At 69.2% G+C, this 55,996-nt stretch carries 53 protein-coding genes, 1 tRNA gene, 1 pseudogene and 1 riboswitch (2 of these 56 running past the window's edge); of the genes and pseudogenes, 34 read left to right on the top strand and 21 right to left on the bottom strand.

Features of this window, described 5'->3' with window-relative positions:
* Window positions 1-742, top strand: partial view of an S-(hydroxymethyl)mycothiol dehydrogenase gene (locus tag DFJ65_RS16455; protein WP_115923960.1) — the 3' portion only. It extends 356 nt beyond the left edge of the window; the window shows 742 of its 1,098 coding nt (coding positions 357-1,098); its start codon lies off the left edge, out of view; the stop codon is at window positions 740-742.
* Entirely contained in the window at window positions 742-1,395 is a 654-nt protein-coding gene (locus tag DFJ65_RS16450; RefSeq protein WP_115923959.1) for an MBL fold metallo-hydrolase, read from the top strand. Before DFJ65_RS16455 ends, DFJ65_RS16450 begins: the two co-directional genes overlap by 1 nt.
* Before the next feature lie 158 nt (window positions 1,396-1,553).
* On the opposite strand, the gene DFJ65_RS18175 is transcribed toward DFJ65_RS16450, so the two are convergent.
* Window positions 1,554-1,904 (bottom strand): alkaline phosphatase family protein, encoded by a 351-nt coding sequence (locus DFJ65_RS18175; RefSeq protein WP_245950340.1) that lies wholly within the window; start codon window positions 1,902-1,904, stop codon window positions 1,554-1,556.
* Window positions 1,905-1,980: 76 nt separating this feature from the next.
* Here DFJ65_RS18175 and cysS point away from each other — a divergent pair, with 76 nt between their 5' ends.
* From cysS to DFJ65_RS16420, 5 genes are all read left to right on the top strand, one after another.
* The gene (gene cysS, locus DFJ65_RS16440) at window positions 1,981-3,423 is read left to right on the top strand and encodes a cysteine--tRNA ligase (RefSeq protein WP_115923958.1); all 1,443 of its coding nucleotides are present in this window, start codon (window positions 1,981-1,983) and stop codon (window positions 3,421-3,423) included.
* Window positions 3,424-3,427: 4 nt separating this feature from the next.
* Complete coding sequence (rlmB, locus tag DFJ65_RS16435; RefSeq protein WP_115923957.1) at window positions 3,428-4,387, top strand: 23S rRNA (guanosine(2251)-2'-O)-methyltransferase RlmB; 960 nt, start codon at window positions 3,428-3,430, stop codon at window positions 4,385-4,387.
* A gap of 213 nt (window positions 4,388-4,600) precedes the next feature.
* Window positions 4,601-5,080: a CD225/dispanin family protein gene (locus tag DFJ65_RS18170; RefSeq protein WP_115923956.1), complete on the top strand. Its 480-nt coding sequence runs from the start codon at window positions 4,601-4,603 to the stop codon at window positions 5,078-5,080.
* Window positions 5,080-5,604 carry a DUF2752 domain-containing protein gene (locus DFJ65_RS16425; RefSeq protein WP_115923955.1) on the top strand — a complete coding sequence of 175 codons (525 nt, stop codon included), beginning with the start codon at window positions 5,080-5,082 and terminating at the stop codon, window positions 5,602-5,604. The genes DFJ65_RS18170 and DFJ65_RS16425 overlap by 1 nt, the downstream gene beginning before the upstream one ends.
* Before the next feature lie 71 nt (window positions 5,605-5,675).
* Window positions 5,676-6,140 carry an NINE protein gene (locus tag DFJ65_RS16420; protein WP_115923954.1) on the top strand — a complete coding sequence of 155 codons (465 nt, stop codon included), beginning with the start codon at window positions 5,676-5,678 and terminating at the stop codon, window positions 6,138-6,140.
* A 208-nt stretch (window positions 6,141-6,348) separates the two neighbouring features.
* Here DFJ65_RS16420 and DFJ65_RS16415 read toward each other — a convergent pair whose 3' ends face one another.
* Both DFJ65_RS16415 and DFJ65_RS17605 read right to left on the bottom strand, forming a co-directional pair.
* On the bottom strand, window positions 6,349-7,587 hold the full coding sequence (locus DFJ65_RS16415) for a DUF4032 domain-containing protein (protein WP_115923953.1): 1,239 nt from the start codon (window positions 7,585-7,587) through the stop codon (window positions 6,349-6,351).
* Between the two features lie 94 nt (window positions 7,588-7,681).
* Window positions 7,682-8,221: pseudogene (locus tag DFJ65_RS17605) on the bottom strand (ABC transporter ATP-binding protein); the annotation flags it as partial.
* Here DFJ65_RS17605 and DFJ65_RS17600 point away from each other — a divergent pair.
* From DFJ65_RS17600 to DFJ65_RS16395, 4 genes are all read left to right on the top strand, one after another.
* Window positions 8,201-8,869, top strand: a complete 669-nt coding sequence (locus DFJ65_RS17600) for a substrate-binding domain-containing protein (protein ID WP_245950337.1) — start codon at window positions 8,201-8,203, stop codon at window positions 8,867-8,869. The pseudogene DFJ65_RS17605 and the gene DFJ65_RS17600 overlap by 21 nt on opposite strands.
* Before the next feature lie 52 nt (window positions 8,870-8,921).
* Window positions 8,922-9,359: a CBS domain-containing protein gene (locus tag DFJ65_RS16405; RefSeq protein WP_115923951.1), complete on the top strand. Its 438-nt coding sequence runs from the start codon at window positions 8,922-8,924 to the stop codon at window positions 9,357-9,359.
* Window positions 9,360-9,442: 83 nt separating this feature from the next.
* The gene (locus DFJ65_RS16400; RefSeq protein WP_170144132.1) at window positions 9,443-11,326 is read left to right on the top strand and encodes a serine/threonine-protein kinase; all 1,884 of its coding nucleotides are present in this window, start codon (window positions 9,443-9,445) and stop codon (window positions 11,324-11,326) included.
* A gap of 172 nt (window positions 11,327-11,498) precedes the next feature.
* A riboswitch (cyclic di-AMP (ydaO/yuaA leader) is annotated at window positions 11,499-11,648 on the top strand.
* 6 nt (window positions 11,649-11,654) lie between these two features.
* The gene (locus DFJ65_RS16395; protein WP_115923949.1) at window positions 11,655-12,404 is read left to right on the top strand and encodes a transglycosylase family protein; all 750 of its coding nucleotides are present in this window, start codon (window positions 11,655-11,657) and stop codon (window positions 12,402-12,404) included.
* A 189-nt stretch (window positions 12,405-12,593) separates the two neighbouring features.
* On the opposite strand, the gene DFJ65_RS16390 is transcribed toward DFJ65_RS16395, so the two are convergent.
* The 3 genes from DFJ65_RS16390 to DFJ65_RS18380 form a co-directional block, all read right to left on the bottom strand.
* Window positions 12,594-14,048, bottom strand: a complete 1,455-nt coding sequence (locus tag DFJ65_RS16390) for a threonine/serine exporter family protein (protein WP_170144131.1) — start codon at window positions 14,046-14,048, stop codon at window positions 12,594-12,596.
* Window positions 14,049-14,169: 121 nt separating this feature from the next.
* Window positions 14,170-15,069 carry a zinc-binding dehydrogenase gene (locus tag DFJ65_RS16385; protein ID WP_342767531.1) on the bottom strand — a complete coding sequence of 300 codons (900 nt, stop codon included), beginning with the start codon at window positions 15,067-15,069 and terminating at the stop codon, window positions 14,170-14,172.
* Window positions 15,066-15,221: a hypothetical protein gene (locus DFJ65_RS18380; RefSeq protein WP_342767530.1), complete on the bottom strand. Its 156-nt coding sequence runs from the start codon at window positions 15,219-15,221 to the stop codon at window positions 15,066-15,068. The genes DFJ65_RS16385 and DFJ65_RS18380 overlap by 4 nt, the downstream gene beginning before the upstream one ends.
* Window positions 15,222-15,375: 154 nt before the next feature.
* On the opposite strand from DFJ65_RS18380, the gene DFJ65_RS16380 reads away from it, so the two are divergent.
* Together DFJ65_RS16380 and DFJ65_RS16375 are read left to right on the top strand one after the other, a co-directional pair.
* Complete coding sequence (locus DFJ65_RS16380) at window positions 15,376-16,023, top strand: prepilin peptidase (RefSeq protein WP_147301437.1); 648 nt, start codon at window positions 15,376-15,378, stop codon at window positions 16,021-16,023.
* A 42-nt stretch (window positions 16,024-16,065) separates the two neighbouring features.
* A tRNA-Thr gene (locus tag DFJ65_RS16375) sits at window positions 16,066-16,138 on the top strand.
* Between the two features lie 447 nt (window positions 16,139-16,585).
* Here DFJ65_RS16375 and DFJ65_RS16370 read toward each other — a convergent pair.
* Window positions 16,586-17,782, bottom strand: coding sequence for an IS110 family RNA-guided transposase (locus DFJ65_RS16370; RefSeq protein WP_115921497.1), 1,197 nt, complete (start codon window positions 17,780-17,782; stop codon window positions 16,586-16,588).
* Window positions 17,783-18,032: 250 nt separating this feature from the next.
* Between DFJ65_RS16370 and DFJ65_RS16365 the strand changes: the two genes are divergently transcribed.
* Window positions 18,033-19,547 carry an HNH endonuclease signature motif containing protein gene (locus tag DFJ65_RS16365; RefSeq protein ID WP_115923946.1) on the top strand — a complete coding sequence of 505 codons (1,515 nt, stop codon included), beginning with the start codon at window positions 18,033-18,035 and terminating at the stop codon, window positions 19,545-19,547.
* 134 nt (window positions 19,548-19,681) lie between these two features.
* Here the strand turns inward: DFJ65_RS16365 and DFJ65_RS16360 are convergent, their stop codons facing one another.
* The 3 genes from DFJ65_RS16360 to DFJ65_RS16350 all read right to left on the bottom strand — a co-directional run bounded on the left by DFJ65_RS16360 (window position 19,682) and on the right by DFJ65_RS16350 (window position 23,083).
* Window positions 19,682-20,278: a LysE/ArgO family amino acid transporter gene (locus tag DFJ65_RS16360; RefSeq protein WP_115923945.1), complete on the bottom strand. Its 597-nt coding sequence runs from the start codon at window positions 20,276-20,278 to the stop codon at window positions 19,682-19,684.
* 181 nt (window positions 20,279-20,459) lie between these two features.
* Entirely contained in the window at window positions 20,460-21,794 is a 1,335-nt protein-coding gene (allB, locus tag DFJ65_RS16355) for an allantoinase AllB (protein WP_115923944.1), read from the bottom strand.
* Window positions 21,795-21,838: 44 nt separating this feature from the next.
* Window positions 21,839-23,083, bottom strand: a complete 1,245-nt coding sequence (locus tag DFJ65_RS16350; protein ID WP_211308468.1) for a DUF6986 family protein — start codon at window positions 23,081-23,083, stop codon at window positions 21,839-21,841.
* 112 nt (window positions 23,084-23,195) lie between these two features.
* Between DFJ65_RS16350 and DFJ65_RS16345 the strand changes: the two genes are divergently transcribed.
* Both DFJ65_RS16345 and DFJ65_RS16340 read left to right on the top strand, forming a co-directional pair.
* Complete coding sequence (locus tag DFJ65_RS16345; RefSeq protein WP_115923942.1) at window positions 23,196-23,960, top strand: IclR family transcriptional regulator; 765 nt, start codon at window positions 23,196-23,198, stop codon at window positions 23,958-23,960.
* Between the two features lie 237 nt (window positions 23,961-24,197).
* On the top strand, window positions 24,198-25,649 hold the full coding sequence (locus DFJ65_RS16340) for a nucleobase:cation symporter-2 family protein (protein ID WP_115923941.1): 1,452 nt from the start codon (window positions 24,198-24,200) through the stop codon (window positions 25,647-25,649).
* A gap of 67 nt (window positions 25,650-25,716) precedes the next feature.
* Here DFJ65_RS16340 and DFJ65_RS16335 read toward each other — a convergent pair whose 3' ends face one another.
* Together DFJ65_RS16335 and DFJ65_RS16330 are read right to left on the bottom strand one after the other, a co-directional pair.
* Window positions 25,717-26,616 (bottom strand): diacylglycerol/lipid kinase family protein, encoded by a 900-nt coding sequence (locus DFJ65_RS16335; protein WP_115923940.1) that lies wholly within the window; start codon window positions 26,614-26,616, stop codon window positions 25,717-25,719.
* Entirely contained in the window at window positions 26,616-28,325 is a 1,710-nt protein-coding gene (locus tag DFJ65_RS16330) for an FAD-binding oxidoreductase (protein ID WP_115923939.1), read from the bottom strand. Before DFJ65_RS16330 ends, DFJ65_RS16335 begins: the two co-directional genes overlap by 1 nt.
* Window positions 28,326-28,373: 48 nt before the next feature.
* Between DFJ65_RS16330 and DFJ65_RS16325 the strand changes: the two genes are divergently transcribed.
* Genes DFJ65_RS16325 through DFJ65_RS16315 form a run of 3 tightly spaced genes read left to right on the top strand, consistent with a single transcriptional unit; the run spans window position 28,374 to window position 30,515 of the window.
* Entirely contained in the window at window positions 28,374-28,976 is a 603-nt protein-coding gene (locus tag DFJ65_RS16325) for a TetR/AcrR family transcriptional regulator (RefSeq protein ID WP_115923938.1), read from the top strand.
* On the top strand, window positions 28,969-30,111 hold the full coding sequence (locus DFJ65_RS16320) for a glycerol-3-phosphate dehydrogenase/oxidase (RefSeq protein ID WP_115923937.1): 1,143 nt from the start codon (window positions 28,969-28,971) through the stop codon (window positions 30,109-30,111). The genes DFJ65_RS16325 and DFJ65_RS16320 overlap by 8 nt, the downstream gene beginning before the upstream one ends.
* Before the next feature lie 14 nt (window positions 30,112-30,125).
* Entirely contained in the window at window positions 30,126-30,515 is a 390-nt protein-coding gene (locus tag DFJ65_RS16315; RefSeq protein WP_115923936.1) for a glycerol-3-phosphate dehydrogenase C-terminal domain-containing protein, read from the top strand.
* Here DFJ65_RS16315 and DFJ65_RS16310 read toward each other — a convergent pair.
* A complete protein-coding gene (locus DFJ65_RS16310; protein ID WP_115923935.1) occupies window positions 30,512-31,303 on the bottom strand; it encodes a PIG-L family deacetylase in 792 nt (263 codons plus the stop codon). The genes DFJ65_RS16315 and DFJ65_RS16310 overlap by 4 nt on opposite strands.
* A 122-nt stretch (window positions 31,304-31,425) precedes the next feature.
* Here DFJ65_RS16310 and DFJ65_RS16305 point away from each other — a divergent pair, with 122 nt between their 5' ends.
* Together DFJ65_RS16305 and DFJ65_RS16300 are read left to right on the top strand one after the other, a co-directional pair.
* On the top strand, window positions 31,426-32,145 hold the full coding sequence (locus DFJ65_RS16305) for a L,D-transpeptidase family protein (RefSeq protein ID WP_115924423.1): 720 nt from the start codon (window positions 31,426-31,428) through the stop codon (window positions 32,143-32,145).
* Between the two features lie 129 nt (window positions 32,146-32,274).
* Window positions 32,275-32,997 (top strand): L,D-transpeptidase family protein, encoded by a 723-nt coding sequence (locus DFJ65_RS16300; protein ID WP_115923934.1) that lies wholly within the window; start codon window positions 32,275-32,277, stop codon window positions 32,995-32,997.
* 77 nt (window positions 32,998-33,074) lie between these two features.
* Here DFJ65_RS16300 and DFJ65_RS16295 read toward each other — a convergent pair whose 3' ends face one another.
* Window positions 33,075-33,779 carry an SDR family NAD(P)-dependent oxidoreductase gene (locus DFJ65_RS16295; protein WP_115923933.1) on the bottom strand — a complete coding sequence of 235 codons (705 nt, stop codon included), beginning with the start codon at window positions 33,777-33,779 and terminating at the stop codon, window positions 33,075-33,077.
* A complete protein-coding gene (locus tag DFJ65_RS18375) occupies window positions 33,776-35,902 on the bottom strand; it encodes a DUF6421 family protein (protein ID WP_115923932.1) in 2,127 nt (708 codons plus the stop codon). The genes DFJ65_RS16295 and DFJ65_RS18375 overlap by 4 nt, the downstream gene beginning before the upstream one ends.
* A 111-nt stretch (window positions 35,903-36,013) precedes the next feature.
* Between DFJ65_RS18375 and DFJ65_RS16285 the strand changes: the two genes are divergently transcribed.
* From DFJ65_RS16285 to DFJ65_RS16265, 5 genes are all read left to right on the top strand, one after another.
* Window positions 36,014-37,162 carry an acyl-CoA dehydrogenase family protein gene (locus DFJ65_RS16285; RefSeq protein ID WP_115923931.1) on the top strand — a complete coding sequence of 383 codons (1,149 nt, stop codon included), beginning with the start codon at window positions 36,014-36,016 and terminating at the stop codon, window positions 37,160-37,162.
* 161 nt (window positions 37,163-37,323) lie between these two features.
* Complete coding sequence (locus DFJ65_RS16280; RefSeq protein ID WP_115923930.1) at window positions 37,324-38,391, top strand: threonine aldolase family protein; 1,068 nt, start codon at window positions 37,324-37,326, stop codon at window positions 38,389-38,391.
* Window positions 38,392-38,450: 59 nt separating this feature from the next.
* Window positions 38,451-39,230, top strand: coding sequence for a polysaccharide deacetylase family protein (locus tag DFJ65_RS16275; RefSeq protein ID WP_115923929.1), 780 nt, complete (start codon window positions 38,451-38,453; stop codon window positions 39,228-39,230).
* A gap of 30 nt (window positions 39,231-39,260) precedes the next feature.
* Window positions 39,261-39,740, top strand: a complete 480-nt coding sequence (locus tag DFJ65_RS16270) for a hypothetical protein (protein ID WP_147301436.1) — start codon at window positions 39,261-39,263, stop codon at window positions 39,738-39,740.
* A complete protein-coding gene (locus tag DFJ65_RS16265) occupies window positions 39,737-40,573 on the top strand; it encodes an HTTM domain-containing protein (protein WP_115923927.1) in 837 nt (278 codons plus the stop codon). The genes DFJ65_RS16270 and DFJ65_RS16265 overlap by 4 nt, the downstream gene beginning before the upstream one ends.
* Here the strand turns inward: DFJ65_RS16265 and DFJ65_RS16260 are convergent.
* Window positions 40,536-41,318: an SGNH/GDSL hydrolase family protein gene (locus tag DFJ65_RS16260; RefSeq protein WP_281269887.1), complete on the bottom strand. Its 783-nt coding sequence runs from the start codon at window positions 41,316-41,318 to the stop codon at window positions 40,536-40,538. The genes DFJ65_RS16265 and DFJ65_RS16260 overlap by 38 nt on opposite strands.
* On the bottom strand, window positions 41,315-41,989 hold the full coding sequence (locus tag DFJ65_RS16255) for a uracil-DNA glycosylase (RefSeq protein ID WP_115923926.1): 675 nt from the start codon (window positions 41,987-41,989) through the stop codon (window positions 41,315-41,317). Before DFJ65_RS16255 ends, DFJ65_RS16260 begins: the two co-directional genes overlap by 4 nt.
* 78 nt (window positions 41,990-42,067) lie before the next feature.
* Here DFJ65_RS16255 and htpX point away from each other — a divergent pair, with 78 nt between their 5' ends.
* The 4 genes from htpX (at window position 42,068) to DFJ65_RS16235 (ending at window position 48,707) form a co-directional block, all read left to right on the top strand.
* A complete protein-coding gene (gene htpX, locus DFJ65_RS16250; RefSeq protein ID WP_115923925.1) occupies window positions 42,068-42,934 on the top strand; it encodes a zinc metalloprotease HtpX in 867 nt (288 codons plus the stop codon).
* Window positions 42,935-43,116: 182 nt separating this feature from the next.
* On the top strand, window positions 43,117-45,360 hold the full coding sequence (locus DFJ65_RS16245; protein WP_115924419.1) for a bifunctional metallophosphatase/5'-nucleotidase: 2,244 nt from the start codon (window positions 43,117-43,119) through the stop codon (window positions 45,358-45,360).
* Window positions 45,361-45,480: 120 nt separating this feature from the next.
* On the top strand, window positions 45,481-47,964 hold the full coding sequence (gene pepN, locus DFJ65_RS16240; protein WP_115923924.1) for an aminopeptidase N: 2,484 nt from the start codon (window positions 45,481-45,483) through the stop codon (window positions 47,962-47,964).
* Window positions 47,961-48,707 carry a serine hydrolase gene (locus tag DFJ65_RS16235; RefSeq protein ID WP_115923923.1) on the top strand — a complete coding sequence of 249 codons (747 nt, stop codon included), beginning with the start codon at window positions 47,961-47,963 and terminating at the stop codon, window positions 48,705-48,707. Before pepN ends, DFJ65_RS16235 begins: the two co-directional genes overlap by 4 nt.
* A 106-nt stretch (window positions 48,708-48,813) precedes the next feature.
* Here DFJ65_RS16235 and DFJ65_RS16230 read toward each other — a convergent pair whose 3' ends face one another.
* The 3 genes from DFJ65_RS16230 to DFJ65_RS16220 form a co-directional block, all read right to left on the bottom strand.
* On the bottom strand, window positions 48,814-49,266 hold the full coding sequence (locus DFJ65_RS16230) for a MaoC family dehydratase (RefSeq protein ID WP_115923922.1): 453 nt from the start codon (window positions 49,264-49,266) through the stop codon (window positions 48,814-48,816).
* A gap of 8 nt (window positions 49,267-49,274) precedes the next feature.
* Complete coding sequence (fabG, locus tag DFJ65_RS16225) at window positions 49,275-50,030, bottom strand: 3-oxoacyl-ACP reductase FabG (RefSeq protein ID WP_115923921.1); 756 nt, start codon at window positions 50,028-50,030, stop codon at window positions 49,275-49,277.
* 90 nt (window positions 50,031-50,120) lie between these two features.
* Entirely contained in the window at window positions 50,121-51,266 is a 1,146-nt protein-coding gene (locus tag DFJ65_RS16220; protein WP_115923920.1) for an acyl-CoA dehydrogenase family protein, read from the bottom strand.
* Window positions 51,267-51,422: 156 nt separating this feature from the next.
* Here DFJ65_RS16220 and DFJ65_RS16215 point away from each other — a divergent pair, with 156 nt between their 5' ends.
* From DFJ65_RS16215 to DFJ65_RS16205, 3 genes are all read left to right on the top strand, one after another.
* On the top strand, window positions 51,423-52,004 hold the full coding sequence (locus tag DFJ65_RS16215) for a TetR/AcrR family transcriptional regulator (protein ID WP_115923919.1): 582 nt from the start codon (window positions 51,423-51,425) through the stop codon (window positions 52,002-52,004).
* Window positions 52,005-52,212: 208 nt separating this feature from the next.
* Window positions 52,213-53,937: a TIGR03767 family metallophosphoesterase gene (locus tag DFJ65_RS16210; protein ID WP_115923918.1), complete on the top strand. Its 1,725-nt coding sequence runs from the start codon at window positions 52,213-52,215 to the stop codon at window positions 53,935-53,937.
* 272 nt (window positions 53,938-54,209) lie between these two features.
* On the top strand, window positions 54,210-55,064 hold the full coding sequence (locus DFJ65_RS16205; protein ID WP_147301435.1) for a hypothetical protein: 855 nt from the start codon (window positions 54,210-54,212) through the stop codon (window positions 55,062-55,064).
* A gap of 195 nt (window positions 55,065-55,259) precedes the next feature.
* On the opposite strand, the gene DFJ65_RS16200 is transcribed toward DFJ65_RS16205, so the two are convergent.
* The gene (locus DFJ65_RS16200; RefSeq protein WP_115923916.1) at window positions 55,260-55,757 is read right to left on the bottom strand and encodes a YajQ family cyclic di-GMP-binding protein; all 498 of its coding nucleotides are present in this window, start codon (window positions 55,755-55,757) and stop codon (window positions 55,260-55,262) included.
* 127 nt (window positions 55,758-55,884) lie between these two features.
* On the opposite strand from DFJ65_RS16200, the gene DFJ65_RS16195 reads away from it, so the two are divergent.
* Window positions 55,885-55,996, top strand: partial view of an amino acid permease gene (locus DFJ65_RS16195; protein WP_425453005.1) — the start only. Its footprint extends 1,373 nt past the window's final position; only the first 112 of its 1,485 coding nucleotides appear in the window; it begins with the start codon at window positions 55,885-55,887; its stop codon lies beyond the right edge, outside the window.

The raw sequence follows: 55,996 nt of genomic DNA, 5'->3' as shown, positions 1-55,996 counted from the left end.
GACCGACGGCACCGAGCTGTCGCCGGCGCTCGGCATCGGCGCGTTCATCGAGAAGACGCTCGTCGCCGCCGGTCAGTGCACCAAGGTCGACGAGTCGGCGTCCGCCGCGGCGGCCGGCCTGCTCGGCTGCGGCGTGATGGCCGGCTTCGGTGCCGCCGTCAACACCGGCCAGGTCGGGCGCGGCGACTCGGTCGCCGTCATCGGCTGTGGTGGCGTCGGCAACGCCGCGATCGCCGGCGCACAGGTAGCCGGTGCGACCACGATCATCGCCGTCGACGTCGACGACCGGAAGCTGGAGCAGGCCAAGACCTTCGGCGCCACCCACACCGTCAACTCCAAGAGCCAGGACGCCGTGGAGGCCATCCGCGAACTCACCGGCGGCTTCGGCGCCGACGTCGTGGTAGATGCCGTCGGCCGTCCGGAGACCTACGAGCAGGCGTTCTACGCGCGCGACCTGGCCGGCACCGTCGTGCTGGTCGGTGTGCCCACCCCCGACACGAAGATCGAGCTGCCGCTCATCGAGGTGTTCGGACGCGGCGGGTCGCTGAAGTCGAGTTGGTACGGCGACTGCCTGCCCTCGCGCGACTTCCCGATGCTCATCGACCTCTACCGGCAGGGCCGGTTCGACCTCGACGCGTTCGTCACCGAGAAGATCTCGCTGAACGACCTCGAGTCGGCCTTCGACAAGATGCACAAGGGCGACGTGCTGCGCTCCGTCGTCGTGATCGGGGAGCAGGCCTGATGGCCGAAGTGGTTGCCGGACAAGGCGACACGAAGCTCGAACGGGTCGTCACCTCGGGCACCTTCAGCCTCGACGGCGGCACCTGGGACGTCGACAACAACGTCTGGATCGTCGGTGACGACGCCCAGTGCATCGTCGTCGACGCCGCCCACACGGCCGCCCCGATCCTCGAGGCGATCGGCGACCGCAAGGTCGTCGCGGTGCTCAGCACGCACGGCCACGACGACCACATCACCGCCGTCCGGGAGGTCGCGCAGGCGACGGGTGCCCCGACCTACCTGCACCCCGCCGACCGCATGTTGTGGGACCGCGTGCACGACGTCGCCCCCGACCGGGAACTCGCCGACGGCGACCGCTTCGAGGTCGGCGAGGTGCACCTCGAGGTGATCCACACCCCGGGCCACAGCCCGGGCGCGGTCTGCTTCCGCATCCCCGAACTCGGGGCCGTGCTCACCGGAGACACCCTTTTCCAGGGCGGCCCCGGCGCGACCGGGCGGTCGTTCAGCAGCTACGACACGATCACCGCCTCGATCCGCACCAAGCTGTTCGCGCTGCCGGCCGACACGGTCGTCTTCACCGGACACGGCGACTCGACCACGATCGGCGAAGAGGCCGCCGGGCAGGACGGCTGGGAGCGCCCCGAAGGCGCCTGAGCCACAACCGAATACGAACGAACCCCGCCGGGAAGTCCGGCGGGGTTCGTTCGTATTCGGTCAGCGCCGACTGTGTCACCCTCCCCGAAAGTGTGTGCGACACGCGACGGAAGTGCTCAAATCAGCAAACTTTCGTGGCCCGGGCGGCCAGGCTCCGGTCAGCTCACCTTGCGAGAGGCCGAGACCACCGTTCCGTTCGACGGGTTCAGGATCACCTGCGGCGCCTTCGGGTTCGGCAGGTGCAGCATGTTGTCGAGCGAGCCGGCCTGGGCGTCCATCGAGCCGTCACCGATGCGGCCGAGACCCCAGTTGTCCTCGATGAACTTGGTGACCGAGGACTGGTCGGTCTGGGTGTGGTCGACGAAGTCCGACTTGGCGTAGGGCGAGATGACCAGCAGCGGCTGGCGGGTGCCCGGGCCGCAGCGGTCGACGTAGCCGCCGCGCATCGGCACGCCGGCGGCCGCAGCCTGGGTGCAGACGGCCGCGTCTTCCCGACAGCCTGCATACAACCTTGGAGGAGGGCGAATCCCCGGTGACCTTTCGGTGACGTCGGGGGAGGCCGCGTTCACCGTTAGAATCCCGCGTGTGACTCTGCAGCTCTTCGACAGTGCAGCCGGTGAGCTGCGCCCCTTCGAACCCGTGCGCCCCGGCCAGGTGGGCATGTACATCTGCGGACTCACCACCCAGGGTTCGCCGCACATCGGCCACGTGCGGTTCGCGGTCGCGTTCGACATCCTGCGCCGCTGGCTCGAGACCGGACACGGCTACCGGGTGACGCTCGTCCGCAATGTCACCGACATCGACGACAAGATCCTGGCGAAGTCGGCCGAGCACGACGTGCCCTGGCAGGAGTGGTCCTACCGGCACGAGCGCGAGACCAACGACGCCCTCGACCTGCTCGGCGTCGCGCGTCCGTCGTACGAACCGCGCGCCACCGGGCACGTCACCGACATGGTCGACCTGATGGAGATCCTCATCGAGAAGGGTCACGCCTACGCCGCCGAGGACGGCAGCGGCGACGTCTACTTCGACGTGCGCTCCTGGCCCGAGTACGGCTCGCTGACCCGGCAGAAGATCGACGACATGGAAGCGGCGGCCGACGCCGACCCGCGCGGCAAGCGCGACCCGCGCGACTTCGCGCTCTGGAAGGGACACAAGGCGGGCGAGCCGGAGAGTGCGAGCTGGCCCACGCCCTTCGGTGCGGGTCGCCCCGGCTGGCACCTGGAGTGCTCGGCGATGGCGCGGCGCTGGCTCGGCGACGAGTTCGACATCCACGGCGGCGGCATCGACCTGCGCTTCCCGCACCACGAGAACGAGCAGGCGCAGTCGCGTGCGGCCGGGTTGGGCTTCGCCCGCTACTGGCTGCACAACGGGTGGGTCACCCTCGGCGGCGAGAAGATGAGCAAGTCGCTCGGCAACACCCTTGCGATCGGCGAGATCACCAAGAAGGTGCGCCCGCTGGCGCTGCGTTACTACCTCAGCGCCGTCAACTACCGCGCCACCATCGAGTACCACGACGGAGCGTTGGAGGAGGCGTCGGCGACGATCGACCGCCTCGAGACCTTCCTGGAGCGGGCGCTGCCGCAGCCGCCCGAGCCGGGGGAGTTCGTCACCGTGCCCGCGGCGTTCGCGGCCGCGATGGATGACGACCTCAACGTCTCCGGCGCCCTGTCGGTCGTCTTCGAAACCATCCGTGAGGGCAACACCGCCCTCGACGAGGGCGACGACGAGCGCGCCGCCGACCTCGCCCTGCAGGTGGTCGCGATGACCGAGGTGCTGGGCGTCAACCCCTTTGACCCGCAATGGAGTTCGGAGGGGAACGACCGGTCGCACGACGCGCTCGGTCAGGTGGTCGAGGTGTTGCTCGCCACCCGGAAGCAGGCGCGGGCCTCGCGCGACTTCCAGACCGCGGACGCGATCCGCGACCAGCTGACCGCCGCCGGTGTGGTGGTCGAGGACACCCCGGACGGTGCGCGCTGGTCACTTATGTCGGCGGCCGAACGCGCCGCCCAGCAGACGAAGGACTGATCCCATGGCAGGCAACTCCCAGCGCCGCGGCGCGGTGCGCAAGAGCGGCTCGAAGAAGGGGATGGTCGTCGGCAGCGGTGGGCAGCGCCGGCGCGGGCTCGAAGGCAAGGGCCCCACGCCGAAGGCGGCCGACCGGCCGAACCACAAGGCGTACAAGGACGCCCAGCGTTCCGGTGGCACCTCCGGTGGCGGCTCGCGCTCCGGTGGCAGCCGACGCGGCAAGCCGTCGTCGGAGATGATCGCCGGCCGCAACTCGGTCGTCGAGGCGCTGCGGGCGCACGTGCCCGCGACCACCATGTACGTCGCCGGTCGCATCGACTCCGACGACCGCGTCAAGGAATCGCTGAAGCTGGCCGCCGACCGGGCGATCCCGATCCTGGAGACCCCGCGCGGCGAGCTCGACCGGTTGACCGACGGCGCCGTCCACCAGGGATTGGCCCTGCAGATCCCGCCGTACGACTACGCCCACCCGAGCGACCTCATCGACCCCGAGGCCCCCGGCATCCCGCTGGTCGTCGCGCTCGACGGCATCACCGACCCGCGCAACCTCGGCGCGATCATCCGTTCGGTGGCCGCGTTCGGCGGCCACGGCGTGATCGTGCCCGAGCGCCGCTCGGCCGGCATGACCGCCTCGGCCTGGAAGACGTCCGCCGGGGCGGCGGCCCGCATCCCGGTGGCGCTCGCCGGCAACCTCACCCGCACCCTCGAGGACTTCCGCAAGGCCGGCTTCTTCGTGATCGGTCTCGACATGGACGGCGACGTGGAGTTGCCGCAACTGGAACTGTCGACCGAGCCGCTGGTGGTCGTCGTCGGGTCGGAGGGCAAGGGGCTGTCCCGCCTCGTCAGCGAGACCTGCGATCAGATCGTGTCGGTGCCGATGAGTTCGTCGGTGGAGTCGCTCAACGCCGGCATCGCCGCGTCGGTCACGCTCTACCAGATCGCCACCTCGCGCGCCGCGCGCTGACCGCGCCCGGTCGTCTCCGCTCACGTTTCGTCACTTGGACGGTGAGGGAACCGTTCGGTGCCCGTCTTCGTCGGTGCCCTTGGCACGTCTGTGTCATGAAATCGAAACGCTCGCCGGCCTGCGGGCTGCCGACGGCCTCCTAGGCTGGTGGGCAGTGCCGGGCAGGCCGGCAACGTGGACCGCGACGTCGCGACGTCGCGCAGGAGGAGACAGATGAGCAACTACGGCCAGAACGACCCGAACCAGCCGTACGACCCGAACAACTCTGGCGGCAACGACCCGTACGGTCAGCAGGGCCAGCAGGGTCAGCAGCCGCAGTACGGCCAGCAGGGCCAGCCCTACGGTCAGCCGCAGTACGGCGACCAGTACGGCCAGCAGGGATCCGAGGGCTACGGCGCGGCGCCGGGTTACAGCCCGATGCCCGGTGGTGGTGGCCCGGTCGGCACCCCGCCCCCGAACAACCTCGCGCTGGCGATCATCAGCACCGTGCTGTGCTGTCTGCCGCTCGGCATCTACGCGATCATCCAGGCCACCAAGGTCAACTCGCTGTGGCAGCAGGGTGACGTCGCCGGTGCGCAGGATGCCTCGGAGAAGGCGAAGAAGTTCTCGATCTACGCGATCGTGATCGGCTTCGTCGTCGGCATCATCAGCCTCATCCTGCAGATCACCGTGCTCAACAGCACCAACTCCTGATGTCACTCGCGAAGGCACCCGAACCCGCCGTGGAGCGGGTGCCTTCGCCTGTGCCGCGACATCGGCCCCGACGCGGGCTGTTCTTGTTGCACTCGCAGCCCGACCCGCACTGGCGCCCGCGGCACACCCGTGCGCGCCGGATGCTCGGGCCGGCGATGTTCGTCGGTGCCGGCATCGCCACCGGGCTGATGTTGCACACCGTCGACCCGCGCGAACCCGGTCACTACCCGACCTGCCCCTTCCTGGCGGTCACCGGTCTGTACTGCCCGGGCTGCGGGGCGATGCGCGCGATCGCGTCGCTGACCGACGGCGACGTGCCGGCGGCGCTCGGGTACAACCCGTTCGCGATGGTGGCGCTCGTGCTTCTGATCGGCATCTTCGTCGAGTGGGCCGCCCGCCAATGGAGCGGCCGGCAAAAACTCATGACCGCCAGACCGTGGGTGATCGGGCTGTTCGCCGTGCTCACCGTTGCGTTCTGGATCGCGCGCAACCTACCCGGCATGACCTGGCTTTCACCGGCCTGACAACGGCAGCGCCGCGGCACCTCTAGACTCTCGACCACCAACAACGACCTTTCAGTGGGGAACTCAGCACCATGTCCGACCAGTACGGCTACGGCTCCTACGACCCGAACCAGCCGCAGCACAACGACCAGTACCAGCAGGGCGGTCAGTTCCAGCAGCCGAGCGGCCCGCAGAACGACAGCTTCTTCGTCAACTACATGGGCGCCGAGCAGGGCCCGATGGGTTACGGCCAGCTCCAGCAGATGGCGGCCGCCGGCCAGCTCAAGCCGGAGACGCTCGTCCGTTCCGCCAGCGGTGGCCACCCGTTCCAGGCCAAGCAGGTGCCCGGACTCTTCTCCGACAAGGAATGGGTCATGGCGCTCATCCTGTCGATCGTGCTCGGCGGCATCGGCGTCGACCGCTTCTACCTCGGCTACACCGGTCTCGGCATCGCCAAGCTGCTGACCCTCGGTGGCTGCGGCATCTGGTCGCTCATCGACATCATCCTCATCGCGATGCGCAAGGTGCCCGACGCGAACGGCCGCCAGCTGAGCTGATCTTTTCTGAAGGCTCCTTCGGCGTTTAGGCCCCCAGCAGTCACTTCGTTCCTGCTGGGGGCCTGAGCTGTCCCGCCTTCGTGAGCCTTCCGTTCTGGTCGGGTGGGTGCCACCTCCGGCAGTGCGGGTGTCGTAGTTGCGGCGGGTTGGTTGCGGATACGGGAGCACGAACTCCCGCTGGGGCAACCAACTCCCGCCTGCGCACCAACTACTTCGCCCGGACAGGGAGCTCCTGGGTGTCGACGCCGACCACGGCTGACTCGTCCGGCTTGGCGGGCAGCACCTTCTCGACGTAGTCGGCCGCGGCGTCCTCGATCGGGATGTCGTGTTTGGCCTTTTCGGCCATGTACCAACGGTGTTCGAGGATCTCGTGGAACACCTCGGCCGGTTCGAGCTTGGCTCGCATCGCCGGGGGCACGCGGCGGGTGATCGGTTCGTAGATGCGGGCGAGCCATTCGTGAGCGACGAGGTCTTCGTCGTCGTTCTGGCGGTCTTGGCTCGCGCGGTAGGCATCGAGGTCGTTGAGCAACCGGCGGGCCTGGTTGTCCTCGACGTCGAGCCCGGTAAGGCGCAGCAGGCGCCGCGCGTGGTGGCCGGCGTCGACGATCTTCGGCTGGATCGACAGGTGGGTGCCGCCGAAGTCGGTCGTGATGTCGAGTTCGCCGACGTCGAACCCGAGGTCGTTGAGGTGGCGGATGTGCTCGTCGATCTTCCAGCGTTCGTCGATCTCGTACCGTTCGACGTTCGTCAGCGCCTTCCACAGTTCGTGGTAGCGACTGAGGATCAGGTCGGACACCGACAGCGGGTCGACCTCGGCCGCGATGAAGCCGCCGGCCTGCAGGTCCATGATCTCGCCGGCGATGTTCACCCGGGCGATGTCGAGGTCGTGCTCGCGCTGCCCGTCGGACAGCTGCGGCCGTAGCTCGCCGGTCTCGGCGTCGACCAGGTAGGCCGCGAACTCGCCGGCATTGCGCTTGAACAGTGTGTTCGACAGCGACACGTCACCCCACCAGAACCCGACCAGGTGCAAACGCACGAGCAGCACGGCGAGCGCGTCGATCAAGCGGTCGGCGGTGTCGGGTCGCAGCGACTGGCTGAGCATCGCGCGATAGGGCAGCGAGAACTGCAGGTGGCGGGTCAGCAGGCAGGCGTCGAGTGCGGTGCCGTCGTCGGCAGTGCGTCCGGCGACCACCCCGACCGCCTCGACGCACGGGATGTCGAGGCGACGCAGCGCCCGCAGCATCTCGTACTCGCGGCGCGCGATGTCGGCCTTGATCTCCTTGATCGCGATGATGCGACCCTCGATGCGCACGAACCGGACGACGTGCCGGGAGATGCCGCGGGGGAGCGCCGCGAGGATGCTCTCGGGCCATTCCTCCAGCGGTGTCGACCACGGCAGATCGAGCAGAGCCGGCCAGGGGCGCCCGGCTTTGATGTCCAATGCCACCGTTTCATCCTGGCATTGACCGCGGCGTGCTTCAACGATGAAACCCCCAGGCGCCGCCTGGGGGTTTCATCAGTCAGTCTCGGTCGTGGTGCCTGCCCAGGCGGCGCTGCAGGGTGGCGATCTGGGTGCGGGTCTGCACGCGCAGCTTCGCGTCGAGGTACGACAGCGGTTCGTCCATCAGGAAGACCTGCGGCGAGCGCACGATGGCGCGGCCCATGGCGACGCGCTGGCGCTGACCACCGGAGAGGGCCTTCGGCTTGCGGTCGAGGTAGGGGCGCAGGTCGAGGATGTCGGCCGCCTCCTCGACACGCTTGCGGATCTCGCTCTTGGCGACGCCGGCGATCTTGAGCGCGAATCCCATGTTGTCGGCGACGGTCATGTGCGGGTAGAGCGCGTAGTTCTGGAACACCATCGCGACGTCGCGTTCCTTGGGCGACAGCGCGGTGACGTCGCGGTCGCCGATGAGGATGCGTCCGCTGTTGACCTCTTCGAGGCCGGCGAGCATCCGCAGCGAGGTGGACTTTCCGCAACCCGACGGGCCGACGAGCCCGAGGAACTCGCCGTCCTCGATCTGCAGGTCGAGCTTGTCGACGGCCGCGGGGTGGCCGGCGTCGTGTTCGTCAGCGGACGGCACGCCGACACCACCGCCGACATCTCCCACTACCAGCGGTTGGCCGAGCGGGGCCTGCCGGTCGTGGTCGTCAACGGTTACCGCGAGGAGATCGACGCACCCTCGGTGTCGACGAACGAGGCGGCCGCGGTGCGCACCGCGCTCAACCACCTGCGGCAGCTCGGACACCAACGAGTCGGGCTCGCCACCGGACAGTCGCGCTATCTGCCGAGCAGGTGCAAGGTGACCGAGTTCCGTGCCCAGGTCGCGGAGTTCGACACCGACGAACCGGCGATCGAACAGACCTGGTTCTCGGTCGAGGGCGGCGAACTCGCCGGGCGACGGTTGCTCGAACGCGGCGTCACCGCCGTGATCTGCGGTTCGGACATGATGGCGCTAGGCGTCGTGAAAGCCGTTGAACAGCAAGGCCTCTCGGTGCCGTCCGACGTGTCGGTCATCGGCTACGACGGGTCGCTGCTGACCCAACACACGTCGCCCGCGCTGACCACCGTCCGGCAAGACCTGAACGGTCTGAGCGCAGCGATCGTGCACGCGCTCACCGAGGAGATCGCCGGTCATCGCCACCCGCGCGGAGACCTGTTGTTCGACCCCGAACTGGTCGTGCGCGCCTCGACCGCACCGGCACGGCCGGGTGCGGCGAAGCGTCCGTGACGAGTTGGCCCGAGGGCTGCCCGCGAGGGTCGCAAGCGCGTTAGATTCAGGCATGCGAATCTCCGACGTACTGCGTGGCAAGGGAAGTGACGTCGTCACGATCACCGGCTCTGCCTCGGTGGCGGAACTCGTGGCGCTGTTGAAACAGAAGGGAATCGGCGCCGTGATGGTCGTCGGTGACGACGACTCCGGCGCGATCGCCGGCATCGTCAGCGAGCGTGACGTCGTGCGTCGCCTGGCCGGCGGCGCCGAGGGTCTGCTCGAGGGCCCGGTGAGCGGGCTGATGACCACCCAGGTGCACACCTGCACCGCCGACGACGACCTGCACGACGTCGCGGTCAAGATGACCGACGAGCGCATCCGCCACCTCCCGGTGGTCGACGGCGACGGCCGGCTCGCCTCGATCGTGAGCATCGGCGACGTCGTCAAGATCCGTCTCGGGCAGTTGCAGGCCGAGCGCGACGCGCTCGAGGGCTACATCAACTCCTGAAACTTCCGGTCGCCGCCGGGCGTTCGAAGCGGGGACGGTGTGCCATGGCGCGCTGTTCGCTGCAACGACCTACGGTGGGAGACATGGCACCTGCACGACCCGAACCTGCGACCAGCAGTCACCGACTGCCCGGGGCGGGACGTCGGCAAGCCTCGGAATCGATCCCACAGGTGGAAGACCCGACCACCGAGCTGCCCGCCGCCGGCGACGACTCCACGACCCGGCTCGAGCAGGCACGCGGCCGCCGCACCGACCCTCGGTCGGGGCGCGAGCGTCGGATCGGCCCCTACCGGTTGCTCGATCGCCTGGGGGAGGGCGGCATGGGCGTCGTGCACCGTGCGATCGGCCCGAACGGCGGCGAGGTCGCGATCAAGGTGCTGCGCCCGCACGTCGCCTACGACGAGAAGGCCCGCGAGCGGCTGCGGCGTGAGGTGAGCTCACTGACGCGGGTGCGCGCGGCCGGTGTCGCGGGTGTGCTCGACGCCGACACCGACGGCGAACAGCCTTATCTGGTCACCGAATACGTGCCCGGCCCGCCCTTGGACGACGTCGTGGAGGAGCGCGGACCGCTCGACCCCGAACAGCTGGCGACTCTCGGACGCGGCCTGGCCGAAGCGCTGCGCGAGATCCACGCCGTCGGCGTGGTGCACCGTGACCTCAAGCCGGGCAACGTGCTGATGGTCGGTGACCGGCCGGTGCTGATCGACTTCGGCATCGCACACATCGGCGACGACTCCCGCCTCACCCAGACCGGACTGGTGATGGGCACCCCCGGTTATCTGTCGCCGGAGATCGTCGACGGCGCCGACGTCGGGCCTGCCACCGACTGGTGGGGTTGGGCCGCCACCCTCGCGTTCGCCGCGTCCGGTCGGGCGCCGTTCGGCAAGGGACCCATGCCGGTCATCCTCGACCGGGTCGCCCGCGGCCAGGCCGATCTGTCCGGCGTCGACCCGCGCATCCGCCCGTTGCTCGAGGCGGCGTTGTCGCCCGAGCCGCAGCGCCGTCCGTCGGCCGACGAGGTGTTGCGCGAACTCGACGTCTTCGCCCGCGGCGGCATGACCGGTGCCATCGTGGCTCGTCGCGCGGCCCGGCCGGGCACGACGCCGATCGGTCGGTCGGCGCCCGCCGCTCGCCCTGGTGCTCCCGGTAGTGCGATCGATGCCGCCGGCGGCCAGCCGTTGCACCACAAGAACGCCCCCGTTCGCCCGCAGCAGCCGCGCACCGAGCGGATCGACCCCCGCGGGTCGTCGGCCGGGGCACAGGTCGCGCCGCAGGTGCCCCAGCAGTGGGTGGCCGACCCGTCCGCCGTGCAGGCGGCAGCCCCGGCGCGCGACCCGCGCATCGGCCAGCCGGCGCGCACCTGGACCCTCACCTGCCTCGCGCTCGCGGTCACCGGCCTGTCGATGCTCGCGCCGATCGTCGCCTGGTTCGCCGCCCTCGCCTGGATCTTCGCCGCCCGATGGAACGACTTGGCCACCACCGCGATGGTGCTGCGCCGGTACGCCGCCGGGCATCGCAAGTCCGACCGCGCGGTCGCCATGGCGCTGTCGCCGTGGCACGCCTTCCAGGCGGCGCTGTCGACCCTGCTGGCAGCGATCATCCCGGTGTTCCTCGGCGCGGTCACGGTCGTGGTGGTCGCGTTCGGCAGCAACTTCGCCGGCATCGCCTCGGCGACGTACGGGCGACCGCTCGCGATCGGCGCCGGCACGCTCGTCGCGCTCTGGTCGGCCTGGTGGGGCGTCGGTGGCACCGCCACCCGGCGCGGGTCACGCAGCCTCGTCCGCACGCTCGCCCCGAACCGGCAGATCACCCTCGGCGTCGTCATCGGGCTGCTGGTCATGGCCGTGCTGTGCATTCTCGTCGCGGCCGGCCGCCTCGACGAACCCCTGTCGTGGTGGCCCTACACCGACTCGACACAGGTGCCCGGATCGGGAATCATCCCCGGGATTCCGGCGAGCTGGCGCTGAGTTTCCGGCGCCCGCACGAGTTGTCAACAGAGTGACCCGTGGGGTGGCTGAACGTCCGCTGAGCGGGTAGCCTGAGCGGGCGTTTCACCGGGCCGACGAATTTCATGTGCGGCTCGCACAACTTCAGATCCGTCCATGTCATCGCGTCGGGACGCTGAACCTCATCCGACGCACCCCGGAAAAGCCGGGTTCGAGGGCGGGGGAACCACTTTGATCCGACCGCGGGGGCGGGCGGATCTCGGGGTGAAGTCGGCACCGCCGACGGGGCAACCTGACCGCCCTAACCCGACAGCTCACCCCGCAGGCGTCGTCAGGAAAGGGAACCCCTTTGAGCTATTCCCCGAAGCACGCTGCCGCCAAACAGCCCAGCACCACCGGTCGCCGTGCGGCCGGTGTGCTGATGCTCTCGGCCGCCACCGTCGGCACCACCGCCGTCGCGGGCGCCGGTTCGGCCGAGGCCGCGACCTCCACCGTCGCCGTGAAGTCGGCCGTCGGCTGGAACGTCTGGGACCGCGTCGCCACCTGCGAGTCGGGCAACCGTTGGAACATCAGCACCGGCAACGGTTACTACGGCGGTCTGCAGTTCTCCTACACCACCTGGCGCGGGTTCGGCGGCACGCAGTACGCGTCGTACGCCCACCTCGCCACCCGTGAGCAGCAGATCCGCATCGCCCAGAACGTGCTGCGCGTGCAGGGCCCCGGCGCCTGGCCGGTCTGCTCCGTCCGCGCCGGGCTGACCCGCGCCAACGGTGCCGCGGTCAACACCGGTGGCACGACCACCACCACCACGACGACCTCGCGCACCGCCAGCCGCCTGCTCGCCGTCGACGGTTCGTTCGGCCCGTTGACCACCCGCGCGGTGCAGAAGTGGACCGGCGCCTACCAGGACGGCGTGTGGGGCTACTACGCCAAGACGGCGCTGCAGCGCAAGGTCGGTGCGGTGCCGGACGGCTCGATCGGCCCGGCCACCGTCCGCGCCCTGCAGATCAAGATCGGTGCGCCGCGCAACGGTGCGAGCTACCTCGACGCCAACACGGTGCGGTACCTCCAGCGTTACCTGAACGCCAATGTCCTCTGAGTAATCTGGCGTCTCCTTCGGCGTCGAGGCCCCCAGCAGTCACTTCGTTCCTGCTGGGGGCCTCGGCCGTCCCGACGCCGTGAGCCTTGCGCTGTGGTCGGGAATGTGCCACCACCGACGGTGCGGGTTGTCGGAGCTGTCTCAAGAGCCCTCGGTCGTCACGGTTGTGTCTGCTGGGGGGCCTCGCTGTCATTGCAGTCGGTCGAGGGCGCGGACGCGGCGCTTGGTGAGCACATCGCCCTTGCGGCGCAGGCGTCCCGGCATCGAACCGAGCGTGACGCCGGACGCGATCGCCAGCCCGATCATCACGGCGCCGAAGAGGGTGGAGCCGCCCTGGGCGGGGTCGGAGGGCACATTCACCAGTTCGAACACGCCCCGATAGACGGTCAGACCCGGCAGCAGCGGAACGATGCCGGCCGTCGCGATCGCGAGTGAGGGCACCCGCAACCGTGCGCCGAGCAGCGTCGCCAGCGCGCCGATGATGAGGGCTGCGATGCCGGCCGACCACTGCGGCGATGCGCCGTGTGCGGTGAGGGCCAGCGAGGCCGCCCAGGCGGTGGTGCCGACGAGCGCGGAAAGGATGATCGTTCGCCCGCCGGAGTAGGCGCCGATCGCGAACGCGCAGGTGATCGCGGCCGCCGCGAGCAGGCTGACCACGGGGTTCGTCGACAGGGCGAGCCGGGTGCTGATCGCCAGGTTGATGCCGAGCTGCTGGGCGAGCGCGAGCATGCCCAGCACGCCGGCGACGATGCCGCCACTGAGAATCAGCACCTCGAAGGTGCGCGCGGCCGCGGTCAGGTAGAACGCGTCGATGGTGTCCTGGGCCGAGCCGACCGCCGAGAGTCCGGCGAGCAGCACCACCACGCCCGAGGCCACCACAACCGATGGTCTGATGTCGGCGAACATCGCGACCTCAAGGTTGTTGGCCAGGTAGTAGAGCAGCACCGCCACCGCGGTCGGAATGGCGGCGCCGGCCGCCTGGCAGAAGAACGGTGCGACACCGTTGCGCCCCAGCACCCGGACGGTGCGGTCGACCGCCGCCGCGGTGAGCGCCGACAGCACCACCAGCAGCAGGTCGCCACCGAGCAGCGCGGCCAGCGCCGCGCCGAGCAATGCGTTGGCGAGCAGCACGATCAGCCGGGAGTACGGGTGTTCGGCGGTGGTGATCGAGTCGAGGCGGTCGTGCGCGTCGGTGATCTCCAGCGTGCCGTCCTCGGCGTCGCGCACCAGACGCTGCAGCCGCTCGAGTCGGGTGAAGTCCTGCTGCAGCACCGGCACGATGCGCATCACCGTGATCGGGTCGCGCAGCACGCCGCGGTGGTGGGAGACCGTGATCGAGGTGTAGGTGATGTCGACGTGCAGCGAGCGCACGCCGTACGCCCGGGTGAGCCGCAGCACCGCGTTCGTGGTGTCAGCCGCACTCGAACCGGTGGCCAGCAACGCCTCACCGACGCGGAGGCCGAGGTCGATCACGAGGCGGGTGTGACTGTCCGACGGACCCGACTCCTGACCGCGTAGCCCGATCGGCACGGTCGGCTGGCCGCCGGCGATCGCGCGTCGGGCGCGCAGGCCGAGGTCCTTGGCGGACGGTGGTGGGGGAATGCGGCGACGGTCGTGCGGATCGCGGGCGGAACGGTCGGTCACCGCACCACTTTCCCACTGGCGGCTTGGCATGCGCTGTCGGGCTCGCCGGTGCCCGCTGGACGCGTGCTGTGTGTGCGCGGGCTCCGGCCGGACCGGGTGTCGGCCCGGCCGCAGTGGCCCACTATGCGGTGAGGATCACCTTGAGCGCGTGCTCGTCGGCGGCATTGGCGAAGGTGTCGTAGGCCCGGACGATGTCGGCCAACTCGAATCGATGGGTGACGAACTTCTCCGGTGCGATGTCGCCGGCGGTGATCCGGTCGAGCAGTTCCGGGGCCGTCGTCGCGTTGACCAGACCGGTCGTGATGGTGATGTTGTTGATCCAGTCGCGTTCGATCGGGAACGGCACCGGCACGCCGTGCACGCCGGCGTTGGCGACGCGTCCACCGGGGCGGATCGAGTCGAGCGCGGTGGCGAAGGTCTGCGGCACCCCGACCGCCTCGATCGCGACATCGACGCCGAGCCCGTCGCGGCTGAGCTTCTTCAATTCGGCGACCACGTCGTCGCCGGAGTTGACGTCGATGGTGTCGGTAGCGCCGAACTCGCGCGCCTGCTCGAGCCGGAACTTGTTGCCGTCCACCGAGATCACCCGGGTGGCGCCCCTCGACTTCGCGGTCATCACCGCGGCCAGTCCGACCGGCCCGGCCCCGATCACGGCGACCGTGTCGCCGTCCTTGACCGCGCCGTACAGCACGCCGATCTCGTAACCGGTGGGCAGGATGTCACTGAGCATCGTGCCCTGCTCCGCGGTGATCCCGTCGGGCAGCGGGATGAGTCCGTTGTCGGCGAACGGCACCCGCACGTACTCGGCCTGCGTGCCGTCGATGAGGTGGCCGAAGATCCAGCCGATGCCGCCGAGGGTCTGGCAGTGGGAGGTGAGGCCGGAGCGGCACATGTCGCAGTCCATGCACTTGCTGATGCAACTGATGATCACCCGGTCGCCGACCTTGACCCGGGTGCAGTCGGGGCCGACCTGCGTGACGACGCCGACGCCCTCGTGGCCGAGGATCCGGCCGGGTGTCACCGCGGGCACGTCGCCCTTGAGGAATGCAGGTCGGTGCCGCAGATGGTTGTGGTCTCGACCTTGACGATCGCGTCGGTCGGATCCTGGATGGTCGGGTCGGGGACGTCGTCCCAGGACTTGTTGCCGGGGCCGTGGTACACGAGTGCCTTCATGGCGAACCTCTTCCGGAAGAGCCCGGTCGCTCATCGATCGAGCCTCTACTACAGATCGTAGTTGTTTGTCGGTGGTTATGGAGCGGGGCCACGAAATTCCACAGTTTCGCTCGTGTCCCGCCGTTCGAGCGGACGCGATGGCAGGGTGGGCGCCATGCTGCCCGCCGTCCTCTTCGCGCTGGTCGGCGCCGTGGTCGGCTGGGGCGAGCGGCGATCGCTGCGCGCCGGCGAGTGGCGGCGTCCGTCGGATGCCACAGCGGTGCCGCGCTTCGACTGGGTGCCCGTTCTCGGTGCGGTCGTGTTCGGGCTCGTCGGATGGAAATGCGCGGCCCTGTCGTGGTGGACGGCACCGGCCTACCTGCTGTTCGCCGGCATCGGGCTGCTGCTCGTCGCCGTCGACGCCGATGTGCACCGGCTGCCGGACAAGCTGACGGTGTGGCCGCTGCCGGTGTTCGCCGTGTTGTTGGTGTTGGCCTCGGCAGGCGCGGGCCAGTGGTCTCGGCTGGTCGTGGCGTTGGGGTGCGGGGTCGTCGTCGGCCTGGTCTTCCTCCTGCTGGCGCTCGCGGTGCCCTCAGGTCTCGGGCTCGGCGATGTGAAGCTCGCCGTGCAGATCGGGTCGGTGCTCGGCTGGCTCGGGGCCAGTGTCGTGGTCAGTTGGGTGTTCCTCGGCTTCCTCGCCGGTGGACTCTGGGCTGCCGCGCTCGTGATCACCCGCCGTGCGACCCGCAAGACGCACCTTGCATTCGGGCCGCCGCTGCTGCTCGGAGCGCTGCTCGCCCTGCTCGGCGCCGGACCGCTCTGACCGGCCGAGCAGGTACGATCTGCTCTGGCCCGAACGGGCCGCGCCGGTGTAGCTCAGTTGGTAGAGCGCCTCACTTGTAATGAGGATGTCGCGGGTTCGACTCCTGTCACCGGCTCTCTTCGTCCCTGATCTGGCGGCGCACTGCTGTGCGGCTGCCCGAAGCCGGCCGAGTCCCACGCTTCGTCCCACGTTTGGCGGGCTTCGGCCACGGTTGGGCACGTGTGGGGCATGCGACTGCTTGCCGAACCGGCATCGCGGGCGACCTCGGCCGGCTCCAGTGAAAAATCACTGCTGCTATGACAGCAGCAATCTTTCACTGGGGCGGCTCCGCGACGGTTGGACCTGGACCGACCGTTGACCGGTTGTCCACAGCCCTCCCGGTGGGTGGCTGTTTGCCTGTGGATGAATCGACTCAACGAGGGGGCTGTGGATACCGACGAGTATCGAATTCTTCTGCGTTTCAGTCGAATTCGTGACGAAAAGTCTTGTTTCAGGATTCGAACGGGTGTACGTTTGAGGTATTCCGCACGGCACACCTGGGGAGGTGTCCCTATGGTCTTCGTCAAGCGGCGGCTGGGGTTTTCTGTTGGTAGAGGGTTCCGTCGCGAAGCATCGCGTACAGCACGTCGCAGCGTCGTCGGGCGAGGCAGATGAGGGCGGCGTTGTGCTTCTTGCCTTGGCCGCGTTTGCGGTCGTAGTACGCCCGCGAGGTCGGGTCGTGCAGTGCGGCGAACGCGGCGAGGAACATCGCTCGTTTGAGGTGCTTGTTGCCGCCTCGGGCGGGGTGCTCACCGCGGATCGAGGTGCCGGATCGGCGGGTGACGGGTGCGAGGCCGGCGTACGCGGCGAGGTGGCCGGAGGTGGGGAAGCTCGAACCGTCGCCGACTTCGAGCAGGATCCGTGCGCCGGTCCTGACGCCGATGCCGGGCATCGAGGTCAGGACCGCGGCAAGAGGGTGGGCATCGAGCATGTCCTCCAGTTGGGTTCCCAGCTCGTCCCGGTCGTGCAGCAGGCGCGCCAGTCCGGTCGCGAGTTTGGGCAGGACGAGCTCGGCGGCTCGGGTGCCAGGGACGGTGACGGTCTGCTCGGTGAGCGCTGTCTGGATGTCGTCGACGAGGCGTTGGTAGGAGCGGGGCGCGCGGGGTTTGGCGACGGCGAGCAGACGTCGCCGGCCGGCCGCGCGCAGGCCGGTCGGGCCACCGAAGCGGGTCAGGAGTTCGAGGACTGCCGGGTGTTGGATGCGTGGGCCGAGGACACGTTCGAGGGCTGGGTTCACTTGTGTCAGAAGGCCTCTGATCCGGTTTGCTTGCGCGGTGACCTGCCCGGCCAGGTCGTCATCGAAGCCGACGATGACTTCCAGGTCGGCCAGGGTGTCGTCGCCGACATCAACCCGTCGCAGGGCGTGCGGCATCGACCGGGCGGCTTCGGCGATGACGTACGCGTCCCTTGCGTCGGTCTTGGCGTTGCCGGGGTGCAGGTCGGCGATACGGCGCATCGCCAGCCCGGGCAGATAGGCCACATCGATACCCATGGCTCGGGCGACCGCGACGGGCAGCGCGCCGATCGTTGCGGGTTGATCGACCACGACCAGCAGGCGACCGTGCGTGCCGAGTTCGGTCAGCAGGCCACGCAGCGACGACTCGTCTTGGGGCAACGGTTTGTCGTGCAGCCGTGTGCCATCGACGTTCAGCGCGCAGGCGTGGTGCGCCTGTTTGCCGACATCGAGCCCGATGTACACCGCGTAGTCAGGTCGGGACATGGTCCCCTCCTCGTGCGTCCGAGCGGCTGGTCACCAGATCAGGCGCAGGAAGCCGACATCCACGTTACGAAGAGACCTACCCAGGCGTTCGGGCGGCCCGGTCCCTATCAGCGGTCCACCAGCGCCACCAGCACCCGGTGACAACACCTCCCGGATCATGCAAGCGACAGGGGTGATCAGTCATGCCGGGGCCGGCGACCAGGGGCCTTGCTTCAAGGCCCATCAAAGACGGTAACGGGTGAATCCGGACATGACCACAGACGATTTCCAACCGTCATTGGAGTACGCGCACGACTCGTACCCGGGGGAAGCCGCTGCCTGTGCCGCGCTGGTGTCCGACGCGGTGGCCGCCGTGTCCCGGTTGGCGCAGCTGACCGGCAACCTGACCGACACCGAACTCACCGCGCTCGCACGGTCCCTGACGCTTGTGCAGCAGCAGTCCGAGGCCACTCTCGTCGCCGTGACCAGTGACGCGATCGACCGCGGGGTCGTGTACCGGTCCACCGCTGCGGACGCGACCCAATGGGTGCGCCGACTGTCCACCGGTGAAAGTGCGGACGCGTTGCTCGGTGCCGAGTCCTGGTCCGTGGCCGATCCGCTGGTGCCACTCGATGAACCCGCCACCAGTGAAGGCGCGGCGGGGGTCTGGGGCAACGCCAGTGACGAGTCCGACGACTCTGACGCCTCACGCACGGACGACGAACTCTTGCGGTCGGGTCTCAAGCCGTCGCACGCGTCTCGGATCGCGAAGTTGGCCGAAGCAGCCCGGTCCCCGTTGAACCAGGCATTGGCCGACGCCGTGACCTCCGGTCAGGTGAACACCACGATCGGGAAAACCTGCCTGGACACCATCGACAAGATCAACGCGGTGCTGCCGAAAGCGAGCCGGGACGAAATCTACGGCTGGCTGCTCACGTTGGGCCCCGGCGCCGGCGCGAAAACGGTGCGGGAACTGACCAAGCGGATCCTGGCCGAGTACGGCGAAGAAGTGCTCGACGAGAACGAAGACGCCCTCCAGGAAGTCGAATCCCTCACTTGGTCGGATTTGCCGGGTGGGATGGTCCGGTTCACCGCCGACCTGTCACCCGACCACGCCGAAGCCCTCATCCACGGCGTCCAATCACTCGCGGCACCGTCCCCGACATCAGCGTGTTGTGACGACCCGCACCACCGGCACACCCCCGACCAAGACGGCAACTCCCAGAAGACCGGGGAACCCGACCCCCGCACCCCCGGCAAACGCCGCGCCGATGCGTTCCTGCTGCTCCTCGGCCTCGGCGCCGCCGCCGTCGACAACGATCCAGAGGTCACACACCGCGGCGGTGCGACCCTGGTGGTCACCATCGACTTCCTCGTCCTCGCCGGACTACTCGCCGGACTCGGCATCACCGATACCGGCACCGGCGTCACCCCCGACACCGTCCGACAACTCGCCTGCGACGCAGGCATCCTGCCGATGGTCCTCGGGTCGAAGAATCAACCCTTGAACGTCGGACGGAAACGAAGACTCGTCGAGAACGAACTACGACGCGCGGTCATCCACCGTGACAAACACTGCACCTACGCCGGCTGTGACCGACCACCAGTCATGTGCGAAGTCCACCACCTCATCCCCTGGTATCTGGGTGGCGAAACATCCCTCACCAACAGCGCCCTGTTGTGCGACACCCACCACCGCATCACCCACCGCGACCACCTCACCGGCACCGCCACCGGCACCAGCGTCACCTGGCACTACCAAGCCACCAGCACCCACGCCGCCTGACCGAGTCCGACCACAGAGGCATCGCGGACGACCGCAGCCGACCGCAGCCGGCTCCAGTGAAAGATCACTGCTGCTATGACAGCAGCAATCTTTCACTGGACGGCTCCACGGAGGCGGCTGCGCGTATGGCGCAGCTACGACAGCACGAGCAGCGTGGCCACCAGCAACATCGTGAAGCCGATGATCACGTCGAGCACGCGCCAGACCGAGGGCCTGGCCACCCAGGGTGCAACGGCGCGGGCGCCGAAGCCGAGGGCGCTGAACCACACCAGAGACGCGGTCACGGCGCCGGCGGCGAACCACCACCGTCCGTCGAGGCCGTGCTGGTTGGCGATATTGCCGAGCATCAGCACGGTGTCGAGATAGACATGCGGGTTGAGGTAGGTCAGGGCGAGCGTCGTGGCGATGACGCCGGATCGTTTGACCGGCCCGCCGAGTTCGAGCCCCTGCGGGTGCAGTGCCGCGCGGAACGACTTGATCGCGAACCACACCAGGTAGCCGGCACCCAGCCACTTCGTCACGGTCAGAGCCGTCGGGTGGTCGGCGATGAGCGCACCCACCCCGGCGACGCCGAGCACGATCAGCAGTGCATCGCTGAGCGCGCAGATCGCGACCACCACGCCGACGTGCTGGCGGTGGATTCCCTGCCGCAGCACGTACGCGTTCTGAGCCCCGATGGCAACGATCAGCCCGAGGCCGGTGAGGGCGCCGGTGAGGTAGGAGTCGAACACGGCTGAACGCTAGTCGAACCCGGCGGCGCGAGAACGAACCATCCACGTCGCCCGGCGTCGAGTGCGCGGCGGCCTCGATTCGTCGCCCTGGCACTGGACGAGCGCACCAGCAGCAGCGCCGGCCGGGTCGCTCTGGCAGCGGACGGAAGTACCCGCCGGAGCGGTGGCTTCGCCGGTCGGCCTAGCGCCGGACGAACGCACCCGCCGGAGCGGAGGTGTCGATCGCCGTCCCGCGCAGCCAGGTGGAGTAGCGGCGTCCGGTGAGTTGCACCCCGTCGTAGGCGGAGATCTTGTTCTTGTGCTCGAGCGCGTCCGCATCGACCGTCCACAGCTCGTCGGGCGCGAACTCGATCAGGTCGGCGCTGTTGCCCACCGCGATCGAGCCCTTGCCGGTCATGCCGACGATCTGGGCCGGGCGCTCGCACATCCACCGCACCACGTCGGCGAACTCGAAGCCGCGCTCGCGGGCAGCCGTCCACACTGCGGTGAACGCGACCTGGATCGAGGAGACGCCGCCCCACGCGGTCTGGAAGTCGCCGACATCGAGTTGTTTGAGCTCGGCGGTCGAGGGGGAGTGGTCGGACACCACGCAGTCGATGGTGCCGTCACGCAGCGCCTCCCACAGCAGATCCTGGTTGGCCTGGTCGCGGATCGGCGGGCAGCACTTGTGCGCCGTCGACCCGTCGCGAATGGTGTCGGCGTCGAACGACAGGTAGTGCGGGCAGGTCTCGACGGTGAGCGCCAGCCCGTCCGCCTTCGCGGCCCGGATCTGCGGCAGGGCCTTCGCCGATGACAGGTGCAGGATGTGCGCCCGGGCGCCGGTGGCGCGGACGGCGTCGATGAGCAGTGCGATCGCCGCGACCTCCGACTCGTCGGGGCGCGAGGCGAGGAAGTCGGAGTAGGCCCGGCCTCCGACGGACGGCGCGGCCGCGAGGGTTTCGGGGTCTTCGGCGTGCACGATCATCAGCGACCCGATGCGCGCGATCTCTTCGAGGTGGTCACGCAACTGCGCCGCGTCGAGCGGCGGAAACTCCGGCACGCCGGAGTCGGCCAGGAAGCACTTGAACCCGAAGACGCCGGCGCGGTGCAACGGCTCGAGGTCGGCCTCGTTGCCCGGGATGGCACCACCCCAAAAGCCCATGTCGACGTAGCAGTTGCCTTGCGCCGCAGCCTTCTTCGTCTCCAACGCATCGACCGACACGGTGGAGGGCAGGCTGTTGAGCGGCATGTCGACGAGCGTCGTGTACCCACCCTGTAGGGCGGCCTTCGTCGCGGTCTCGAAGCCCTCCCAGTCGGCGCGACCGGGGTCGTTGATGTGCACGTGGGTGTCGATCATGCCGGGCAGCAGCAGGTGGTCGTCGGGGATCGTCACCGACCCGGCACCGGTGAACTCCTCGTCCAACTCACCGATGGCGGCCACCACGCCGTCGCGGACGCCGATGGTCGCCCCGCGCAACTCGCCGTCGAGCAGGCACTGACGGGCGCGGATGACAAGGTCGAAGGTGTTGTCGCTCAACGTGATTCCTTGGGGCAGCGGGTGAGTTCGGGCAGCGGGTCGGGTCAGCGGGTGAGTTCGGTCAGTTGGTCGAGGCGCAGGCCCGAGGCGTCGAGCACCTCGGTCTCGTCGATCGCACCACAGTGCACTCCGCGCAGCAGCGCCATCGCCAGCATGCGGGCGGTGGCCGGCTCGTCCATCACGTCGCCGCCGGTCTTCGACAGGTACGCGGCCAGTCGCTTGCAGGCATCGGGCATCGCCCGGCGGAAGAACAGGTAGTTGGCCAGGTAGCGCGTGGGCAGGTGGCCCGGGTGCATGTCCCAGCCCTGGTAGATGCCGCGCACCAGCGACCGCTCGACGAGCCCGTAGTGCAGCTTCCAGGTGGCGTGCGCCTGCTCGGCGTCGCCGAAGGCGATGACGTTCGTCGAGCCGTCCGACATGCGCACGCCGGTCTGTGCCGCACTCACCTGCATGACGTTCTTGGCATGGTCGGCCACCGGGTGATCGAGTGCCTGATAGGCGGCGGCGATGCCGAGCCCGGCGCTGTAGTCGAAGGTGCCGTAGTGCAGCGAGCTGACCCGCCTCTTGCCGGCCCTGATCATCGGCGCCAACGGAGCCACCCCCGACGCCGCCATGATCGCCTGCGCGGTCTCGACCTGGATCTCGAATGTGACTGTGCCACGGTCGAGTCCACCGGCTTCCTCGATCTTCTCGCAGGCGATCCGCATCGCCTCGACCTGCTCGACCGAGGTGACCTTCGGCAGCGTGAGGGTGAGGCCGTCGTGGGCGCGGTCGGCCATCGCGCCGACGAACATCCCGAGCGTGCGCACCCCGCGGGCCCGGGTGGGCGCCTCGAAGCACTTGAACCGAATGCCCCACCAGGTCGGTCGATTGTCAGCATCGAGGATGGCGCGCAGCCCGTCGACCGCGGCGGCCAGGTGGTCGTCCTCGATCGCGTCGTCGCGGCGTCCGTAGCCGTCCTCGAAGTCGACCCGGAGGTCTTCGATCGGCTGGGCGGTCAGCTTGGCGCGCAACCGCTGGTAGATCGGCTCCACCTCGGCGACGTCGACGCCGACGGCGGCGGCGAGGGTGGCCGCATCGGGCGCGAACCGGTCGAGCAGATCGAGCGCCTGACCGCCCCACTGTGCGACGGTGTGACCGGTGAACAGGTCGCCGGGCACGTAGACCGTGTGCACCGGGCCGCGTCCGGTGGGCTCGCCGGGGTAGTCGGCCGCCAACTGTTCGTCGGCCGCACGCAGGTGCTCGTCCAGACTTGCGGCCAAGTCGGGTACGAACTCCGGGACGTCCATCTGAACTCCTTGGTGCTGAGGGGTGGCTTCTTCTGCTTCGTGGAGGATAGATTCCATTTTGCGGAATTACCATCCTTGGTCCGTGAATCGATCCGCGAGAGGACACCCCAAGATGGCCGAACCGAAGTCGGGCGGCGTTCAGTCGGTCGGACGCGCGCTGGAGATCCTCGAGCTGATCGGTGCCTCGGGCGGGTCGATGGCCCTCGTCGAACTCGCCGAGGCGTCGGGTCTGCCGATGCCGACCATCCACCGGCTGGTGCGCACCCTGGTCGGACGCTCGTACCTGCGACAACTGCCGAACCGCCGGTACGCGCTCGGCGCCCGGTTGATCCCGCTCGGCAGCACCGCCCTCGAGGTCTTCGGCGCGGGCGCCGCGCCACACCTGCGCAGCGTCGTCGACGCCCTCGGCGAGACCGTCAGCCTCGCCACCCTGGACGGCGACATGCTGGTCTACGTCGGCCAGGTGCCCTCGCCGCACTCCATGCGGATGTTCACCGAACTCGGCCGGCACGTGCACCCGCACTGCCGTGCCGGCGGCAAGGTGCTACTGGCCGGGATGGGCGACGAGGAAGTGCGGGAACTGTTGTCCCGCATCGGAATGCCTGCGCGCACCCCGAACACCATCACCGACCCGGACGCCTTGATCGAGCAACTCGCACAGGTGCGCGACACCGGCAGTGCCTTCGAGGTCGAGGAGATGGAGATCGGCGTGCAGTGCGTCGCGGTGCCCGTGCCCTCGGACGAGGTGCGGCTGGCACTGTCGATGTCGGCGCCGTCGGCCCGGATGAGTCCCGAGGTGAGTGAGCGGGCCGTCGAACTGATGCGCGAGACGGCGATCGCGGTGGCGAAGGACCTCACCCGCCATGCGGCCCGCTGACCCAGTCGGTCTGCGCAACGGCGATCGCGCGCACCGGGCGCATTCGCAGGCGCCGGGCTCTCTGAAGTTGGCGCGACACGCCATGCAAGCGCCTGCGATGCAAGCGCCCGATCGCGCAAACTTTCGCACACCCTGCGGACGGGGTCTTGACGGCCGCGCAGGTTTCATTCAGAGTTCAACATGCGAAATGCAAGTTTCGCAATTTGGAATCTGCGAATCGCACCGGAGGATCGATCCATGAGTCAGGCCGTCCAGAGCGGGAAGCATCCCGTCGACACCCCCATGCCACCGGGCCCGTCGCTGCTCTACGGCCTGCAGCACGTGCTGTCGATGTACGCCGGCGTGGTGGCGGTGCCGCTGATCATCGGCGGCGCCCTGAAACTCGAACCGGGCGACCAGTTCTACCTCGTGTCGGCCGCGTTGTTCATGGCCGGCGTCGCGACCCTCATCCAGACCATCGGGTTCTGGAAGATCGGCGCGCGACAGCCCATCGTGCAGGGCACCTCGTTCGTCGCGGTGTCGAGCATGCTCGCGATCGCCGCGAAAGACCAAGGTCACGCCGGGCTACAAACGATCTACGGCGGACTCATCGTCGCCGGCGTGCTCGGCTTCCTCATCGCCCCGGTCTTCACCCAGTTGCTGCGGTTCTTCCCCGAGGTGGTCACCGGCACCGTCATCACGATGATCGGTCTGTCGCTCATCCCGGTCGGCGTCGGCTGGGCCGCGGGCGGCGTCGGCACCGACGACTTCGGGCAGCCGAAGAACTATGCGCTCGCGTTCATCACACTCCTCATCGTGGTGCTCATCTACCGCTTCCTGCCCGGCTTCTTCGGTCGCATCGCGATCATCCTCGGGCTCGTGCTCGGCACCCTCGTCGCGATCCCGATGGGCATGACCGACTTTTCCAGCATCGGCAGCGCCAAGGCCTTCCAGGTGCCCACCCCCTTCCACTTCGGGGCACCGCAGTTCGAGGTGAGCGCGATCGTCTCGCTGTCGATCTGCATGTTGGTGATCATGGTGGAGGCGACCGCCGACATCCTCGCGCTCGGTGAGGTCACCGAGAAGCCCGCCGACCGCCGGACGGTCACCAACGGTCTGCGCGCCGACACCGGATCCACCGCTCTCGCAGCCGTTTTCAACGGCTTCTCGCTCAGCGCCTTCGCCCAGAACGTCGGCCTCGTCGCGATCACCGGCATCCGCAGCCGCTTCGTCGTCGCCTACGGTGGCGCGATCCTCATCGTCCTCGGGCTGCTGCCGAAGGCGGGTGCGATCGTCGCCGCGGTGCCGATGCCGGTGCTCGGTGGAGCCGGCCTGGTGCTCTTCGGCACCGTCGCCGCGTCGGGCATCCGCACGCTGAAGGAGGTCGACTTCTCCGGCAACGCCAACATCGTCATCGTCGCCACGTCGCTCGCCTTCGGCCTGCTGCCGATCGTGCAGGACGGCGCCTACGAGCACTTCCCGAGCTGGTTCCGCACCATCTTCGACTCCGGCATCACCTCGGCCGCCATCTGCGCGATCCTGATGAACATCCTGTTCAACATCCTCGGCCGCAAGGACGACGACGAAGGGCCTGTGTTCTCCCACTCACCGGCGATGGGCGCGATCTCCGACGAGGACGAGGAGCGGCTCTACCGTCCGATGCGGATCAGCGCCGACCCGTTGGCGAAGGACAACGGCGTCAACGGCTGACCCGCCGCAACGACCGCAGGAGGGGCATGATCGACCGGCGATCGTGCCCCTCCTGATGTGTGGGGCTTCAGTAGAAGAGCCGCAGCGCCCCGGGCAACAGCCCGATCTGCACCGGCGCGACGGCGATCGGGTCGCCGTCGGCGTACACCTCCAACGGACGGCCGTCGCGGTCGACCGCGGTGATCTCGACCAGGGTCGCCCGCCAGCCGTCGACGTGTGGCAGGCGCACGTGGTTGCCCCCGCGCTCCAACAGGGCCGACGTGGCCTTCTGGTCGAAGCGACGCCCGCGCGTGACGACCACGTCGAGCAGCCCGTCCGCGAGGTCGGCGCCGGGGGTGGCGGTCAGCCCGCCGCCGTGTCGACCGGAGTTGCCCACCGCGACATTCCAGCCGGCGAAGCTCTCCTCGCGGTCGCCGTCCGGCCCGGTGGTGCGCACGGTGAAGGTGATCGGACGCGTGGTGAACGCGGTCTGCACCCCGGCGGCCGTGTAGACCAGTGCGCTGCGCAGCCGGCGCACCCGGTTGGCTCGCGCGTTGGCCAGCGCATCGAAGCCGACGGCGGCCGTGCCGACGAAGGTCCGATCGCCGATCGTGCCGACATCGATGCGTCGTTCGGCCGCGGCGCCCAGCGTGCGCGCGACCGCGAGCGTGTCGCGTGGCAGCCCGAGGCCGCGCACGAAGTCGTTGCCGCGCCCCGCCGGCAGCGGAGCCAGCAGCGCCCCCGAACGCACGCAGCCGGCGGCCACGAAGGAGATCATGCCGTCGCCGCCGAGCGGCAACAGCACATCGTCGGGAGCCGCCGCAGCGGCCACCGCGACCGCGTGCTCGGCGCTGGTCGTCTGCACCGCCTCGGGGTCGAAACCGAGACTGCGTAAGGTCGCCAGCACCTCGCGTTCGGAGGTGCCCGCGGTGCCCCCACCCGCCGCGGGGTTCACCAGAACCGTTGCGCGGCCTGACAGTTCGGTCATCAGCTCGGGGCCTCCGTGGTCGCACCTGTGCTGGTCGGGACCTTCTGCGACGTGGTGTCCGGGATCAGCACACACGGGTTCATCGTGTCGCCCGGGTCGAGCTCATTCTTCAGTGCGCGCAGCATCCGCACGCCGATCTCGCCGATCTCATCTGCGAGGTACCGGCGGTGGTCGCGTCCGACCGCGTGGTGATGAGTGATCGTCGCCCCCGCGGCGACGATCGCCTCGCTGGCCGCGGTCTTCACCGTCTGCCATTGGTCGAGCGCGTCGTCGGCCTCGGCGGCGAGGTAGGTGAAGTAGAGCGACGCGCCGCTGGGGTAGACGTGCGAGATGTGGCATTGCACGACGCCGGGGGTGCCGCCGGCATCGAGGGCATCGGCGATCGCGCCGCCGACCCGGCGGTGCACGGCGGCGATGTTCGACCAGTGCGTGGCGGTCTCCAGCGTCTCGACGAACACGCCGCGGGTGATCAGTTCGTCGCGCAGGTACGGCGCGCTGAACCGTCCGTGTTCCCAGCCGCGGGCGATCTTCGCCGGCAGGGTGACGGCCCCGTTGCGCTTCAGGATCTGCTGCGCGCGACGCTGCCGGTGCTTGGCCCGCTCGTCGGTGGCGTCGTGCCACAGCAGGATCGTCAGGCAGGGCGCCTCGAGCCCGCGCACGGCGAGATAGCGCTGCAGCGCCTTGCCGCTGCGTCCGGCGAGCCCGAGCGACACCTCCGTCTCGACGGCGTCCGACACCCGGGTCACATCGGGTTGCTGGTCGTGTCCGAGCTGCTGCACCAGCTCGCGCAATGCCGTTGCGGCCGAGTCGAAGTCGGGGAACGCCACCGCCGTGTGTCGGGTTACCTGCGGCGCCTCGACCACCCGCAAGGTCACCTCGGTGAGCACCCCGAGCGCGCCCTCGCTGCCGACCATCACGTCGAGCAGGCGGGGCCCCGCGGCCGACGCGGGCGACCGCGACCCGAACTCGAACTCGCCGGTCGGGGTGACCCCACGGACGCCGTCGACCATGTCGTCGATGCGGCCGTAACCGCTCGACGACTGCCCGGCGCTGCGCGTGGCGACGAAGCCGCCGAGCGAGGCCTGCTGGTAACTCTGCGGGAAGTGCCCGAGGGTGAATCCCCGTGCGCGCAGGGCGGTTTCGGCGTCAATCGCCATCGTGCCGGCGTGGAAGGTGGCGGTGTGGTCGTGCTCGTCGAGCCGGATCAGGCCGGCCAGCCGGCGCAGATCGAGGCTGACGACCGCGCGCTGCTCGCCGGTGGCGGTGAGGCCGGCGACCACGCTGGTGCCTCCGCCGAAGGGCACGACGGCGGCGTCGTGCGCGACGCAGGCGGCGACGACGTCGGCGACTTCGCGATGGGTCGACGGCAGCGCGACGGCGTCGGGCACGTACGGCAGGTGGCCGGTGCGGACGCGCACCAGGTCGGGGTAGCTCTTGCCGCCGGCGCGCAGGATGCGGTCGGCCGCGGAGTCGAGAAGGTGCTCGGCACCGACCGCGTCGATGAGGGCCGACCGCAGCCGGTCGCCGACGCGCGATTCGGGCACCTCGATCGAATCCAGTTGCACCGGAGGGTGGTTGGTGGTGGAGGAGCGGGCGCCGAGCCGTTCGTCGAGCATCCGACGGGCGTGGACAGGCAGCGGTGCGGCATTGGCCGGGTCGCCCCAGCCCCACCAGACCGAGCGCTGAACCTGTTGCAGAGTGACGTCCATGCTGTGACAGTATTACATCAAGTGTCACATCGAGAGGGAGAGGCGGCGATGAGCCAGAGTTCCGAAGAGGCGTTGTGGCGGGCGGTGCGCGAAGAGGTGATGACCTACGGCGTCTCCCGCTCGACGGTCACCTCGGTGGCCAAACGCGCCGGCCTCTCCCGGATGACCGTCTACCGACGGGCGGGCGGCATGGAGCAGCTGGTGCTCGACGCGCTGGCTCACGAGCTCGGCAGTGTCGGGGCGCTCGTCGCGGATGAACTGGCCGAATCCACCGATCCCGTAGGCGAACTCGCCGAGGGTGTCGCCGAAGTCGTCGGGGCGCTCGTCGACTCCGAACTGCTCGACGCGCTGCGTCGCCACGACCCCGAGCTGCTCCTGCCCTACCTCGTCGGTCACTTCGGACGGGGCCAGGTCGGGCTCGCCGCGCAACTCACCCGATCGATCGAACAGACGCGCGCACGATGCGCCGAGCTCGGCCGGCCCCTGCGGGCGCAGCCCGCACCGCACGAGCAGGCCCGCTTCCTGATCGTGGCCCTGCAGTCGTTCGTGATGGTGGTCGGCGACGAGCCCGAGCTCACCCGTGAGCTGATCGAGCGCGAGGTCACCCACCTGGTGGCCGGTTACCTGAGGAGCGGAGCGACCGATGACTGACCGCGCGATCCTCGACCGATCCACTCGCGCCACCGCCCTGCAGGAACTCCAGCGCGAACAGTTCGACGTGCTCGTGATCGGTGGTGGCATCACCGGAGCGGGCGTCGCCCTCGACGCCGCGAGCCGCGGTCTGCGCACAGCCCTCGTCGAGGCGGACGACCTCGCATCGGGTACCTCGCGGTGGAGCTCGAAACTCGCCCACGGCGGACTGCGCTATCTGGCCACCGGACACGTGCGCATCGCCAAGGAGAGCGCCGACGAGCGGCACCTGCTGATGACCACCGTCGCGCCGCACCTCACCCGACCGCGCCGCAACCTGCTCCCGCTCACCCCCGACCTGCCGGGCCCCGCCGGCTACCTCAGCGCGTTCGGGCCGGTCGCCGCCGACCTGCTGCGTCGCCGCGCCGGCACCGCATCACACCTGCTGCCGGCGCCGAAACTGTTGTCGGCCAAGCGAACCCGTCCGCTGATGCCCGCCTGGCGCGGTGCCGAGGTGCGGGGTGCGGTGAGCTTCTGGGACGGCCAGTTCGAGGACGACGCCCGGTTGGTGGTCGACGTCGCGCGCACTGCCGCCGCGCACGGCGCACGGGTCGCGACCTACCTGCGCGCGGAGTCGATCGAGGCGACGAGTGCGGTGCTGCACGACGTGCTCACCGGACACAGCTTCACCGCACGCGCCCAGGTCGTCGTCAACGCGACCGGGGCGTGGGCCGACGGGTTGGACGACCGGGTGCGGCTCGCGCCGAGCCGCGGTTCTCACCTCGTGCTGCCCGCGGCCCGCTTCGGCCGACCCACCTGCGCGATCAACCTGCCGGTGCCCGGCCAATTCGGACGCTTCGTGTTCGTGCTGCCGCGCCCCGACGACCTGGTGATCGTGGGCCTCACCGACGATCCGGCGCCGGGTGTCGACCCGCGCGCACCCCGGGTGCCGGCGCAGGACGAGGAGTTCCTGCTCGGCGTCGTCGGACGCCATCTGGCCCAACCGGTCGACCGGGCCGACGTCGTCGGACGGTTCGCCGGCCTGCGGCCGCTCGTGGTCGGCGCCGACGCGGGCAGCGCACCGCCGACATCTTCCGTGAACATCTGCTGGTCGACGAACCCGGAGCGCCGATCACGATCGTCGGCGGCAAGCTGACCACCTACCGGCGGATGGCGCAGGACACGGTCGACGCCGTCGCCCGCCGTATCCCGGGGGGCGGGCCGTGCCTCACCGATCGGTTGCCGCTCGTCGCAGCCGCGTCCGCTCCGTTGCTGCGCCGGGTGCGCGCGCCCCGGCGCCTGGTCGACCGCTACGGCACGCTCGCCGCCCAGGTGCAGCAACTCATCGCGTCCGACCCCGCGCTCGGCGAGCCGGTCGTGGCCGGCTCGCCGACCGTGCGCGCCGAGTTGGTGTACGGCGTCCTGGCGGAGGGCGCGCTCACGCCCGAAGACCTCGTCGAGCGTCGCACCCGGATCACCATGCGCGAGGGGCTGCGCGACGAATCGCTCTGCGTGGCAGGCGAACTCATCGAGCGCTACGGCCGCACGGTGCGGGCCTAGGCGAACGGCCAGCCGGCCTCGATGCCTTCGGGGCGACCGGGCTCGATGTACCACTCGGTGCCGAACGCGATGTCGAAGATCGGCCGCGGCATCGCCATGAACATGCCGATGTCGGTGACCTGCGACGAGTGCGCCTGCATCGCCGCACGCTTCCGGTCGAGATAGCCGCAAACGTCGACCTCCCAGTGGATCTCGGCCTCCGGGCTGCCGAACGGGTTGCCGTCGTCCATCGGCCGGTCGGGGTCGAGGTCGGATTCCTGACCGGCCGCGAGGGCCGCCTCGTGGAAAGCGCGCATCCGGTCGCGGTTCATCGTCGACTCCAAGACCCGCGGACGCCGGGCGGCGAGTTCGGCGCCCCGGTGGCCGACGTGGTGGGCCTTCACGTGGTCGGGGTGGCCGTAGCCGCCGTGCCAGTCGTAGGTGACCAGCACGTCGGCGTCCTCCTCGTCGAGGATCGCCGCGAGCCGTCCGCCGGCCTCGTCGAGGTCGGCCAGGTGGAGGTTGCCGGCGAGCGAGTTCTGTTCCCAGCCGGTCATTCCCGAGTCGGAATAGCCGAGCCAGGCAACGCGTGCGGTGCCGAGCACCTGCGCCGAACGCATCGCCTCCGCGCGGCGGCGGTCGACGAGCGTCTCGGCGTCCGCAAGGTCGTCGGGCACCTCGCCGTGCTCGCCGTTGGTCGCGAACACGACGACCACCCGGTGACCTTCGGCGGCGGCGCGCGCCATCGCACCCGAGGTCTGCGAACTCTCGTCGTCGGGATGGGCGTGCAGGAAGACCAAGGTGCTCACGGAACAAGGAGCCTAGGGGAGTTGTGCCCATCGACGTGCACGCCTGACGACCGCAGGCTCGAGGTACCGACAAGGGAAGCGGCTTCAGGGGGAAGTTGCTCGGAGCCGGGGGGGAGAAGATCATGAACACGCAGATCAGTCGACCGATCAGTCGGCGTGGAGCGATTGCCGGAGTGGGAGGTCTGCTCGCGGCGGGGGCCGTGGCGCAGATCGCGACGTCGTCGTCGGCCGGCGCGGCCGGCCCTCCGCGTCCGTTGGGCATCGGATCGTCGGGCCACCACGTGGAGCAGTTCCAGTTGGCGATGAACGCCAACGGTTTCTGGTGCGGCACCGTCGACGGACAGTTCGGCGAACTCACCCAGCAGGCGGTGTACGCGGTGCAGAAGACGCACGGGCGGCCCCGCACCGGCAAGATCGACCTTGCCCTCTGGGACAGCGGGTTGGCCCGGGTGCGGGCCCGCAGCCGGTACACCTACACGGGCATCGAGATCGACAAGACCCGCCAGTTGTTGCTTGTGGTCTCCGGCGGCTACGTCCAGGTCGCGCTCAACACCAGCACCGGCAACGGGTCACGCTTCTATTACAGCGGTCGCTGGTACACGGCCGTGACGCCGTCCGGCACCTACCGGATCAACCGCTACGGGAGCAACGGCTGGGACTACGGAGCGCTCGGCGGACTGTGGCGTCCGCGCTACTTCAACGGTGGAATCGCGGTGCACGGTTCGAATTTCATTCCGCCGTACCCCGATTCGCACGGCTGCTGCCGGTTGTCGACCCGCGCACAGAACTACCTGCTGGCCAGCGGTCGCGAGCAGATGGGCAGCTACGTGCGGGTCTACTGAGCGGCGCAGCGACTTTCCACAGGTCTTGTGTTCGAAGTGGCACAGGTGACGTCCGGCGGGGCATGATTGCGCTCGGGGCGCCACTTGTGCCACAACCATTTCGGACACTGCATCTGCAAGGGGACTGTCATGACTGCCAACCTGAGCCGTCGTTCGCTGATTCTCGGGGCCGGGGGTGCTGCTGTGGCAGCCGGCACCTCGCTCGCCCTCGCCGAATCGGCCCATGCGGCCGGCCCGAGCACGCCGCTCGGCATCGGATCATCCGGCCACCACGTCACGCAGTTCCAGTTGGCGATGAACGCCAACGGTTTCTGGTGCGGCACCGTCGACGGGCAGTTCGGTGAGCTGACCCAGCAGGCGGTGTACGCAGTGCAGAAGACGCACCGTCGCGCCCGCACCGGCAAGATCGACCTCGCGCTCTGGGACAGCGGGTTGGCCCGGGTGCGTGCGACCAGCCGCTACAAGCTCGACGGCATCGAGATCGACCTCGCCCGCCAGTTGCTCATGGTGGTGCGCGGCGGCATCGTCCAGGTCGCGCTCAACACCAGCACCGGCGACGGCTCGACCTTCCGGTTCAACGGTGGTTGGGCGCGGGCGATCACCCCGACGGGCACCTTCACGATCTACCGCAAGTCGGTGCAGGAGACCTCGACCAACCCGTGGGTCACGGCCGAACTCGGCACCATGTACAAGCCGCGCTACTTCGACTCCCGCGGGTTCGCGGTGCACGGCTCCACCAGCATTCCGCCCTACCCGGCCTCGCACGGCTGCGCGCGGGTGTCGACCCGGGCCCAGAACTACCTGCTCTCGTCGGGCTTGCTGAACATGGGCGTGAAGGTGCGCATCTACTGACGCTCGCTCACCCACCGACAAGAACGCCCCGGGTTGTCCCGGGGCGTTCTTGTGTCCGCGCGACTGTGCTTGCTCGTTCAGGAGGTGGTGAGGTCGACGATGCGCCCGTTCACCCGGTCGGCCGGTTCGTCCCAGAGCGCGAGGAGGGCGCCGGCCACTTGCTCGACCGGGGTGAACCCGGAGAACTTCGCGTTCGGTTTGTCGGCGCGCATCTGCGGGGTGAGCAGCGCCATCACCCGCAGCACGACCGCCGCGGCGTGCGACCCGTCGAACGAGTCGGCCACCGCGAGGGTCCATGCCTCGGACGCGGCCTTCGCCGCGACGTACGACGCGTTGGTCGCCGTGGGCTTGGCGACGCCGGTCGAGGAGATGATCGCCAACCGGGCATCGGACGACGCGCGCAACGAGTCGTGCAGTGCCCGACTGGTGTGCTGCAGGGTGCGAATCAGGTTGTCGTGCAGGAAATCCCAGTCGGCAAGGTCGGCGTCGACGATGCCCTTGCCGCCGCGCCAGCCGCCGACGAGGTGCAGCAGGCCGCCGACGCCGCCGTGGTCCTGCGCGAGCTCGTGGCCCCACGCGAGGGTGGCCGGCTCGTCGAGCAGGTCGACCACGAAGGGCAGGTAGTCAGCGCCGAACTCGGCGGCCGAAGCTTCGAGGTTCTCGGCGCGATGGTCGACCGCCGCCACTCGTGCACCGGCCGCCAACAACCGGCGGCTGGTCTCCACCCCGAGGGCGCCACCGGCGCCGGTGACGACCACCAGCCGTCCGCGCAGCCCGGTCATGCCACCGCCACCGGCTCGACGACGGCCGAGGCGGCGGTGATGCCGCGGGTCGACTCGATCACAGCACCGAGCTTCTTGCGCAGCGCCTCGTAGAAGACGTTGAGCGGGAACTCGTCGGGCTGCACCAAGTCGACCAACTCCTTGACCGTGCCATCGAGCGGCAACGACTGCGGGCCCTTCGCCCAGGTGGACGCCGGGTGAGGTGCAACGTACCGCGTCACGAACTCGTACGACGCCAGCCAGTGACCGACGCGGGAGCGGTCGATTCCACTGCGGTAGAGCGTCTCGACCTCCTCGCAGAGGGCCACGACGACCTCGGGCACCCGACGCCAGTCGAACGACAGCTTGTTGTCGGTCCAGCGCAGCGCGTCGTGCTTGTGCAGGTATGCGAACATCAGCTGGCCGCCGAGCCCGTCGTAGTTGCGTACCCGGTCGCCGGTGATCGGGAAGCGGAACAACCGGTCGAACAGGATCGCCAGCTGCACCGAGCGGGCGTAGGGCTGGCCCTCGGCCTCGAGCTTCACGGCCTCGCGGAAGGTCGACAGGTCGCAGCGCAATTCCTCCAGCGCGTACATCCAGAACGGCATGCGCTGCTTGATCATGAACGGGTCGAACGGCAGGTCGCCGTGGCTGTGGGTGCGGTCGTGGATGAGGTCCCACAGCGCGAAGGTCGACTGCGCGAGTTCCTGTGAGCCGAGCAGGCGCTCGGCGTCGGGCGGCAACTGCAGGCTCAGCAGGTCGGCGGCCGACTCGACCACGCGACGGAAGCGGGCCCCCTCGCGGTCGCAGAAGATCGCACCCCAGTAAAACTTCGGCACCTCCCGCACGGCGACCGTCTCCGGGAACAGCACCGCGGAGTTGGTGTCGTAGCCGGGGGTGAAGTCGAGGAAGTTCACCGGCACGAACGCCGGGTTGACGTACTCGCGCTCCACCTCCGCCAGCCACTGCGGCCACGGCACGGTGACCAGCAGCGCCTCGAAGACGCGGTTCGGGTTGCCGTTCTGGGTGTACATCGGGAAGAGCACGAGGTGCTCGATGCCGTCGACGCGGTGCAGGTCGGGGCGGAACTCCATCAGCGAATCGAGGAAGTCGGGCACCCCGAAGCCGCCCTCGACCCACTTCGTGAGATCGCCCGGCAGGGCCGCGAGGTAGTCGGCGTCGTGCGGGAATCGCGGTGCGAGAGCGGTGATCTCGGTGACGATCTGCTCGACGAGGTAGGTGGCGCGCCGGTGGTCGTGCTGCGCGCCGTCGATCGAGCCGTCCTTGCTCTGCATCTCGCGCAGTTCGAGGGTGGCGGCCTTCAGGCGCTGCCACTCGGGCAGGTTCGCGGTGTCGGAACCGGCGATCGCGCTCGGCGCGGCGGCGTGGCCGGCCGATGCCCAGGTGACGATATTGGTCCAGAAGCGGGCGTGGTCGAGCTCGTCGATCGAGTCGTCGCCGACGAGGTCGGAGTCGGCCAGCACCACGACGCGGCCCTGTCCGTGCCGCAGCGCAACGGCCAATGCACGCTGCGCGGGGTGGGCGGTGGCGCTGCTGCTGGCGAGCACCTGCGCCTGCGGGTTGGCGCTGATGTCGATGACGCCCGCGCGGTAGAAGCACAGCTGGTCGACGCCGGCCAGGATGCCCTGGCCGTGACCCGTCGGGATCTCGCCGAGCACCCAGGTGGCGTTGTGGTGGTGGCGGCGTCCGCCGTCCGTCGACTCGTGCACGAGCGTGCTGTCGACGTGCACCCCGAAGCGGGCGAGCAGGTCGTTGAGGTTGTTGCCGTAGGTGTCCTGCTCGCACTCGGCGAACACGATCAGCCCGCCGCCGGCGGCGACGTAGGCCTCGACGGCGTCGATCTCGGCGTCCGTCAGCACCGGCGGGAGGTCGCCCATGACCCGCTCGGCCTTGGCGTCGGCGAGGTGGTCGATGACGAGCACCTCGGCGTCGCCGAGTGTCTGCGCCGAGAACGCGTCGGTGAGGGCGGCAACCTCGAAGCCGCGGGCGCGCAACGCATCGGCGGCCTTCGCCAGACTCGCGTCGGCGGGGTTGGCGGGATTCATCGTGGCGGCGACGCCGGCGTCGAGCGACCACGCGCTGCTGTGGGCCTGGTCGACCAGCACCTTCGGGAACACACTCATCGAAGGCCTCCTCTGCTAGAAATTATCCGGTTTGAACCATCGTAGACAGAAGATCTTTCGACAGTCGAGTCGGCGGGTGGCGCCGGTCACACGCCCCGTAATCTGTGCGCCATGCCCGTTGAACGACTGTTGCCGACCGACGAAGCGGCCGACCTGCTCGCCCTGACTCGTGAACTCGCCGACAAGGAAGTGCTTCCGCGTGCGGCCGAGGGGGAGCGCACCGCGACGCCGCCGCGCGACCTGTTCCGCACGCTCGGCGAGGCCGGTCTGCTCGCGCTGCCCTACCCGGAGGAGTTCGGCGGGGCCGACCAGCCGTACGAGGTCTACCTGCAGGTGCTCGAGCAGCTCGCGATGCGCTGGATGGCGGTCGCCGTCGGCGTGAGCGTGCACGGGCTCACCGCCTACCCGGTGGCGACCTTCGGCACCCGCGAGCAGCAGGAGGCGTTGCTGCCCGGCATGCTCGGCGGCACGCAACTGGGCGCCTACTGCCTGTCGGAGCGGGAGTTCGGCTCCGACATCGCCCACATGCGCACCCGCGCCGTCGCCGACGGTGACGACTGGCGGATCAAGGGCACCAAGGCGTGGATCTCGCACGCCGGTCACGCCGACTACTACACCTCGTTCGTGCGCACCGACGACACCGAGGGCAAGGGCCTGTCGTGCTTCGTGGTGCCGTCCGACGCCGATGGCCTGGGCTTCGGCGCGCCCGAGAAGAAGATGGGTCTGCACGGCGACCCGGTGGCCGAGGTCATCTTCGACGACGTGCGGGTCGCGGGCGACCGCATGATCGGCGAGCGCGGCCAGGGCATGCACATCGCGCTCAGCGCACTCGACGCCGGTCGTCTCGGAATCTCCGCTGCCGCAACCGGATTGGCGCAGGCCGCGCTCGACCACGCGACGGCGTACGCGAAGGAGCGCAAGCAGTTCGGTCGGCCGATCGCCGACAACCAGGGGCTCGCGTTCATGCTCGCCGACATGGAGGCGGCGGTCAGCTCGGCGCGCGCCACCTATCTGCACGCCGCCCGCCTCAAGGACGCCGGCCGCCCGTTCGCCAAGGCCGCCGCGGTGGCCAAGCTCGTCGCGACCGATGCGGCGATGCGGGTGACGACCGACGCGGTGCAGGTGCTCGGTGGCGCCGGCTACACCCAGGATTTCCCGGTCGAGCGCTTCTTCCGCGACGCGAAGGTCACCCAGATCTTCGAGGGCACCAACCAGATCCAGCGTCTGGTCATCTCGCGGCACCTGCTCGCCTCGCTCTGAGCCTCGACTCGGGCCGACCGTGGCCTCGGGCGTCGCGGGCGGACACCCGCGCTGCAACTCGAGCCTCGCCGCGAGGCAGCCGCCCGGAATTCCGGGGCTTGCGGTCGTGCGGCGCCGCGAGTTGCAGCGCGAGTGTCCGCCTCGCAGGGGCGGCTGCGAAGATGACCGCCGTGACTGCACTCGACATCCTGCACGACCCCACCAACCGCGGATTCGCCAGCGACAACTACTCCGGGGTGCACCCCGAGGTGCTCGCCGCGATCGTCCGGGCCAACGGCGGACACCAGACCTCCTACGGCGACGACGTCTACACCGCGCGGCTGCAGGAGGTCTTCCGCGAGCACTTCGGCCCGGGTGTCGAGGCGTTCCCCGTGTTCAACGGCACCGGCGCGAATGTCGTTGCGCTGCAGGCGGTCACGCAGCGCTGGGAGTCGGTCGTCTGCACCGCCACCGCACACATCCACGTCGACGAGTGCGCCGCGCCCGAGCGCATGGGCGGCCTGAAGCTGATGACCGTGCCGACACCCGACGGCAAACTCACTCCCGAGCTGATCGACACCGTCGCGGTGCGCAAGGGCGACGAGCACCATGCGCAGCCGAAGGTCGTCTCGATCACCCAGACCACCGAGCTCGGCACGGCTTACACGGTCGACGAGATCGCCCACATCGCCGACCGGGTGCACGCGAACGGTTGGGTGCTGCACGTCGACGGCTCGCGCCTGTCGAACGCCGCCGCGACCCTCAGCGTCTCGTTCAAGGAGATGATCACCGACACCGGTGTCGACATCGTCTCGTTCGGCGGCACCAAGAACGGACTGATGGTCGGCGAGGCGGTGCTGGTGATCAACCCTGACGTCGTCACCGGCATGAAGTACCTCCGCAAGCAGTCGATGCAGCTTGCCTCGAAGATGCGCTTCATCAGCACCCAGCTCGAGGCGCTGCTCACCGACGAGCTCTACCTGCGCAACGCCGGCCACGCCAACGCGATGGCCCAGCGGCTGGCCGCTGCGGTGCACGACATCGACGGTGTCAGCGTGCCGCGTCCGGTGCAGGCCAACGCGGTCTTCGCGGTGCTGCCGAAGGTCGTGTCCGAGAAGCTGATGGACGACTTCCACTTCTACTTCTGGGACGAAGCGCTGGGCGAGGTGCGCTGGATGTGTTCCTGGGACACCACCGAGAAGGACGTCGACGAGTTCGCCGCGGCGGTGCGCGCCGCAATGTCGGCCTGATCCCCGCGACTCGGGGTAATTCGCAGGCGAGTTTCAGGGGCGGGTGCGAGGATGAGCGCATGACTGGTCGGGGGGCCGGGTCGACGGTGAGTCGACGCCGCGCGGTGTTCGTAGCAGGGGGCTCGGCGATCGCGGGGTTGACGATCGGCTCCGGGGTGGCGCGTGCCGTCGACGGTTACGACGACGACAACCGTCCGCCGTCGTACCGGATCTCGCCACCGTCGCCGCGGTCGGGAGTGTTCGATACGCAGATCGTCTGGCGCACGGCGGGCCCGAGCGTCGCGCTCACCTTCGACGACGGACCCGACCCGCGCTGGACGCCGCGGATCCTCGACATCCTCGCAGCGTCGGACGCCCGGGCGACCTTCTTCGTGCTGCGCGACCACGTGCTTGCCCACCCCGAGCTGGTGCGCCGCTCGGCGGACGCCGGTCACGAGATCGGCGTGCACGGCGCCGACCACTGGGACATGACCCGGTTGACCTCGGTGCAACTCGACCGGTCGATGGCCGACACCAAGCGCGCGGTCGCCGACCTCGTCGGACGCGAACCGGTGCTCATGCGTCCGCCGTACGGCCGCTTCGACGCACCGGTGCTGCATGCCGCACGCAGCCATGGGCTGCAGCTGATCCTGTGGTCGGACTGGCTGCCCGGCCGCAACTCGGCGTCGGCCTCGGCGGCTCTGCTCGCTCAGCTCACGCCCGGCGCGGTGATCCTGTGCCACGACGGCCGGCGGACGCCGAGCGAACAGATGGTCTCGGCGCTGCGCACCTTCGTGCCGTCGTGCGTCGCGAAGGGCTTGCGGCTGGCGACGGTCAGCGAACTGCTGGCCGAACGGTGATGCCCGCCCCGGCGTGACATGCTGACCGGCGTGGATCCGGGGAAAGACCTGAGCAGCGTCGGCAGGTGTGGGCGGCTCGTCGCGATGGGCGCGCTCGTCGTCGCGCTCGGCCTCGGCACCGCCATCGGCAACGACCGGTGGTGGCCGATCGGCCCGATGGTGATGTTCGCCTTCGGAGTCGACCCGAACAGCCAGGTGCATTCGCTCGGCGTCGAGGCCGACACGGTCGCAGGCAAGCGGGTCGTCGTGCCCCTCGGCGCGGGCGGAATCGGGTTGGAACGAGCCGAGATCGAAGGCCAGCAGACCGCCATCGAGGCCGAGCCCAAACGCTTGCAGGCGGTTGCGGTCGCCGCGTCCCGGTCGTTGCCGGACGACCCCCGCTACCGCACGGTCTACCTCGTCGACACCGTGCAACAGCTCAAGGACGGCGCCGCCGACGGCGCGCCGGTGCGCAAGGTGCTGGCCACCTGGCAGGTCGTCGACCCCGACCACCCGAGGGACCTCTCATGAACTGGGCCTTCCCGCAGGTGCCCACCGAGCGCGTCGTGATCCTTCGCCGCCTGGTCTACGCGGTGGTGCTGCTCGACATCTTCCTGCTCACCGCGTTCCCGATCGGACACGGCAACATCCCGGCCGACCTCTACTCGCAGTTGCCGGTGCGCGCGATCCTGCACCTGCCGCAACCGACCGCGGTCTACGTGCAGGTGCTGCGCATCGTCATCGCTGTGGCCGCCGTGCTCGCGCTGCTCGGGGTGCGGCCCAGGATCACCGGCTGGGTCGTCGCGTTCGGCATGCTCGACTGGCTGAGCAACGCCTATTCCTACGGCAAGATCAACCACGATCACCTGGCGCTGCTGGTGGCGTTGTTCGTGCTCCCGCTCGCCGCCGCCAAGGCGACCGACGCGCGAGAAGCGTTGCAGCGCAACGGCTGGTCGATGCGGATGATCCAGGTCTCGGTCGTCGCGACCTATTTCCTCGCCGCGATCGCGAAGGTGAGCGAGGCCGGGTGGGGTTGGGCGAGTTCGGCGGTGCTGGTCTGGGCGATCACCCGTCGCGGGTCGGCCCTCGGCCAACTCGTCGCACACTGGCCGTTGCTGACCTACGTCTTCCAGTGGGTCGTGTTGATCCTGGAGTTCTGTGCACCACTGATGCTCTGGCTGCGCGGTCGGCCGCTTTACGCCTACGTCGCGTTCTGGTTCGTCTTCCACGCCTCGACGTTCGCCCTGCTCGGAATCCACTTCATCCCGACCGCGGTGTGCCTGTTCGCCTTCCTGCCGTTGGAGCGGCTGGCCGGACGGCGGGTCATCAGTCGAGCGGTTCGACCTCGGGCCGCTTGGCGCTGATCGAGTCGCCCGAGCTCGTGCCCTGGATCCGGCGCCGCACCCACGGCGCGGCGTACTCCTTGGCCCACGCGGCGTGCCCGGCGAGCGCCTCCCGGCGGCCCAGCGGGGGAGCCGGCGGCAACTCCTCGGCCCAGTCACGGTCGGTGTCGCGGTGGCCGAGGGCCCAATAGGCCTGCGCGGCAACTCGTTCGTGGCCTTCGGTCGACAGGTGGATGCGGTCGGTGCCCCACATCCGCGCGTCCCGCAACGCACGCAGCCCCCACAGGTCGACGACCAGTGCGCCCTGGCGTTGTGCGATGCCGAAAACGTTCGCGTTGTGCACGGCGATCCGTCCCCGCAGCCGGCGCAACACCGGCGCACCGACCGGGTCGCCCATCGTCGCCATGAGCACGGTGACGCCCGCGTCGCGCAGGCGGGCGACGGCGTCCTCCAGCGAGTCGGCGATCGCGTCGAGGTCGGCCTTCGGCCGCAGGATGTCGTTGCCGCCGCCGACGATCGAGACGAGGTCGGGTTCGAGTGCCAGTGCGGCGTCGAGTTGCGGACCTACGATGTCGGCGAGCAGCCGTCCGCGGATCGCCAGGTTGGCGTAACCGAAGCCGGGGGTGTCGACGGCGAGTCGTGCCGCCAGCCGGTCGGCCCAGCCGACGTAACTGCCCGGGTCGCTCGGGTTCTCGTCGACCATCCCCTCGGTGAAGCTGTCGCCGATCGCGACGTAACGGCGCAGGTCAGTGGGGAATTCGGTCACGGCAGTCTCCAATCGATGGGCTCGGCGCCCTGCTGCTCGAGCAGGGCGTTCGTGCGGCTGAACGGGCGCGAGCCGAAGAAGCCCGACCGCGCCGACAACGGTGAGGGGTGGGCGCTCTCGACGTAGGGCACCGACCCGAGGTGTGGGGCGAGGTTGCGAGCGTCGCGCCCCCAAAGGATCGCCACCAGCGGCCCGCCGCGTGCGACCAACCCGCTGATCGCGGCCGCGGTGACGCTCTCCCAGCCCTTTCCCCGGTGGCTCGCCGGCGCTCCCGACCGCACGGTCAGCACCCGGTTGAGCAGCAGCACGCCCCGCTCGGTCCACGGCGACAGATCGCCGGTCGACGGACGCGGCACGCCGAGGTCCGCTTCGAGCTCGGCGTAGATGTTGGTCAGGCTGCGCGGGATCGGCGACACCTCCGGTGCCACCGAGAACGACAACCCGACGGCGTGCCCGGGCGTCGGGTAGGGGTCTTGCCCCACGACGAGCACCCGCACCTGATCCATCGGCGCCGCGAACGCCCGGAGCACGTTCTCCGGGGCCGGGAGGTAGCCGCGTCCGGCGGCCAACTCGGTGCGCAGGTAGGCGCCCGCCGCGGCCAGCGCGTCGGTGGCGGGGGAAAGGGAGTCGACCCAACTTGGATGGACGAGTTCGGCCAGCGGTTTGGGCATGGGTCAAACCTACGGCGGCCCGGGCGGGCGCCCGACGCGGGTCGGAACACGAGCACCGGCTGTGACGTTGATGAGAACGTGCACAAGCATTACAACGGCCTCAAGACTGCCTTGCTGTTCGGGGCGATCTGGGCGTTGCTCCTCGGTATCGGGTCGCTGATCGGCGGTGGCCGGTACATCTGGATCTTCGCTCTGATCGGTGTCGCCACGACGTTCTACAGCTACTGGAACAGCGACAAGCTCGCCCTGCGCGCCATGCAGGCCTACCCGGTCAGTGAGATCCAGGCCCCCGCGATGTACCGCATCGTGCGCGAACTCTCCACTGCCGCAGGCAAGCCCATGCCGCGTCTGTACATCTCGCCGACCCAGGCGCCGAACGCCTTCGCGACCGGACGCAACCCGAAGAATGCCGCGGTGTGCTGCACCGAGGGCATCCTCGAACTGCTCGACGAGCGCGAACTGCGCGGGGTGCTCGGCCACGAGTTGATGCACGTCTACAACCGCGACATCCTCACCTCCTCGATCGCGGCGGCGCTCGCCGGCATCATCACCTCGGTCGCACAGATGATGATGTTCACCGGTGGCTTCGGTGGTGGCAGCAACAACGACGACCGCCCGAACCCGTTCGCGATGCTGCTGATGGCCTTCCTCGCGCCGTTCGCCGCGATGCTCATCCAGATGTCGATCAGCCGCACCCGCGAATACGACGCCGACGAGGATGGTTCGAAGCTCACCGGCGACCCGCTGGCGCTCGCGTCGGCGCTGGCCAAGCTGGAGAACGGTGTCGCCCGGGCGCCGCTGGCGCCCACCCCGCGGGTGGTCAACGCGAGCCACATGATGATCGCCAACCCGTTCCGTCCGCAGGATGTTTCGCGGATGATGTCGACCCACCCGTCGACCGCCGACCGCATCGCCCGACTGCAGGAGATGGCGCGCCGCGGCTGATACCGCTCATTTGACGGGACAGCGGCCGTTCGTCGGTGAACTTTCGGTGCCGCTTCGGAGAACGGTCGGTCCCGATCGCCACGCCGGGTTGTGTGTAGGTGCAGACTGACCTGCGAGCCGGGGTCCGGGGTGAATCACGTGTCCGTTCCGCGGCCACCACCCACCCCGTCAAGGAGCTTTACATGCAGTCAGCTCGTCTGCTCGGCGCCGCGACCACCGTCGCACTCGTCGCGTCCTTCGCAGCCTCCCCTTCGGCCGGAGCCGCCACCAATGTCGGTGACGGCCCGATCGATCCCTCGCTCACAACGATCAACCTGCTGAACACCAACGACTTCCACGGTCACTTCACCAAGGACTTCGCCTGCACGGTGACCACGGCGCAGAAGGAACTCGCAGCGGTGTTCCTGTCGGCCGGCGACAACGTCGGCGGCACGCCGTTCGCGTCGGCGTCGCAGAACGACACCCCGTCGATCGACTACCTGAACGCGCTCGGCCTGCAGGCTTCCGCAGTGGGTAACCACGAGTTCGACAAGGGTTTCAACGACCTCACCGGACGCATCCAGAGCCGCGCCCAGTGGACCTACCTCGGCGCCAACGTCTACCGCGCCGGCACCACGACCCCGGCACTGCCGGCGTACAAGATCATCGACGTCAACGGCGTGAAGGTGGGTGTCGTGGGCGCCGTCACCAAGGACGTCCCGTCGCTGGTCGCCGCCGACGGCATCGCCGGCCTGGAGTTCGGCGACCCGGTCGCCGCGGTCAACCGCACCGCCGCCGCGCTGAAGGACGGTAACCCCGCCAACGGAGAGGCCGACGTCGTCGTCGCCGAATACCACGAGGGCGCCACCGAGGGCGGCTCGGCCACCCTGGCGTCGCAGTTGGCGTTGGGCGGAGACTTCGCCCGCATCGTCACCGACACCTCGGCGAACGTCGACGCGATCTTCACCGGTCACACCCACCAGCTGTACGCCTGGGACGGCCCGGTGCCCGGCGGCACCGGCACCCGCCCGGTGGTGCAGACCGACTTCTACGCCTCCCACCTCGGGGTGCTGCAGCTCGGCTACGACCCGGCCACGAAGAAGGTGACGCAGTACGCGGTCAGCAACCGCGCGGTGACCGCGCCGACCGATGCGTGCGCCACCGACACCCGCTACCAGGCGGCGGCCGGCATCGTCGACTCCGCGAACGCGCAGGCCGACGTCATCGGCAAGCAGGCGATCGGCAAGATCACCGCCGACATCACCACCGCGCTGAAGGCTGACGGCAGCCGTGACGACCGCCTGCGTGAGTCGACGCTGTCCAACCTCATCGCGCAGTCGTACGTCGACTCGATCAACAAGCCGGGCCGCTTCGGTGGCGTCGACATCGGCGTGATGAACCCCGGTGGTGTGCGCGCCGACCTGAAGTACGGCACCGACGGCACGGTAACCTACGCCGATGCCGCGGCGATCATGCCGTTCAACAACACGGTGCAGACGACCCAAGTCACCGGAGCGCAGTTCAAGCGGGTGCTGGAGCAGCAGTGGCAGCCCGCCGGCAGCTCGCGGGCGTTCCTCAAGCTCGGCCTGAGCAGCAATGTCACCTACACCTACGACCCGAACGCGGCCGACGGTTCGCACATCACCTCGGTCACGATCGGCGGCCAGCCCCTCGACCCGGCGAAGACCTACACGGTGGCGTCGAACTCCTTCCTGGTCGCCGGCGGTGACAACTTCACCGCGTTCGCCGACTCGAAGTCGACGATCAAGGACTCCGGCCTGATCGACCAGTCGCTGTTCATGGAGTGGATCCGTGAGCACAACCCGGCCAGCCCGTCCTTCGCCAAGAACGGCGTCGCGGTCGAGAACCAGCCGTCCGAGGTGACCCAGGGCAAGGACGTCACGTTCACGGTCTCCGGCCTCGACATGACCTCGGCGGGCTCGCCGACCACCACCGAGGTCGAGGTCCTCCTCGGCACGACCTCGCTGGGCAAGTTCCCGGTCACCAAGGTGCTCACCACCGCGCCGCCGTTCCCGACCCGCAACGAGACCGCGACCGTCACCGTGCGGATCCCGGCCGACGCGGCCGTCGGTGCGCAGAACCTGTTCGTGAAGGCGGCGCAGACCGGCACCGTCGTCACCATGCCGGTGACTGTGGCCGCTGGTGACGGTCCGACCTCTCCGCCGACGTCGTCGCCGACCTCTTCGCCGACGTCGAGCCCGACCTCGTCGCCGACCAGCTCGCCGACCAGCTCGCCGACCAGCTCGCCGACCAGCACGGGCACCGCGACCAGCACCACCAGCACCGACGTCACCGGCCCGCCGGTTGTCACCGACGGTGACCAGAACGCCGGCAACGGCGGCAACGGCGGCCTGTTGGCCGGTGCCGGCGCGCTGTTCGCGATGCTCCTCGCCGGTGCGTGGGTGCTCGGACGTCGACTGAGCTGACCTACCAAGTTCCATCCGTTCCGAACGACGGACGCCGCAGGTGATCACCTGCGGCGTCCGTCGTGTTGTGCGGGTCGCGATTGCCTAGGTGATTCGCCGCCGAACTGGCAGAGTTGACGCATGGCGATCTTGTTGCAGCAGGAAGCGGTCGAGCGGGCCCGGTTGATCTCGGTCGGCTCCTACACCGTCGACCTCGACCTCACCGTGTCCGACACCGAGTTCGGCTCGCGCACGGTGGTGCGGTTCGACTGCGCCGAGCCGGGTGCGTCGACCTTCGTCGACCTCAAGGCGGCCTCGATCGCCTCGATCAGGTTGAACGGCAACGAGATCCACCCGTCGCAGGTGGCCGACGGACGGCTCCCGCTGGGCCGGTTGCAGGCCACCAACGAACTCGAGGTGGTCGCCACGATAGCGTTCACCCACGACGGGCAGGGGCTGCACCGTGCGGTCGACCCGGCCGACGATCTGGCCTACGTCTACGGCATGTCCTTCCTCGACGCGGCGCCGCAGATCTACGCCTGTTTCGACCAGCCCGACCTCAAGGCGCCGTACGACCTCACGGTCACCGCGCCGTCCGGCTGGGTGGTGGCCGGCAACAGCCCGGCCCGCGAAACCGACTCGGGCCGTTGGGAATTCGAGACCACGAAGCCGCTGTCCACCTACTTCTTCACGGTCTGTGCGGGGCCCTACGAGACGGTGCGCGACGAGCATCGCGGCATCCCGCTGGCGCTGCACGCCCGCGCGTCGCTCGGTGCCGACCTGCGCCGCCACGCGCCGCAGATGCTCGAGATCACCAAACAGGGGCTCGACTACTACGAAGACCTCTTCGGCATCGCCTACCCGTGGGGCGAGTACCACCAGTTCTTCGTGCCCGAGTTCAACGCCGGCGCGATGGAGAACCCCGGCTGTGTCACCTTCCGCGACCAGTACATCTTCCGCGGGGCCGCGGGGCGTGCCGAGATCATGCAGCGCAGCAACACGATCCTGCACGAGATGGCGCACATGTGGTTCGGCGACCTGGTGAGCATGAAGTGGTGGGACGACCTCTGGCTCAACGAGTCGTTCGCCGAGTACATGGCCCACCGGTCGTGTTCGGCGGCAACGGAATTCGACGACGCCTGGGTCGACTTCGGCATTGCTCGCAAGAACTGGGGCTACGCCGCCGACCGGGCGCCGTCGACCCACCCGATCGCCGGCAACGCCGCCGAAGACACCGACTCCGCCCTCACCAACTTCGACGGCATCTCCTACGCCAAGGGCTGCTCCGCGCTGCGCCAGCTCGCGCTCTACGTCGGCGACGACGCGTTCGTGGCGGGCGTGCGTGACTACCTGAGCCGCCACTCCTACGGCAACGCCACCCTCGCCGACTTCCTCGAGGCCATCGGCGGCCACACCGACGCCGACCTCACGGGCTGGTCGACCGGCTGGTTGGAGAGTGCGGGCACCGACGAGATCTGTGTCGCCGTCGAGGGCGACCCGATCGCGGTCGTCGAGGCGTCGCGCACGACACCCGAGGCCCACCCCGCAGACCGTCCGCACATGCTCGACATCGCCGGCTTCAGCGGCGGCCGGGAGCTGTGGCGCACCCCGGTCTTCACCCTCGGCGGCGACCGCACCGAGCAGGCCCCGCTTGTCGGCCTGGCGAACCCGAACCTGTTGGTGCCCAACGCTTCCGACCTCACCTGGACCATCCCGGTCTTCGCCGAGGCGACCCTGGCGGCACTGCCGCAGGAACTCCCGCAGGTCGGTGATGCGCAGGTGCGGCAGGTCGTGTGGGCGGGGCTGCTCAACGGCATGGCAACGGCAACCGTCGACCCGCGCACCGTGCTGGCGACCTTCGAGACGGCCTTCCCGGTGGAGACCAACGAGTCGCTGCGGCACTGGACATCGCGACTGGTGCCGCGGCACCTCGGCGCGTTCCTGCCCTACGGCGAGCGGGACGACGCGGTCACCCGTATCGCGGCGACCGCCCAGCGGGCCATCGACGCCGCCTCGGACGACGCCGTGGTCACCCCGACCCGGCTGCTGGCCGCGACCAGCACCGACGAGGCATTGCTTCGCGCCTGGGTGGCCGACGAGCAGATCCCGTCGGCGCTCGCCGGCGACATGGACTTCCGGTGGTCGGCGCTCATCCGACTGGCCGAGCTCGGCCTCGTCGACGACGCCGCGATCGATGCCTTCGCGGCACACGACCGCACCCTCACCGGCGGCCAGAAAGCGCTGACCGCCAAGGTGATTCGTCCGACGCAGCAGGCGAAGGAGTGGGGCTGGACCCAGCTGGAGCAGAACACCGGCCTGTCCAACTACGACTGTCTCGCGATTGCGGTGGGCATCTTCGTCGCGCCCGACCCCGACCTGGTGCGCCCGCACATCGAGCGGTACTTCCGGGTGCTGCCCGCGCTCGCCGAGCGGCAGGGTGAGTTCGCCTCGCAGAAGGTGGCCCTGGAGGCCTTCCCGGTCGAGATCACCGAGGACGCCACCTCGCAGGCGGCCCAGGAGGCGCTGCGCACCGTACGGATGACCGCGAACGTGCGCCGCGCGATCGTCGACCGCGCGGCCATCCTCGACGAGGCGCTCGCATCGATGCGCCGCTTCGGGGGATGAGCCTCGACTACACGCTGCTCGCCGTCGACGGCACCGGACGTGTGCTCGCCCGGACCGGTGATGTCGACCGGGTGCGTCCGGTGGCGTCGGTCGGCAAGCTGCTGCTGCTCGGTCACGTCGCAACCCTGCTCGACCGCGGCGAGCTCGACCCGGCGGAACAACTCGCCCGCGAATCGACGGAATTCGTCGCCGACTCGGGCCTGTGGCAGCACCTCGACGTGCCGTCGCTGAGCGTGCTCGACTGCTGCCGGCTGGTGGCCGCGGTGAGCGACAACCTCGCCACAAACGTGCTGTTCACCCGGGTCGGTGTCGACGCGGTGCGTGCCTACACCGACGCACTCGGCGTCGCGCCGTACGAACTGCTCGACCTCATCCGCACCTCCCGCGGCCCGCACACCGCGCCGACCTTCGCCCGTGGATCGGCCACCGCGCTGGTTCGTTTCCTGCAATTGCTCGACGCGGGGGAGGTGCCCGCGCAGGTGCGCGAGTGGATGCGGCTCAACGTCGACCTGACGCTCGCCGCGTCGGCCCTCGCGTTCGATCCGCTCGCGCACATCGACTCGAAACCGTTGCTGCACAACAAGACCGGCTCCGACGACGGCGTGCGGGTCGATGTCGGCACCGTCGTCACCGGCGACCGCACGGTGCACTACTGCGCGATGGCCCACTGGACGCCGTCCGAGCCCTTCACCGCGGCGATCGCGCAGGAACTGCGCGCACTGTTGCGCGACGCGCTGCAGTGACGGTCGGCAGTGACGTCCGGCAGCGACGTCCGGTAGCGACGTCCAGTAGCGACGAGGAAGGCCGCACCCCGGGCGGGATGCGGCCTTCCTCGTCGAACGTCTGTCGTCAGGGCACGACGACCGAGATGGTCTGGGCGACCATCGCCGGCTTCTGCACACCCTCGATCTCGACGGTGACCTTCGCGGTCACCTGCACGCCGAGCGGGATGTCGTCGACTGCGGTGAGCTCCACGCCGGCCCGCACCTTCGAGCCCACGGGCACCGGCGTCGGGAAACGCACCTTGTCGGAGCCGTAGTTGACGCCCATCTTCACGCCGTCGACCCGGTAGACCTCCCACACGAGCATCGGCACCATCGACAGGGTCAGATAGCCGTGCGCGATCGTGCTGCCGAACGGACCGTCCTTCGCCCGCTCCGGATCGACGTGGATCCACTGGTGGTCACCGGTCGCCTCGGCGAACTGGTCGATGCGCTCCTGGGTGACCTCGTGCCACGAGCTGTACCCGAGGTGCTCACCGACCGCGGCGCGCAGTTCGTCGACTCCGTTGATGACTCGCATGATTCGCCTCAGTCCTGCGGTCCGCCGGCGACGTACAGCACCTGGCCGCTGACGAAGCCAGCTTCCTCGCTGCAGAAGAACGACGCCGCGGCGGCGATGTCGTCGGGGCGACCCACGCGGGCCACCGGGATCTGCGAGGCGGCGGCCTTCTGGAACTCCTCGAAGTCCATGCCGACGCGCTCGGCCGTGGCGGCCGTCATGTCGGTGACGATGAAGCCCGGGGCGATCGCGTTGGCGGTGACACCGAACTTGCCCAGCTCGATCGCGAGGGTCTTGGTGAAACCCTGCAGACCGGCCTTCGCGGCGGAGTAGTTGACCTGGCCGCGGTTGCCCAGGGCGGAGGTCGACGACAGGTTCACCACGCGTCCGAACTTCGCCTCGGTCATGTACTTCTGAGCCGCGCGGGTCATCAGGAAGCTGCCGCGCAGGTGCACGTTCATGACGGTGTCCCAGTCGGAGACGCTCATCTTGAAGATCAGGTTGTCGCGCAGCACGCCGGCGTTGTTGACCAGCACGGTCGGCGCGCCGAGCTCGGTGGCGATGCGCTCGACGGCGGCGGTCACGGCCGCCTCGTCCGACACGTCGCAGCCGACGGCGAGGGCCTTGCCGCCCGCCTCGGTGATGCGGTCGACGACGCCCTGGCAGGCCGACTCGTCGAGGTCGACGACGGCCACCTGCATGCCGTCCTTGGCCAGGCGCTCGGCGACGGCGGCGCCGATGCCGCGGGCCGATCCGGTGACGATGGCGGTACGGGTTTCGCTCATTCCATGGCTCCTTCGAGTGTGCAGTGGATGGAAAAGGGGAAAGTGGCCCCAGTCACAGGACCACTTTCCCCTAACGGGTCGGACGTCGGCTCACAGGCCCAGGTCGCGGCCGATGAGTTCCTTCATGATCTCGTTCGAGCCGGCCCAGATCTTGGTGACGCGGGCGTCGCGCCAGGCGCGCGCCACGCGGTACTCGTTCATGAAGCCGTAGCCGCCGTGCAGCTGCACGCACTCGTCGAGCACCTTGTTCTGCACCTCGGCCGAGAACCACTTCGCCTTGGCGGCGTCGACCGGGCTGAGCTTGCCCTCGGCGTGCGCGGCGATGCAGTCGTCGACGTAAGCCTCGGCGACCTCGATCTGGGTGACCAGCTCGGCGATCTTGAACTTGTTGTGCTGGAACGAGCCGATCGCCTGGCCGAAGGCCTTGCGCTCCTTGGTGTACTCGATCGTCTCGGCCAGGATCTGCTTGGCGTGGGCGACGTTCGACACGCCGGCGCCGATGCGCTCCTGCGGCAGGCGCTGCATCATCGCGATGAAGCCCATGCCCTCCTCGCCGATGCGGTTGGCGTCGGGCACCCGCACGTTGTCGAAGAACAGCTCGGAGGTGTCGGACTCGATCTGGCCGACCTTGTCGAGCTTGTTGCCCTTGGTGAAGCCGGGCATGTCCTTCTCGAGCATGAACAGCGTGATGCCCTTGGCGCCCTTGGTCGGGTCGGTGCGGACGGCGACGATCGCCAGGTCGCACTGGTTGCCGTTGGTGATGAAGGTCTTGGATCCGTTGATGATCCAGTCGTCACCGTCGCGCACGCCGGTGGTCTTCAGGCCGGCCAGGTCGGAGCCGCCGGACGGCTCGGTCATGCCGATCGAGCAGATCAGCTCGCCGGCGGCCATGCCGGGCAGCCACTTCTGCTTCTGCTCCTGCGTGCCGAGGTCGACCAGGTAGGGCGGGCAGACGTCCGAGTGGATGCCGAAGCAGCTCGAGACCGCCGCGTTGAAGGCCGCGAGTTCCTCGGCCGCGATCGCGTTGAATCGGTAGTCGTCCGCGCCCGCGCCACCGAACTCCTCGGGGATGTCGAGGCCGAACAGCCCCTGGCGGCCGGCTTCCTTCCAGATGTCGCGCGGGATGACCTTGCTCTCCAGCATTTCCTCGGCGCGCGGCTTGAGGGTGCGCTCGACGAATTCGCGCACGGAGGCGCGGAACGCCTCGTGATCCTCGGTGTAGACGTTGCGGGGCATCGGTACTTCCTTCGTGATTCGTTCGACGGACGCTGACTAAGCGCTTGCTGAGCGTCTCATTGTCGGGCACCCTCGTCAATGCATCCCGTGCAGCGCTTCCTGCCTGCGCGGCGGACGCACCGGCGGTACCCTCTCGCCGGACGAAAGGAGCCGGCGATGACGACAGAAACCACCTCGACCCGCGAGCGGCTTTTGCTTGCGGCGCGGAAGTCGTTCGCGCACAAGGGTTTCCACGGCACGACCACGCGAGACATCGCGGCTGCCGCGGGATTGTCGCCGGCCGGCGTCTACGTGCACCACCGCAGCAAGGAGGACATGCTCTACGAGCTCAGTCGGCTCGGCCACGAGCACCTCGTGGGGCTGGTCGAGGACGCCGCGAGCGGTCCCGGCGGCAGCGCGGACCGGCTGCGCGAGATCGTCCGCGTGATCGTCGTGATGCACGCCGCCGACCACGAATCGGCGCGAGTGGTCAACTACGAGATCGAGGCGCTCGCCCCCGAACACCGCGCCGAGATCGAGGCGCTGCGCACCCGCATCCAGCGGGCGCTGCGGGCCACCGTCCAAGACGGCGTGGCCGCGGGGGAGTTCCACACCGACGAGGTCGCGATGACCGCCAACGCGATCAGCGGCATGTGTGTCGACGTCGCCCGCTGGTACATCGCCGGCGACCGCTGGACGCCCGAGCGCATCGCCGATCACTTCGCGGGGATTGCGCTGCGGATGGTGGAGGCCGGCTGAGGAGTTGGGCTCTCCGGGGGTCTCGGCGCTCCGGGTCTCCGCGGTCGGAGTCGGTTGCGACCTGTGTTGTCGGTGGCGGGTTGTGGAGGTAGAGCTCCACCGACCGCAAGCAACTACACGAGACGGGGCGGCGTTCTTGACCAAATCTTGGACAATCGTTCAGCTTTGCGTTACCCGCGGGTAGGGCGGCTCGGCCAGCCTGAGTCGCATGACTTCGATCAGGAGACGGACGATCCTGCTGGGCGGCGCGGCCGGCATCGGGTCCGCGGCTCTCGTCCGCACCGACTCGGCCCACGCGCAAGCCCTGCGCAGCACCGCGAACCGCGCACTGTTCACCCGCGGCACCACGCTCGAGCAGGCCGCCGCGCCGCGTAGCACCTCCGGCTACACGCGGCTGACCGCCGGCCCCGGCTACGCGCTCGCCGTCCGCGAGGAACTGTGCCCGGCGAAGACCGGTCGCGACAACACCCGCACCGGCAAGGCGTCCATCGTGCAGTTCACCGACCTGCACATGATCGACGCGCAGTCGCCGGTGCGGTTCGAGTGGCTGCACGACGTCACCGGGTCGGCGTTCCGGCCGCACGAGGCGCTCGGCACCCAGGGCGGCGCGCAGCTCGTCCGCCGCATCAACAGCCTCGCCAAGGGCCCGTTCTCCGGGCGCGCGTTCGACTGCGTCGTCTCGACCGGCGACAACACCGACAACCACGAGCAGGTCGAGCTCGACTGGTTCCTCACGCTGATGAGCGGCGGCACGATCACACCCGACACCGGTGCGGCCGGACGGTGGGAAGGCGTGCAGACCGGCGGCGACACCGCCTACTACCTCGTCGAGGAAAGCACCGCCGACCGGTACAAGAAGGCCGGATTCCCTACCGTCCCCGGCTTCTTCGCCCGCGCGACGAAGGCGCACGCCGGCGACGGGTTGAAGACGAAATGGTTCTCGGTCTTCGGCAACCACGACGACTCGATCGAGGGCACGCTGCCCTCGAACTTCCCGGTGCTGTCGCAGATGTACACCGGCAACGTGAAGTTCACCGGGTTCGCCGACAGCACCAGCAACACCGCGCTGCAGCAGGCGCTCGCCTCCGGGTCGACGACCATCCTGAAAACCGCTGCGACACAGCGCTCTTCATGGATCGTCACCCCCGATGAGCGGCGCGCGCCGTTCACACCGCGGCAGTACATGGCGGCCCACCTGGAGTCGCGGTACGCCGGGGCCGGCCCGGTCGGACACGGCTTCACCCCGGCCGCCGTCGCCGACAACATCGGCTACTACAGCTTCCACATCGCGCCGGGCGTCACCGGCATCGCGATGGACTCCACCAACCGGGCCGGCTTCACCGAGGGCTCCATCGGCGACGCCCAGTGGAAGTGGATCCAGCGCACCATCGAGGCGGGCAGCAGCCGCTACATCGACGGATGGGGCCGCGAGGTGCGCCGCGCTGGGGTCACCGACGAGCTGTTCGTGTTGTTCAGCCACCACACCAGCGGCTCGATGAGCAACCTGATGCTCGACCCGGAGCGGCCCTTCGACGTCCGGCACGCCGGGTTCGAGCTGGTCTCGATGATCAAGCGCTACCCGAATGTCGTCGCCTGGGTCAACGGCCACACCCACGCCAACAAGATCACCCCGCAGCAGCACAGCGACCCCACGCGCAGCTTCTGGGAGATCAACACGGCCTCGCACATCGACTTCCCGCAGCACGCGCGGATCATCGACGTCTGCGACAACCGCGACGGCACGCTGTCGCTGTTCACGACGCTGGTGGAGTCGGCGGCGCCTTACCAGGCGTCGTACACCGACAGCTCGCAAGCGGCGTTGGCCTCGGTCTATCGCGAGATGTCGTACAACGACATCCACCGCGACCTCGGTCAGCTCGGCACCGCGGCCGACCGCAACACCGAGTTGCTGCTGAAGAACCCGCTGGCGTGAAGCCGTCCGGTGCGGGTCTTGGGTTGTTTGCCTCGAGTTGGTGGCGCGCGGTATAGTCGGTGCCGAGTTGTGGAGGTAGAGCTCCACAACTCGCTGCCAACTACCCGAAACGCCACCAACTCCGAGGACGACGGTTGTCCACAGCCCGCGGCGGTGCGGGCCGGGTCGCGCGCAGAGGGTCCACGATGGCGCCCATGGCTGACAGAGGAAGGGCGCGGTCGAGGCTTCGGCAGGCCGCCGTGCGGGAGACGGCGGCCCGACAGGGCGGGGTGGTGAGCCGCGCACAGCTGCGGTCGATGGGCCTGGGGCCCAACGATGTTCGTAGCGAAGTGGCAGCCGGACGCTGGCATGCCGAAGGTCGCGTGGCCGTGCGGGTCGGCGCTGCGAGCCGACTCGGACGGCTCTGGCGGGCGCTGTTCGAAGCCGGTCGGTCGGCGCGGTTCGACGGCGTGACCGCGCTGCAACTGGCCGGTCTCATCAACTGGGAAGCCCGCACCGTCGATCTGGTCGTGCCGCACAACCGCAGCTACCGCGCCGTCGAAGGCGCCCGCGTCTTCGTCGAACGCGACCTCGAGCCCGCCGCACCCACCCGCACCGCCGACGCGCCGCGCAGCGAGCCGGCGTACGCGTTGGTGCGGGCCGCGATGAACAGCGACTCCGACCGGCAGGCCGCCACCCTCATCGCGATGTCGGTGCAGCAGAAGGTCGTCGACCCGGCGCGGCTGCTTCAGGTGTGGCGCGCGTGGCGTCTACCACGCCGCCGGGAGGCGCTCGAGCCGATCATCGTCGACGTCTGCGACGGCGCGCACTCGCTCGGCGAACTCGACTTCGCACGCCTGTGTCGCGAACGTGGCCTGCCCGAGCCGAAACGGCAGGTCATCAGGAAGGGCCGCGACGGACGTGTGTTCCTCGACGTCCGTTGGGAGTGCGGACTCGTGGTCGAGATCGACGGAGTGCAGCACTTCCAGGGACTGGCGCCGGTGGACGATGCGCTCCGACAGAACGCCGTGGTGCTGCGGTCGGACGCCGTCCTGCGCATTCCGGTGCTCGGGCTGCGGCTGTACCCCGACGAATTCCTCGATCAGGTGGCCATGGGCCTGGTGGCGCGGGGCGAGTCGGTGGCCTGACGCCGTCCGCCCCGCTGTGTGGTCGAGTCGGACGGAGTTGGGTCCGACTCGTGTAGTTGGTGCCGACCGGTGGAGGTAGAGCTCCACAATCCGCAATCAACTACACGAAACGCAGCCAACTGCCCGGCGGACGAGGGACGGGGCGGCGGACTCGTTGCGGACCGGCGCCTCAACTCGCCAGCGATCCCAAGGGACTCAGCGGTAGTTCGTGAACTGCAACGCCACGTCCAGGTCGGCCGCCTTGAGCAGGCGCTGCACCTCCTGCAGGTCGTCGCGCGACTTGCTCGACACCCGCAGCTCGTCACCCTCGATGCGCGACTTCACCGACTTGGGGGCTTCGTCGCGGATGATCTTGTTGATCTTCTTGGCGTTCTCCTGCGACAGGCCCTCCTTGAGGGTGCCCTCGAGGCGGTGGATCTTGCCGGTGAGCTTGGGTTCGCCGTCGTTCGAGAGTTCGATCGACTTCAGCGACACGCCGCGCTTGACCAGCTTGGTCTGGAAGACGTCGAGCACCGCGAGGCAGCGCTCGGCGGCGTTGGCCTCCATCACGATCGTCTCGCCCGACCACTCGAGCCGCGCGTCGACGTTCTTGAAGTCGTAGCGGGTGGAGATCTCCTTGGCCGCCTGGTTCAGCGCGTTGCTGACCTCCTGCTTGTCGACCTTGCTGACGATGTCGAACGACGAGTCGGCCATGACCTGCTCCTTGACGTGGTGGGACGTGGTGGGTGGGCTCGCCCCGAAGGGTAGTCGCCCGCTGAACGGACCGGTGACTGCATCGCCTGCGTCCGCTACCGTCTAGCGGCCCCTGAAGGAGGAATCCGTGTCCGAATCAGAGACGATCGAGTCCGACTCGAAGCAACCGCACCACCCGGGTGATCTGCACCGTGGCCTGAAGGCCCGTCACCTCAACATGATCGCCATCGGCGGTGCGA

The sequence above is a fragment of the Calidifontibacter indicus genome (assembly GCF_003386865.1).
Lineage (GTDB): Bacteria > Actinomycetota > Actinomycetes > Actinomycetales > Dermatophilaceae > Yimella > Yimella indica.
Note: the sequence above shows the minus strand (reverse complement) of the source record. Positions and strands in the feature narration are given on the sequence as shown.

Bases quoted from the DNA above. Each gene is read 5' to 3' on its own strand.
- DFJ65_RS16370 (WP_115921497.1), bottom strand. From the start codon at position 17,782: ATGTCCCGACCTGACTACGCGGTGTACATCGGGCTCGATGTCGGCAAA.
- DFJ65_RS16320 (WP_115923937.1), top strand. From the start codon at position 28,969: ATGACTGACCGCGCGATCCTCGACCGATCCACTCGCGCCACCGCCCTG.
- DFJ65_RS18170 (WP_115923956.1), top strand. From the start codon at position 4,601: ATGAGCAACTACGGCCAGAACGACCCGAACCAGCCGTACGACCCGAAC.
- DFJ65_RS18375 (WP_115923932.1), bottom strand. From the start codon at position 35,902: ATGAGTGTGTTCCCGAAGGTGCTGGTCGACCAGGCCCACAGCAGCGCG.
- DFJ65_RS16280 (WP_115923930.1), top strand. From the start codon at position 37,324: ATGACCGCCGTGACTGCACTCGACATCCTGCACGACCCCACCAACCGC.
- DFJ65_RS16210 (WP_115923918.1), top strand. From the start codon at position 52,213: ATGACTTCGATCAGGAGACGGACGATCCTGCTGGGCGGCGCGGCCGGC.
- DFJ65_RS16340 (WP_115923941.1), top strand. From the start codon at position 24,198: ATGAGTCAGGCCGTCCAGAGCGGGAAGCATCCCGTCGACACCCCCATG.
- DFJ65_RS16230 (WP_115923922.1), bottom strand. From the start codon at position 49,266: ATGCGAGTCATCAACGGAGTCGACGAACTGCGCGCCGCGGTCGGTGAG.
- DFJ65_RS16330 (WP_115923939.1), bottom strand. From the start codon at position 28,325: ATGGACGTCACTCTGCAACAGGTTCAGCGCTCGGTCTGGTGGGGCTGG.
- DFJ65_RS16425 (WP_115923955.1), top strand. From the start codon at position 5,080: ATGTCACTCGCGAAGGCACCCGAACCCGCCGTGGAGCGGGTGCCTTCG.
- DFJ65_RS16335 (WP_115923940.1), bottom strand. From the start codon at position 26,616: ATGACCGAACTGTCAGGCCGCGCAACGGTTCTGGTGAACCCCGCGGCG.
- DFJ65_RS16215 (WP_115923919.1), top strand. From the start codon at position 51,423: ATGACGACAGAAACCACCTCGACCCGCGAGCGGCTTTTGCTTGCGGCG.
- DFJ65_RS16275 (WP_115923929.1), top strand. From the start codon at position 38,451: ATGACTGGTCGGGGGGCCGGGTCGACGGTGAGTCGACGCCGCGCGGTG.
- DFJ65_RS16405 (WP_115923951.1), top strand. From the start codon at position 8,922: ATGCGAATCTCCGACGTACTGCGTGGCAAGGGAAGTGACGTCGTCACG.
- rlmB (WP_115923957.1), top strand. From the start codon at position 3,428: ATGGCAGGCAACTCCCAGCGCCGCGGCGCGGTGCGCAAGAGCGGCTCG.
- DFJ65_RS16265 (WP_115923927.1), top strand. From the start codon at position 39,737: ATGAACTGGGCCTTCCCGCAGGTGCCCACCGAGCGCGTCGTGATCCTT.
- DFJ65_RS16400 (WP_170144132.1), top strand. From the start codon at position 9,443: ATGGCACCTGCACGACCCGAACCTGCGACCAGCAGTCACCGACTGCCC.
- DFJ65_RS16220 (WP_115923920.1), bottom strand. From the start codon at position 51,266: ATGCCCCGCAACGTCTACACCGAGGATCACGAGGCGTTCCGCGCCTCC.
- DFJ65_RS16325 (WP_115923938.1), top strand. From the start codon at position 28,374: ATGAGCCAGAGTTCCGAAGAGGCGTTGTGGCGGGCGGTGCGCGAAGAG.
- fabG (WP_115923921.1), bottom strand. From the start codon at position 50,030: ATGAGCGAAACCCGTACCGCCATCGTCACCGGATCGGCCCGCGGCATC.
- DFJ65_RS16245 (WP_115924419.1), top strand. From the start codon at position 43,117: ATGCAGTCAGCTCGTCTGCTCGGCGCCGCGACCACCGTCGCACTCGTC.
- DFJ65_RS16365 (WP_115923946.1), top strand. From the start codon at position 18,033: ATGACCACAGACGATTTCCAACCGTCATTGGAGTACGCGCACGACTCG.
- DFJ65_RS16315 (WP_115923936.1), top strand. From the start codon at position 30,126: ATGGCGCAGGACACGGTCGACGCCGTCGCCCGCCGTATCCCGGGGGGC.
- DFJ65_RS16235 (WP_115923923.1), top strand. From the start codon at position 47,961: ATGAGCCTCGACTACACGCTGCTCGCCGTCGACGGCACCGGACGTGTG.
- DFJ65_RS16350 (WP_211308468.1), bottom strand. From the start codon at position 23,083: ATGGACGTCCCGGAGTTCGTACCCGACTTGGCCGCAAGTCTGGACGAG.
- DFJ65_RS16305 (WP_115924423.1), top strand. From the start codon at position 31,426: ATGAACACGCAGATCAGTCGACCGATCAGTCGGCGTGGAGCGATTGCC.
- DFJ65_RS16450 (WP_115923959.1), top strand. From the start codon at position 742: ATGGCCGAAGTGGTTGCCGGACAAGGCGACACGAAGCTCGAACGGGTC.
- DFJ65_RS16285 (WP_115923931.1), top strand. From the start codon at position 36,014: ATGCCCGTTGAACGACTGTTGCCGACCGACGAAGCGGCCGACCTGCTC.
- DFJ65_RS16255 (WP_115923926.1), bottom strand. From the start codon at position 41,989: ATGCCCAAACCGCTGGCCGAACTCGTCCATCCAAGTTGGGTCGACTCC.
- DFJ65_RS16420 (WP_115923954.1), top strand. From the start codon at position 5,676: ATGTCCGACCAGTACGGCTACGGCTCCTACGACCCGAACCAGCCGCAG.
- DFJ65_RS16345 (WP_115923942.1), top strand. From the start codon at position 23,196: ATGGCCGAACCGAAGTCGGGCGGCGTTCAGTCGGTCGGACGCGCGCTG.
- DFJ65_RS16380 (WP_147301437.1), top strand. From the start codon at position 15,376: ATGCTGCCCGCCGTCCTCTTCGCGCTGGTCGGCGCCGTGGTCGGCTGG.
- pepN (WP_115923924.1), top strand. From the start codon at position 45,481: ATGGCGATCTTGTTGCAGCAGGAAGCGGTCGAGCGGGCCCGGTTGATC.
- DFJ65_RS18380 (WP_342767530.1), bottom strand. From the start codon at position 15,221: ATGAAGGCACTCGTGTACCACGGCCCCGGCAACAAGTCCTGGGACGAC.
- DFJ65_RS16295 (WP_115923933.1), bottom strand. From the start codon at position 33,779: ATGACCGGGCTGCGCGGACGGCTGGTGGTCGTCACCGGCGCCGGTGGC.
- DFJ65_RS16200 (WP_115923916.1), bottom strand. From the start codon at position 55,757: ATGGCCGACTCGTCGTTCGACATCGTCAGCAAGGTCGACAAGCAGGAG.
- DFJ65_RS16300 (WP_115923934.1), top strand. From the start codon at position 32,275: ATGACTGCCAACCTGAGCCGTCGTTCGCTGATTCTCGGGGCCGGGGGT.